Source organism: Bifidobacterium sp. UTBIF-78 (assembly GCF_006408945.1).
GTDB lineage: Bacteria > Actinomycetota > Actinomycetes > Actinomycetales > Bifidobacteriaceae > Bifidobacterium > Bifidobacterium myosotis.
The window spans coordinates 1-46,293 of sequence record NZ_JFAO01000035.1 but is presented as its reverse complement, the minus strand read 5'-3'; the positions used below and the strand labels follow the sequence as shown (position 1 = coordinate 46,293).

Genomic DNA, 46,293 nt, shown 5'->3' with positions numbered 1-46,293 from the left:
AGAAATATGGCTTCCGCATGCGCGCGGCAGATGCCGAGGCGGCGATCACGCCGCGGACCCGAGCGTTGCTGCTTAACTCGCCGTCCAACCCCACCGGCGCGATCATCGACCCCGAGGAGCTGGCCGCCATCGCCGACGTGGCCCGCCGGCATGACCTGTGGGTGATCAGCGACGAGGTGTATCGCGCGTTCGTGTACGACGACGGCATTCGATGCCTGTCCATCGCGTCGATGCCCGGTATGAAGGAACGGACCATCGTGGTCGATTCCTTCTCCAAGACCTTCGCGATGACCGGCTGGCGCATCGGCTGCGCGTTCGGGCCGAAACCGATCATCGACCGGATGACGGTGATGCAGGAGAACGTAGTGTCCTGCGTACCAGGTGCATTACAGGCCGGGGCGGTGGCCGCGCTGGAGGGCGCGGCGGACATTCTGTCCACGATGAAGGCCGCCTACCGCGCAAACCGTGACATGGTGGTCGCGGCCGTGGCCGATATGCCGCTGGTGACCTGCAACGTGCCGGACGGCGCGTTCTACATCCTCGTCAACGTGACCGCCACCGGCATGAACGACCACGACTTCGCCGTACGCTTGCTGCACGAGGCCAAAGTGGTGGTGACCCCGGCGTCCGGCTTCGGCTCGCGGGGTCGCGGCTACGTGCGCCTGTCCTACGTCGGCACCGCCGAGGACACCGCAGAGGGCCTGCGCCGCATGCGCGTATGGCTGGATGGGCTGGTGGACGCGCTACGTGTTTGGTGATGACAACAGGCGGTAAGTACGCGTCTCGGCGAAGGTCCCGCGTACTTACCGTCTGTTTTGGGCTTAAGAGGGACGGTAAGTACGCGGGACCTTCGCCGAGACGCGTACATGCAGTCGTTTTGTGGATCTCCCACTGATTCGGATGAAGCGGTCGATGGCAGTCCTCGGAAATCCGTGACAGTCCATAACAACCAGCCTGTAACAACCAGTCCATAAACAAAGGGGGCTTCCTCCCAACCCGCAGTGGATTGGAAGGGAAGCCCCCTTGAAAACCTCACGGCAGGGACGTTATAAGACGTCTACCGCCGCAAATGGTCTCAGGCGTTCACGCGATCGATGCCGGACTGCACGTCGGCGAGCACGGAATCCCAGGACTTGATGAAGGCGGCGACACCGTCGGCCTCCAGCTTGTCGGTGACGTCCTTGAGGTTGATGCCCAGCTCAGCCAGCTTGTTGATGATGGCGTGGGACTCCTCGTAGGTGCCCTCGATGGACGGGGCGCCGTTGCCGTGGTCGGCCAGGGCGTTCAGGGTCTTCTCCGGCATGGTGTTGACGATGTGCTTGGCAACCAGCTCGTCAACGTACTTGCAGTCGGAGTAGGCCGGGTTCTTGGTGCCGGTGGAGGCCCACAGCGGACGCTGGACCTTGGCGCCCTTGGCGGCCAGGTCGGCCCAGCGCGGATCCTCGGCGAACTTCTTCTCGAACAGCTCGTAGGCCAGACGGGCGTTGGCCACGGCGGCCTTGCCCTCGAGGGCCTTGGCCTCGTCGGAGCCGTTGGCTTCCAGCAGCTTGTCCACGGCGGTGTCCACGCGGGAGACGAAGAAGGAAGCGACGGAGCCGATGTGCTTGAGGTCGTGGCCGTTGGCGTCAGCCTGGGCGATGCCCTCGATGTAGGCGTCGATGACCTGCTCGTAGCGCTCGAGCGAGAAGATCAGGGTGACGTTGACGGAGATGCCCTTGGCCAGGGTGGCGGTGATGGCCGGCAGGCCCTCGAGGGTCGCCGGGATCTTGATCATGGCGTTCGGACGGTTGACCTTCTCCCACAGCTCAACGGCCTGCTTCTCGGTGGCCTCGGTCTCGTGGGCCAGACGCGGGTCGACCTCGATGGAGACACGGCCGTCGACGAAGTCGGTGGCCTCGGCGATCTCGCGGAAGATGTCGGTGGCGTTGCGCACATCGGTGGTGGTGAGCTCGCGCACGGCGGTCTCGACGTCAACCTTGCCGAGTTCCTTGAGCTGAGCGTCGTACGGGCCGACCTGGCTCAGGGCCTTCTGGAAGATGGACGGGTTGGTGGTCACACCAACGACGTTCTTGTTGGCGATGAGGTCCTGCAGGGAGCCGGACTCGATGCGGGAGCGGGACAGATCGTCCAGCCAGATGGAAACGCCGTTGTCGGACGTACGCTGAGTTGCTTCAGTCATTGTGTTTTCTCCTTGATGGATTTCGCCCTAGGCTCCCTTTTCCGTGAATGAGGGGAGCCGCCCGCTGATGCGGACCGGAGGGGAGTGGGCTCAAGCATTGCTCTCCTCCGGTCAGACTTTCGTCTGACGGCTCCCCTCGGAAAGGGGAGCCAACAAAATCATTCGGTTATATGGACGCGCCGATACGGGAAAACCGAATCAGGCGTTCACCTCGGCCAGGGAAGCCTCGGCGGCCTCGACCACATGCTCGGCGGTGATGCCGAGGTCGATCATGTTCTGTGCGCCGTTGCCCTGCAGGCCGAACTGCTCGATGGAAACCGGCTTGCCGTAGGTGCCGAGGTACTTGTACCACGGCATGGCCACACCGGCCTCGACGGAGACACGGGCCTTGACGGAAGCCGGAAGCACGGCCTCCTTGTACTCGGCGTCCTGCTCCTCGAACCACTCCATGGACGGGAAGGAGACCACGCGGGCCTTGATGCTCTTCTCGGCCAGGGTCTTGGCGGCGGCCACGGCCCACTGGACCTCGGAACCGGAGGCCATGATGATGACGTCTGGGGTGCCCTCGGTGTCGACGAGCACGTAGGCGCCCTTCTTGACGCCTTCCTTGGCCTTGGCGGCGGTCTCGGCGAGGGTCGGGACACCCTGACGGGTCAGCACCATGGCGCCCGGCAGCGTGTTCTTCTTCTCGAAGAAGTAACGGTAGGCCTCGGCGGTCTCGAAGGCGTCGGCAGGACGGATGACCTCGAGCTGCGGGATGGCGCGGAAGGAGGCCAGGTGCTCGACCGGCTGATGGGTCGGACCGTCCTCGCCCACGGCCACGGAGTCGTGGGTCCACACGTACAGGTTCGGAATCTCCATGAGGGCGGCCAGACGGACGGCGGAGCGCTCGTAGTCGGAGAACATGAAGAAGGTGCCGCCGAACGGACGGGTGTGGGAGCCCAGCAGGATGCCGTTGGTGATGCAGCCCATGGTGAACTCACGCACGCCGAAGTGCAGCTGGCGACCGAACTCGTTGCAGTTCGGCCACTGAGCGGTGGCGCACTCGGCCGGGGCGAAGGTGGCGGCGCCCTTGAGGTCGGTCTTGTTGGAGCCGCCGAGGTCGGCGGAGCCGCCCCAGAGTTCCGGCATGACGGCCGCGATGGCGTTCAGGACGGAGCCGGAGGCGCCACGGGTGGCGACGCCCTTGCCGACCTCGAAGGTGGCCTCGAGATCGTCGATGGCCTTGTCGAAGTCCTCAGGCAGCTTGCCGGCCTTGATGCGGTCGTACAGGGCGGCCTTGTCCGGGTTGGCCTTGCGCCAGGCGTCGAACTTCTCGTCCCATTCCTTGTGGGCCTCGAGGCCGCGCTCGGCGACCTTGCGGGCGTGGGCGAGGGCCTCCTCATCGACATGGAAGGACTCCTCCGGGTCGTAGCCGAGGAGCTTCTTGAGGCCGGCGACGGCCTCGGCGCCCAGCTTGGAGCCGTGGGAGGACGGGTCGTTGGTCTTGCCCGGGGTCGGCCAGGCGATCAGGGAGTGGACCTTGATGAGCTTCGGCTGATCCGGAGCGGCGGCCTCGGCCTTGGCGATCACGTCGGCCAGACCCTCGATGTCCTCCTTGTAGGAGCCATCGGGCTGGATGAAGCTGAACTCGTCGGTGTACCAGCCGTAGGCCTGGAAGCGCTTGAGCACGTCCTCGGCCAGCACCAGGTTGGTGTCGCCCTCGATCTGGATGCGGTTGGCGTCGAAGATCACGGTCAGGTTGCCGAGCTTCTGGTTGGCGGCAAGAGCGGCGGCCTCGCCGGAGATGCCTTCCTCGATGTCGCCTTCACCGCAGATGGCCCAGATCTTGTGGTAGAACGGGGACTCTTCCTTCGGGGTCTCCGGGTCGAGCAGACCGCGCTGGAAACGCTCGCCGTAGGCGAAGCCGATGGCGGAGGCGAAGCCCTGGCCCAGCGGGCCGGTGGTCATCTCGATGCCCGGGGTCAGGCCGTATTCCGGGTGGCCCGGCGTGCGGGTGTCGGCGCCACCGCGGAAGTGCTTGAGGTCGTCCAGGGTCACGCCGTAGCCGGAGAAGTACAGCTGAACGTACTGGGTGAGGGATGCGTGACCGCCCGAAAGGATGAAGCGATCGCGGCCTTCCCAGTTGGGATCGTTCGGATCATGCTTGATGAAGTGCTGGTACAGGGTGTAGGCGACGGGCGCCAGGGAGATGGGGGAACCGGGGTGGCCGGAACCGGCCTTCTCAACCGCGTCGGCCGACAGGACCTTGGCCATCTTGATGGCGCGTTCGTCCAGTTCGGTCTCCTTGAATTCGGTCATGGATTACTTTCCTTCCAATTGGTCGGGCCGCGTATCCGGCTTGTGCCGAGCGCAAGACGCCCTCACATTGCGTTTCCCATGCTAGCGTCGGTTTGCGACGTTGTGGTGCAATTTTGGCGTGTTTTGGTAACTTGTGTGCTGTTAGCGTTCACAATTATCGTCACTTCGCTACGAATGAACGGGTTAGCACTCGAAACGCCGGAGTGCTAATACAATGGTACGCGGTAGCTGCGTAGGCGATTGCGACCGGCGGCGCCTCGATTCGGCGGAATTCCAATGGAATGGGTGCGAATCGGGGCGTTTGTTAGGTCGTCTGAAAGTCGCATGAGGAACGCAGATGAACCGTGCATGAATTCTTGCCATATATAAGGAGGCGCGCATGACGCAATCGCGACGCATGCTGGTGCTGCGCGCCGTGGTGGAGGACTACATCCGCTCGCAGGAACCGGTGGGGTCCACGTCACTGACCAAACAACACCATCTGGGGGTCAGCTCGGCCACCATACGCAACGACATGGCCGCGCTCGAGGACGAGGGCTATCTGATCCAGCCGCACACTTCGGCGGGCCGTGTGCCCACCGAAAAGGGGTACCGCTATTTCGTGGACCGGCTGGCCACCGTGGTGCCGCTCAGCGAGGCCCAACGCAGGGGCATCAACAGTTTCCTGTCCGGTTCGGTGAGCCTTACCGACGCGCTGCAGCGTTCGGCGCGTCTGCTTTCGGAGATTACCGGCCAAGTGGCCGTCGTGGCGTCGCCGTCGCTGGCCAAGGCCACGTTGCGCCATGTGGAGATGGTGCCGGTCGCCATGACCACCCTGCTCGCCGTGGTCATCACCGACAGCGGCCGTGTGGCGCAGCATGGTCTCGGCGTCTCGGCGATGCCGCCGACCGACGCGGTCGCGCGTCTGTCCAATGCGGTCAACGAGCAGTGCAATGGCCTGTCGCTGTCGCGATCGGCCGAAACGGTGCGTGCCATCGGCTCCTCCGTGGGATATGAGGACGTGCGCGCGGTGGCCGAATCGCTGGCCGACGCCTTCGAATCGATGGCGCTGGACGAACGGGCCAACGAGCTGTATATGTCCGGCGCCTCCCGGCTCGCCCATACCCAATCCGTGGCCGATTTGGCCCCGCTGTTCGACGCTCTGGAGGAGCAGGTGGTGCTCATGAAGCTCATGAGCAACCTGAGCGAGGAGACGAACGCTTCGGGCGTGGGCGTGTCCATCGGGTCGGAGAACCACAGTCCGGAGCTGCTGCACGCCTCGGTGGTGAGCAGCGGTTACGGGCGTGCGGCTGCGGCGCGCGACGCGGACGGGGAGCAGGATGGGGATGAATCGTCCGTTGGTGACACGTCCGGTTCCGCCGACGAACCCATCGCCTTCGTCGGATCCATCGGTCCCACGCACATGGATTATGCCGCCACCATGGCGGCGGTCAAGGCGGTGGCACGGTATCTTACGGCGTTCGTCCGTGACGGGCTGGCCTAGACGGACAGTCGCGGACGAATCGGTCGTCCACTGACCGCGGGATATGGCACAATAACCCGCGGACCAAACGAACACAAAGGAACAAATTAAGTGGCAGATTATTACGAGACGTTGGGCGTGGACCGCAACGCCAGCGACGACGAGATCAAGAAGGCCTACCGCAAGCTCAGCCGCAAATACCACCCTGATATCGCGGGGCCGGAGTTCGAGGACAAGTTCAAGGAAGTGAACAACGCCTACGACGTGCTGTCCAACCCCGACAAGCGCCGCATGTACGACTCCGGTGTGGATCCCAACGACCCGAACGGCGGCGCGGGCGGCTTCTCCGGCGCCGGGTTCGGCGACATGGGCGACGTCTTCTCCACGTTCTTCGGATCGGCGTTCGGCGGCGGCGCGCAGGGGCCCGTGTCGCGCACCCAGCCCGGTCGCGATTCGCTGGCCTCCGCATCCATCGACCTCAAGACCGCGGTGTTCGGCGGCACGGCCCATGTGAAGATCAACACGTTCTCGCTGTGTCAGGAATGTGGCGGTTCCGGCGCCCAGGGCGGCGCCCAGCCGGTCACCTGCCCCGACTGCCACGGACAGGGCTTCCGGCAGAAGGTCGTGCGCACCATGCTCGGCCAGATGATGACCTCGGCGCCATGCGAGCGCTGCGAAGGCCACGGCACCATCATCACCAACCCGTGCCCGAGCTGCATGGGCCACGGTCGCGTGCGCACCACGCGCAACGTCGGCGTGACCGTGCCCGCGGGCATCAACGACAACGCGCGCCTGCGTCTGGCGAACCAGGGCGAGGTCGGCGAGGGCGGCGGCGCTGCGGGCGACCTGTACATCGACGTTCATATCCGGGCGGACAAGCAGTTCACGCGCGACGGCGACGACCTGCACTGCTGGATTCAGGTGCCGATGAGCTGGGCGGTGCTCGGCCACGATCTCACCATCGACACGTTCGACGGCGAGCAGACCGTGACCATCCCCGCCGGTTGCCAGCCGGAGGATACGGTCACGCTCAAAGGTCTGGGCGTGACGAACCTGCGCCGCAACGATGAGCGTGGCAACCTCGTCGCACATGTGAACGTGCTCATTCCCACCAAGCTCAACGATGACGAACGCGGCCTCATCGAACAGTTCGCGGCCTCCCATGATGCGGACGCCGGCCATGTGTCGCAGGCGTCCCGTCCTCAGACCGGTGGCGGCCAGAAGAAGGGCGGGTTCTTCTCGAAGCTGAAGGACGCGCTGGGCTGAGCACTCAGCGGCGCAACAGTGGGATGAAACGTAAGTTAGCGACGAAGCCAACTTACGTTTCATCCCACTTTGTTATCCGGAAACGGGACGAAACATAAGTCAAGGTCGTTCCGGACTTATGTTTCGTCCCATATCGTGCGTCATTAATTCGTTGATTTTGGCTCCCCTTGTTAGGACGTTGCGCGCGGGGCGCGTCCAAAATTGCAGGACGACCTGACCCGCGAAGCGGGACTGAGGGGTAGCCAATTCGGCAAGGCGATTCTGACGCAGCCCACTAATACCGTTTAGTATCACTGCGGCTACTTGAGCAGCGAGCGGCACATCGAGCGGTACTCGCTCACGTAGCCGCCGCCGAAGAACACGCAATGGCCGGCGATCGGATAGAGCTGCCACAGCGTGATGCGCTCCTGCCAGCCGGCCTTGAGCGGGTGGACGGACTGGTATCCGTCGGTGATCTCGCTCAGGTAGCTCATGCCGAACAGGTGCAGCATGGCCAGATCCTCCTCGCGATGGCCGCCGTGGGCCGCGGGGTCGATGAGCACGGCCTCCGAATGGCCGCGGTCCGCGGTCCACATCACATTGCCGTTCCACAGGTCGCCGTGGATGCGCGCGGGCTTGTCATCGGCCGCCCGGCCCATGATGTCCGGCAGCGCCTCGATCACCCGTTCCGTCAATTCGACGTCGCGATGGTCGAGCTCGCCGCGGCGCACGCCCAGATCGACCATCGGGCGCAACCGGCCATCGGCGAAGTAGCTGATCGGATCGGTCCATTCGCCGGTGTCCATCTTCACCGGGTCCTGCAGGGGGCCGAAGTAGCACGTACCGTCGTACCCTTCCGGGGCCGAGCCGAAGTACGGGGCGCCGGCGTCGTGCATGCGGGCCAGCGCCGCACCGAAATCATGCGCGGCCTTGGGCGTCGGGGAGGAGCTGGAGATGCGCTCAATGTCCAGGTAATCCTTGCCCCAGTCGTACACCTCGACCACGCGCGGACCTCCCTGCGCGTGCGCCTCGCCCAGCCATTTGAGCCCGCGCCCCTCGCATTCGAAGAACCCCTGCGGCGCAAACGCCCTGCTCTTGCGGTAAACGGTCATGACCACTCCTTAACTCTTGGTTCGCTCGTTTCGCCCATGCGCGTCGGCTGTCACGCGTATTGCCTACGCGCATCGTACATCCTGCGATTGCGTTGCATGTGATTCGCATGTGATGCATGTGGCGCGGGTGACGGTTTCATTGTAGAAGCCGTGCAGTTTACGTTTTCCTAGTGTTGTTCTACGCCCCTTTGGGTATCGTGTTCTTCCGTCTACCACAGTACGTACATCAGATACATCACATATCACGGAAGTGACGAAGGGTTATGAATTTCTTCCAAGCGCTTTTCATGGGTCTGGTCCAGGCGCTCACCGAATACCTGCCGGTGTCGTCCAGCGCCCACATCCGTATCATCGGCGACCTGATGATCGGTCGCGACCCCGGCGCGGCGTTCACCGCCATCATCCAGATCGGCACGGAGCTGGCCGTCATCCTGTATTACCGACGGGACATCATCCGCATTCTGGGCGCATGGTTCGGCTCCCTGTTCGGCAAGGAGGGCAAAGACCTCAAAAGCCGTCTCGGCGCCCATAATCCGGATACGCAGATGGGATGGTTCATCATCATCGGCACCATGCCGATTCTCATCGCCGGACTGCTGTTCAAGGACGCCATCGAGACCACCCTGCGCAACCTTTGGATCACGGTGACCGTGCTCATCATCTTCGGCGTGCTGCTGTGGGTGTTCGACGCGCGCTCCAAGCAGCTCAAGACCATGAAGCAGATGACCTGGAAGGACGCGTTGCTGTTCGGCATCGGCCAGATGCTGGCGCTTATCCCGGGCGTCTCGCGTTCCGGCGGCACCATCACCTTCGGCCGTGCGATGGGCTACACCCGTGAGGCCGCCGTTCGGGTGAGCTTCCTCATGGCCATCCCGGCGGTGTTCGGCGCCGGTATTCTCGAAACCGTCTCCGCAGTCAAGGACGTCGCGGCCTGCTCCGGCGGTGACGCCGCCGCCTGCACGGCGATCGGAGCGTTCCCCGGCTGGGGCCCCACCATCGCCGCCACGCTGGTCTCGTTCTTCGTGGGCTACGTGGTGATTATCGGCTTCCTGAAGTTCGTGGCCACGTTCTCCTACAAGGCCTTCGCCATCTACCGCATCGGTCTGGCCGTGGTGGTGGCGCTGCTGCTCATCACCGGTGTTCTTCCCGCCATCGATCCGTCCATGGTCGCGGCGTAGGCGCGGGAACGCTGCTGAGACAAAAGGGATGGGGCGTCGGCGGAAAAATGGGTCCGCCGACGCCCCATCGACGATAATCCGACGATTATCTGGTCAGCCGATTCGACGCCCCAGTATGCCACGCCACTTCACGGCAACGTCCTAACAAGGGGACCCAAAAAACCAACGAATTATTGACACGGGACACTGACAATGATGCGACGGCCGGACGTGCGCCGAGACCGCGGCGTCGGTTTAGTCGCCCATCTGCCGCAGGAACGCCTCGGCCTCACGGATCAGCTGCTCGCACTGCGGGGTGCCCAGGCCGGCTTCCTCGTCGGCCTTGCATTTGAGGTCGTAGTCGCGTTCGAGATGCTCCACGTATTCTCTGAGCTGGTCGTTGCACCGCACCAGCACTGAGGCCTGGGCCTTCCAGTGCTCAGCCTTGCGCTTGAGATCGCCCGTGTCGAAGGTGAAGCCGATGCGCTTGCCCAGCGCATCCAATAGTCGCAGCGTGCCGGCCGCGCATTCGTCGCTGCCGAGATATTGGGGGATGGAAACCCACATGGAGGCATGGCCGAATCCCCGGTCGGCCGCGGCCAGATCAAGCACGGTGGGTATTCCCACCGGGCCGTTGTATTCCCGGTCGCATTCGCATTGGCGTTCGCCGTCGCTCACGGACAGGGGCAGGGGGCGCGTGTGCGGGCAGTCGCAGAACATCGAACCGAGTGTGACCACCTGCGCCACGTCCAGCTCTTCGGCGATATGCAGGCTCTGCGCGCAGTACTCCTGCCAGCGGTAGTTCGGCTCGGGGGCGATCTGCGCGTACAGATGACGGTTGGCGTCGAGGGTGATGTCGTAGAACGTGGTCTGCGGCCACACCAGCGTGGCCCGGCCGGAGACATGGCACAGCATCGGACGGGCCACCTGATAGTCGTAGAACCCGTCGCAGTCGATATGCCGGATCTCACGGGACTCGTAGCGGCGGACCAGATGACGCACCACATTCGTGGCGGCCTGACAGGCGTCGTTCCATCCCTCGAATGCGGCGATCATCACCGGCGTCTGGGCGTTCGCTTCTTCACTCATACTCTCCAGCGTAAAGGACGCGACCATGCCCGATGCCGCCTTTAGCCATCAGCGAGCGGAGTTTCGATGGGCGCGAACATCAACTGTCACAAGGCGACACGCCGTGACTGGACGAATTACAGGCATGTGAGTATAGTAATCACTCGTGCTTCGGCGAGACGCCTTCTGGTGTTCCCCTGCAAGACACATGCGGACATAGCTTAGTTGGTAAAGCGCAACCTTGCCAAGGTTGAGACCGCGGGTTCGAGTCCCGTTGTCCGCTCTAGGTCCGATGAGTTGACAGACCTTACGGTGGGTTAGCCAAGCGGTTAGGCAGCGGCCTGCAAAGCCGTATAGACGAGTTCGACTCTCGTACCCACCTCTCAGGACCGCGAAGCAATTCGCATGAATGAGCAGACCCGGGCGGTTGGCGCAGAGGTAGCGCACTTCCCTGACACGGAAGGGGTCACAAGTTCGAATCTTGTATCGCCCACGCAGACGAACTTGTATCGCCGATATAACTGAATACCGATTGATTTCGGGCGATTGGCGCAGCGGCTAGCGCACTTCGTTCACACCGAAGGGGTCGTAGGTTCGATTCCTACATCGCCCACTGGAAACCGCTTCTCACGGCGGATTCCTTTGCGGACATAGCTTAGTTGGTAAAGCGCAACCTTGCCAAGGTTGAGACCGCGGGTTCGAGTCCCGTTGTCCGCTCCAGTTCGAGCCTCACCATCGCGGTGAGGCTTTTTCGTTTTCCGGCTCCAACCCGGTCCGTTCTGGCTTGTTCTGGTCCGTCCCGGTTTGTCGTATGCCCTGCCTATGGTGACGACTGTTGATTAACCAGTCCAGGCCTGCACATTAGTACCGCGGACCCCGATAGCAAAGGACAAATCATGGCGCAAGCTACCATCTCCATAACAGTCAACGGCGAAGCGAAGGAGGTGGAAGCAACCACCACCGGCGTCGAGCTCTTCGCGGATGACAAGAACATCATCGCCGTGCGTCTCAACGGCGAACTGCGCGACCTGTACACGCCCCTCACCGACGGCGACACCGTCGAAGCCGTCGCCCTCGACAGCGAGGACGGTCTCGGCATCATGCGCCATTCGGCCACGCACGTCATGGCCCAGGCGGTCCAGGAACTGTTCCCGGACGCCAAACTCGGCGTGGGCCCGATCATCAAGGACGGCTTCTACTACGACTTCCAGGTCGAACAGCCGTTCACCCCGGACGACCTGAAGAACATCGAGAAGCACATGCAGCGGATCATCAAGTCCGCGCAGTCCTTCCGCCGCCGCACGGTCACCGAGGAGGAGGCGCTGGCCGAGGAGGCCGACCAGCCGTTCAAGATCGAGCTGATCAAGGACAAGGAAGCGCACCTCGACCCGTCCACCGCCACCGAGATCTCCGGCAAGGAGCTCAGCTTCTACGACAACGTCGACCGTGACGGCAACGTGGTGTGGAAGGACCTGTGCCGCGGACCGCACCTGCCGAACACGCACTTCATCAAGGCCTTCAAGATCGAGCGTTCCGCCGCCGCCTACTGGCGTGGCAGCGAGAAGAACCCGACCATGCAGCGCATCTACGGCACCGCATGGGCCTCCAAGGAGGATCTCAAGGCCTACCAGACCCGTCTCGAGGAGGCCGCCAAGCGCGACCACCGCAAGCTCGGCGCCGAAATGGACCTGTTCTCCTTCCCGGACGAGATCGGCCCGGGCCTGGCCGTGTTCCACCCGAAGGGCGCCGCGGTGATCAACGCGATGGAGGACTACTCCCGCGAGATGCACCGCAAGTACCACTACAGCTTCGTGCAGACCCCGCACATCACCAAGGGCGGCCTGTACGAGACCTCCGGCCACCTGCACTGGTACAAGGACGGCATGTACCCGCCGATGCACCTCGATGAGGAGTACGACGAGGACGGCAACGTGACCAAGCCCGGCTTCGACTACTACCTCAAGCCGATGAACTGCCCGATGCACAACCTGATCTTCAAGTCCCGCCAGCGCTCCTACCGCGAGCTGCCGCTGCGCCTCTTCGAGTTCGGCACCGTGTACCGCTACGAGAAGTCCGGCGAGGTCCACGGCCTGACCCGTGTGCGCGGCCTTACGCAGGATGATTCCCACATCTACTGCACCCGCGAGCAGATGAAGGGCGAGCTGACCAACCTGCTCACCTTCGTGCTCAAGGTGCTCAAGGACTTCGGCCTGAGCGACTTCTACCTCGAGCTGTCCACCAAGGACCCGAACAAGTACGTCGGCTCCGATGAGATCTGGGAGGAGGCGACCAACACGCTCGCCGAGGTCGCCAAGGAGTCCGGTCTGCATCTCGTGGCCGATCCGGGCGGCGCCGCCTTCTACGGCCCGAAGATCTCCGTGCAGGCCCGCGACGCCATCGGCCGCACCTGGCAGGTCTCGACCATCCAGCTCGACTTCAACCTGCCCGAGCGCTTCCAGCTCGAGTACATCGCGAAGGATGGCACCCACCAGCGCCCGGTGATGATTCACCGTGCCCTGTTCGGCTCCATCGAGCGCTTCTTCGCCGTGCTGCTCGAACACTACGCCGGCGCGTTCCCGGCGTGGCTTGCCCCGATCCAGGTGCTCGGCGTGCCGGTGGCCGACGAGTTCGCCCCGCACCTCGAGGAGTTCGTCAAGTCCCTCGAGGACGAGATGGTCCGCTGCGAGATCGATTCCTCCGACGACCGCTTCGGCAAGAAGATCCGCAACGCCTCCAAGTCCAAGGCGCCATTCATCCTCATCGTCGGCGAGGAGGACATGAACAACAACGCGGTGAGCTTCCGCTTCCGCGACGGCAGCCAGCTCAATGGCGTGCCGGTGGACGAGGCCCGCGCCGACATCCTCGCCGTGATCAAGAAGCGCGTCCAGGTCAACTCCGTGGACGACTTCAACGCCGCGTTGGCCGAGCCCGCGGCCTGATCGCAGCGGGAGACCGACGCCAACAGGGCTGACGTCCGCAAGCTTGGCGTTATTGCCCTGACGTGATTCGGCTCCCCCGGGAAGGGAAGCCGCTCGCGCGGGGACCGTAAGAGATCCGGTGCATCTGCATCCGGCATCTCCCGGCGGTTCCTCTGCGACCGGGCGGCTCCCTTCCTGGGGGAGCCGAATCCATATATAGGACGGTCCGGATATATCCGGATATATATTCGGAAATATCCGGATAGTATGCATGCGGATGCGCATGAGGACGTATGCGGATTGATGCATACCGATTATGGGATATGGAGAGGTGCGAATCAGATGACCGATGACGTGCGTATCGACGACCCGGCCGGTTTCCCGCCGCAGGAGGACACGGTCGAGCGCCTGTGGACCCCGCAGCGCATGACCTACGTGCTGCGCAACGCGGAGGGGCGGCCGACCAAGCCGAAATCCAAGGAATGCCCGTTCTGCGCCGGGCCGAAGAAGTCCGACGAGGACGGCCTGATCGCCTGGCGCGGCACGCATGTGTTCGCCATCATGAACCTCTACCCCTACAACGTGGGGCATCTCATGATCTGCCCGTACCGCCATGTGGGGTTCATCACCGAACTTGACGACGACGAGCTGTTCGAATTCGAGAAGGCCACCACGCTCGCCATGAAGGTGATGGAGACCGTATCCCACCCGGACGGGTACAACATCGGCATCAACCAGGGCGAGGTGGCTGGCGCCGGCGTGGCCGCGCACCTGCATCAGCATGTGGTGCCACGTTGGAACGGCGACGCGAACTTCATGCCGATTGTGGCCGAGACCCGTACCATGCCGATTCTTCTGTCCGACCAGCGGGCCGCCTACGCCGAGGCGTTCACGCGGCTCGCGCCGCAGTCGGGGCTGCCGCTGGACCGCTGAACCGGCCAGTCGAGCCGATTCAGCGGTCCGCCGAGCCGATCCACTGGTCCGCCGGCCGGATTCGCTGATACAGTCCGCCGGCTCCGGCCCGTCGTCCCAGGCTCGTCGGACCGGCGGCTGGCTGCGGGCCGTCGCCGGGCATGTTTTCGAGTACAGTTTTCGGTCATAATCCCGGGTATGTCTGATTGACGGCCTATAATCGCTTCGTTTGACATCATCCGTTTAATCGCTAGGAGCATTATGTCAGGTCATTCCAAGTGGGCGACCACCAAGAACAAGAAGGCCGCCATCGACGCCAAGCGCGGCAAGCTCTTCGCCAAGCTCATCAAGAACATCGAGATCGCGGCCCGTCTGGGCGGCGGCGATCCGGACGGCAACCCGTCCCTGTACGACGCCATCTACAAGGCCAAGAAGGCCTCCATGCCGGCCGACAACATCACCCGCGCCGTCAAGCGTGGCTCCGGTGCCGAGGATGGCGCCGCCAACTATGAGGACATCGTCTACGAGGGCTACGCGCCCGCCGGCGTGGGCCTCATCATCGAGTGCCTGACCGACAACCGCAACCGCGCCGCCGCCGAAGTCCGCTCCACGTTGACCAAGGGCAACGGCTCCCTGGCCACCTCCGGCTCCGTCTCCTTCAACTTCGAGCGTAAGGGCCAGATCGTGGTCCCGTCCGAGGGCGTTGACTTCGACAAGCTCTTCGAGACCGCCGCCGAGGCCGGTGCCGAGGACGTTCAGGACAACGGCGAGGTGTTCACCGTCATCACCGGCCCGTCCGATCTGTTCGCCGTGCGCAAGGCCCTGCAGGACGCCGGCTTCGACTACGACTCCGCCGATCAGGTCATGGAGCCGAAGAACGAGGTCGAGCTGAGCCTTGAGGACGCCCGCAAGGTCTCCAAGCTCATCGACAACCTCGATGATCTGGACGATGTACAGAACATCTACTCCAACTGGACCGCCTCCGACGAGGTCATGGCCCAGCTCGACGAGGAGTAATCCCCAGTGATCATCCTTGGCGTCGATCCCGGGCTCACACGCTGCGGGGTCGGCGTGATCGAAGCCGGCGAACATCGCCGGCTTTCGTTTATCCATGTGGATGTGGTGCGATCCTCGCCCGACATCTCCCAGGACCTGCGACTGTTGGCCATATACAACGGTTTGTCGGAGAAGATGGACCGGTTCGCGCCGGACAGCGTGTCCATCGAACGCGTGTTCGCGCAGTCCAACCGCAACACCGTGCTGGGCACCGCCCAGGCGGCCGGCCTGGCCATGCTGGCCGCCGCCCAGCGCAACATCCCGGTCGCCCTGCATACACCGACCGAGGCGAAGCTCGCCATCACCGGCAACGGGCAGGCCCAGAAGATTCAGGTGGAGCGCATGGTCACGCGCATCCTCAACCTCACCAAGATGCCCACCCCGGCCGATGCCGCCGATGCCTTGGCGCTGGCGATTTGCCATGCGCTGCGTCCTGCGGGCGCACTGCAGGGAGGGGAGCGGGAACAGCATCTGACGGCGGCCCAACGGCAGTGGGCCGAGGCGGCCCAACGTGCGCCACGCCGCCGCTTCAATCACGACCGCGGCATGTAGTATACTTCGAACAGTTGTTCGATTATTGGGTGATGTTCGTGATATCGCAGGGGAGGAGCGGGGATGATCGGCATGCTGAACGGGCGGGTCGAATCGGTGGATGCCGATACCGCACTGATTGACGTCGGGGGAGTCGGATACGAGGTCCGCATGTCCGCCACCGATCTGGGGCGGCTCCACGCCGGTCAGGATGCGCGCGTCTACACCTACATGAACGTCTCGCAGGATGCGGTCACCTTGCACGGATTCCTCGACCGCGACGCCAAGAAGACGTTCCTGCAGCTCATCAAGGTGTCCGGAATCGGCCCCAAGGTGGCGCAATCGTTGCTGTCCACCCTGACTCCGATCCAGCTGGCGCATGCCATCGCGGACAACGACGCGACCACGCTGGCCAAGGCTCCGGGCCTCGGCAAAAAGGGCGCCCAGAAGATCATCCTCGAACTCAAGGGGTCCATCGATCTGAGCCGGATCGAGGATTCGCCCGCCGCCGCGGCGACGGCGCAGGCTCCGGTGGATACCGGCATGGAACAGGTCATCGAAGGCCTGATTTCGCTGGGATGGCGTCAGCAGGACGCCCAGCAGGCGGTCAACGAGGCGATCAAGGAGAACGATGTCAACACGCCGCTGTCCGCCGAGGATGTGCCGCGCGTGCTGCGTTTCGCACTGGCATTGATGGATAGGGGGCGCTGATGGCCGAGGAGATGGATTTCGGCACCTCGAACACCGGCGCCAATGAGGAGTCGCTGCGCATGGTGTCCTCCCAGCCCATCGGCAACGAGCCGGTGAGCGACGAGGAGCTGCGACCGCATGTGCTGGACGGATTCATCGGCCAGCCACGGCTCAAGGCGCAGCTCCAGCTGTTCCTCGACGCCGCGCGCAAACGCGACGTGCCGCCCGACCATATCTTGCTCGCCGGCCCTCCGGGACTCGGCAAGACCACGTTGGCCATGATCGTGGCCAACGAACTGGAGGTGCCGATTCGCGTCACCTCGGGCCCGGCGGTGCAGCATGCCGGCGATCTGGCCTCCATTCTCAGCTCATTGGACACCGGCGAGGTGCTGTTCATCGACGAGATCCATCGTCTGCCCCGCGCCGCCGAGGAGCTGCTGTACATCGCTATGGAGGACTTCCGTGTCGATGTGATGGTGGGCAAAGGACCCGGTGCCAGCTCCATCCCCCTGACGCTGCCGCGCTTCACCGTCATCGGCGCCACGACGAGGGAGGGCATGCTGCCCAGCCCGTTGCGCGCGCGTTTCGGCTTCACCGCCCATCTGGACTACTATCCGCATGAAGAGCTGGAGAAACTCGTCGAACGCTCCGCCAACGTGCTGGGCGTGAACCTTGATGCAGGGTCGGCGCATGAGCTTGCGCTGCGTTCGCGCGGCACGCCGCGAATCGCAAACCGTCTGCTGCGGCGCGTACGCGATTGGGCGATAGTCCATGATCTCATTGTGGTGCGTCCGGACGATGTCAAGGAGGCGCTGGCGCTGTACCAGATTGATTCCGAGGGGCTCGACCGGTTGGACATCGCCGTGCTGGAGGCCATCGTACGCAACTTCAACGGCGGCCCGGTGGGACTCAACAACCTGTCAGCCATGGTGGGCGAGGAGTCGGAGACCGTCGAAACCGTCTGCGAGCCGTATCTCGTGCGCGAGGGTTTCCTCATACGCACCCCCAAAGGCCGTGTGGCCACCGAAAAGGCATGGCGTCATCTGGGCCTTACGCCCAGAGATGATGTCAGTAAGCTCTTCTAGACTTTTGCCTGTTTGCACAATCCGGTTATGCGTCAACATGTGGCCGTGACCGTTGTCTGAAGGAGTTTCCCCGTGGATTCATCGTATATTATGCTCATCGTCATGGTCGTGGTCATCGGCGGCATGATGTGGTGGCAGTCGAAGAAGTCGAAGCAGCAGCAGCAGGAGCGTCAGGACTTCCGCCGCAACCTCCAGCCCGGCACCGAGGTCATCACCATCGGCCAGGTGATCGGCAAGGTCGTCGAGGTCGACGAGCAGTACGAGGAGATCGTCATCGATTCCGAGGGCTCCAAGATGCGGTTCGCTTTCAACGCCATCGCCCGCGAATACACCCGTCCGGCCTATGTCTCCGATGATGAGGTCGATGAGAACGGCAACCCGCTGTCCGAGGACGCCAACGAGTCCGACGACTCCCAGAACACCGACGATTCCGCACAGGTCCCGGTCGAATCCGCGCTTGAGCAGTCCGAGACCGAGACCGCGACCGAGACGAAGCAGCAGAACAGCGGCGAATCCAAGTAGTCGAAGCAGTTTGTGATTGCGGTCGCAATGACCGCGATCAATCGTGCAGGCATCGGCGTCGCGCCGTCGCCGATGCGCTTAGCATAAGCCAGCCAGCAATATATCGAGATATATAGGGGACGAGCACATGGCACAGTCGGACATCACCATCGAGTCGTTGGACAAGGTCGGGCAGGAGGACGCCGCGTATATGGTGTCCCTTATCCGGTCCGTTCCCGGATTCCCCAAGGAAGGCATCATCTTCCGTGATTTCATGCCGGTACTTGCGGACCCGAGGGGCCTGAAGATCCTGTTGAAGGCGCTGGAGGAGGCGTTGCCGGTCGCACCGGATGAATTCGACGCCATCGCCGGATTGGAGTCCCGCGGATTCCTCTTCGGACCGTCGCTGGCCGCGCATCTGGGGAAGGGATTCATCGCCATCCGCAAAGCCGGCAAACTGCCGCCCGAGACCATCGGCGAGTCCTATGATCTCGAATACGGCACCGCCAGCGTGGAGATCGAGACCGAAGCCGTGGCCCACGGGGAGCGCGTCCTGATTGTCGATGACCTCATCGCCACCGGCGGCACGGCCAAGGCCGGCGCCGATCTGATCGAGAAGGCCGGCGGCACGGTGGTCGGCTTCAGCTTCGTGATGCGACTGGAAGGTCTCGACGGCATCGACAAGCTTGGCGGCGTGCCCACCAGCTCGCTGGTCTCCATGCCCGCCTGAGCGTCCATCCGGGAGTCATAATCCGGGCTTCTCACGGAGCAATCATCATTGTCATGGTCCGGCATGTAACATGTACAGTTGCATGCCGGACCATCGTTTTTACATCAGGGAAGGATCCATGGATCTTTACGAATACCAGGCACGTCAGTTGCTTGAGGAACAGGACATCCCCACGCCGGGTGCCATTTTCGCCCAGAATTCCCATGAGGTCGCCGAAGCGGCGGACAAGATTGGCTATCCTTGCGTCATCAAGGCGCAGGTGAAAATCGGCCACCGCGGTCAGGCGGGCGGCGTCAAGATCGCCCACAACCGCGACGAGGCCATTCTCGAGTCCGAGTCGATTCTGCCGATGACCATCCACGGCCATAAGGTGTCGGGCGTGCTCGTGGCCGAGGCCAAGAACATCCTGCACGAATACTACGTGTCCATCTCCGTGGACCGTACCTCGCGCGACTTCGACGTGCTGGCCACCGCCAACGGCGGCACCGAGGTGGAGGAGATTGCCAAGGAGCATCCGGAATCCGTCAAGCGTCTGCACATCGAGGCGCTCGGCGATTTCGATCTCGCGGCGGCCACCAAGATGGCCGAAAGCATCGGTTTCTACCATGCCGACGTGGATCAGGCCGCGCAGATCCTGCTCAAGATGTGGCGCTGCTTCAAGGAGAACGACGCCACCCTCGTGGAGATCAACCCGCTGGCGAAGATCGGCGATCCGGACGACGAATCCAGCAAGCAGCTGTGCGCCCTTGACGCCAAGATCTCCCTGGACGACAACGCCGCCTTCCGCCATGACGGTTGGACGCGCTTCGTCGATCCGATTGTGCCCGATCCGTTCGAGCAGAAGGCCCGCGAACACGGCCTGCACTACGTGCACCTGCATGGCGAGGTCGGCGTGATCGGCAACGGCGCCGGTCTGGTCATGAGCTCCCTCGACGCCGTATCCGGTGCTGGCGAGGAGCAGGGCACAGGCATCAAGCCGGCCAACTTCCTCGATATCGGCGGCGGCGCCTCCGCGTCGGTCATGGCCGGCAGCCTGGAGATCGTGCTGTCCGACCCGCAGGTCGAATCCGTGTTCATCAACGTGTACGGCGGCATCACCTCATGCGTGGAGGTGGCCAACGGCATCCTTGAAGCGGTCAAGACGCTGGTCAGCTCCAAGCCGATCGTCGTGCGCTTCGACGGCAACGCCGCAACCGAGGGTCTGCAGATTCTCGCCGAGGCCAACAACCCCACCATCCATGTGTCCGAGACCATGGAAGGCGCTGCACAGAAGGCGGCCCAACTCGCGGCCGAGGCCATCAAGTCCAAGGAGGTTCGCTGATGCTGTTCATTGAAGACGGCGCTCCGGTCATCGTTCAGGGCATGACCGGTCATCAGGGTATGACCCATACCGCGCGCATGCTGAAGGCCGGCACCAACATCGTGGGCGGAGTGAACCCGCGCAAGGCCGGCACCACCGTGACCTATCCGGCGGCTCGGGACGGTCAGGACGCCGAGATTCCCGTCTACGCCACCTGCGCCGAAGCGCGCGAGGCGACCGGCGCGAAGGCCAGCGTGGTGTTTGTGCCGCCGCGCTTCGCCAAGGACGCCGTGGTCGAGGCCATCGAGGCCGGCATCGAACTGGTGGTGGTCATCACCGAGGGCATTCCGGTGGCCGATTCCGCCTACTTCGTGGAGCTCGCCTTGGAGAAGGGCACCCGCGTCATCGGACCGAACTGCCCTGGTCTCATCACGCTCGGCGAGCCGGGCGTCAACCTCGGCATCATTCCGGACGGCATCGTCGGCCGTGGGCCTCTGGGTCTGGTCTCCAAGTCCGGCACCCTGACCTACCAGCTGATGGGCGAGCTGTCCGACATCGGATTCACCGCATGCCTCGGCGCCGGCGGCGATCCGATCGTGGGCACCACGCTGCTCGAGGCGCTTGAGGCGTTCGAGGCCGATCCCGATACGAAGGCCGTCATGATGATCGGCGAGATCGGCGGTTTCGCCGAGCAGGAGGCGGCCGCCTGGGCCAAGGAGCACATGACCAAGCCGGTCGTGGCCTACATCGCCGGCTTCACCGCCCCCGAAGGCAAGCAGATGGGCCATGCCGGCGCCATCGTCTCCGGCGGAAAGGGCACCGCGCAGGACAAGAAGAACGCGCTTGAGGCCGCAGGCATCCCCGTGGGCAAGACGCCGGGACAGGCCGCCCAGATCATGCGTGACGTGCTGGCCAAGGCCAATATCGACTGAGCGCCGCCGGCCTAGGTTAGGTATATGAAAGCAGTGATTCGCCAATGGGTGCGAGGTGCCATCGCGTCCCTCGCATCCATGGCCATCTACGCCATCGCACTGGGCTGCTACATTGCGTTGATGCTGCTCGTGATCTCCATGGAGGAAGGCGGCGGGAACCTCACCACAAGCACCACAAGTCTCACCCAGGCCATGGTGCTGCTGAGCGAGGGCTCCGGATTCGCCACCGATGCGGTCACACTGACCATCACGCCGTTATTGCTCACCATCCTGCTGATATGGCTGATCGCCGCGATGTTGACGCGGCTCAAGGCCACCGGTCCACACTCCTATGCCAGTGGTCTGGTGGTCTGGCTGGTGACGAACGAGCTGTTCCGCCAGTCGGTGCATCTCGGTCTGATCGACGACCAGTGGCTGGTCCTGCTCAAAGCGGCCATCGTATTCACCGTGGCCTATCTGTGCGTGGCCCTGCCGCAGTCGGCGAAGATCAAGGAGCTGACGGGCTGGGCGCGCGAGCAATCCTCGCCTCAGGTCAGGCGTTGCCTGACGATGGGCACGGTAGTCGCGGGGCTCATCATCGGAGTGTATCTGATCATCGGGCTGATTACCGTCGTCGTCTGGGCGGTGCGCAACCATGCCGCCGTGGTAGCGGTGTATGAGCTGTCAGGCATGGAGATGGGGTCCCGCATCTTGACGACGGTAGCCATGGTCATATGGTTGCCGAATCTCATGCTATGGGCGGTCTCCTGGCTCTTCGGCGCCGGGTTCGCCATCGGCGATGTGGCCAGTTTCACCCTGTGGGTGGGCCAATCCAAGGACCTGCCGGCCGTTCCCGTGTTCGGCATGCTGCCGGAACCTGTTACGAACGAGATATGGCGCACCATCGCCCTGAATACGCCATTCGCCGTCGGCATCATCGTCGGACTGCTGGCATTGTTCCTGCCGCAGGGCTTTGGATACCGTCCCGGCAGCATCCGCAAGGCGTCCGAACGACAGAAGGCGATACTCGATCTGGCATATCCCGCAGGAGCGTTCTGCCTGAGCGCAGTGCTGGTATCGCTGGCCTCCACGCTGATGTTCGCCATGTCGAACGGCTCGCTCGGCCAGCACCGTCTCGCGCATGTGGGCGTTGACGTCATGGCCTCCACACGGGCCGTGGGGCATTCCACCGCCCTCGGATTGGCCATGGCTTGGGTGGTGGCGCTGATTGGCACCGCACTCGTTTTTTCGATAGGCTGGATGGCTGAGCATACCAGGCAATCACACACCCGTTCCGCGCCTGAGGGCGCGGACCACGGCCCCGCGCGCGTACGCTCGGTCGTCGGACATGAACAATCGCAACCACAACCACCACAATCCAAGGAGGAACAGGATGACAAACACGAACCGGCCGATACGCCGAGCACTGGTTTCCGTCTTTCATAAGGAAGGCATCGAGGTTCTCGCCGCGGCGTTCGTGAAGGCCGGCACCGAGGTCGTCTCCACCGGGTCCACGGCCAAGAAGCTCGCCGAACTTGGCGTCAAGGTCACCGAGGTCTCCGAGGTCACCGGTTTCCCGGAATGCCTGGACGGCCGTGTCAAGACCCTGCACCCGTACATCCACGCCGGCATCCTGGCCGATATGACCAACCCTGAGCATGCCAAGCAGCTTGAGGAGTTCGGCATCAAGCCGTTCGATCTCGTGGTCGTCAACCTGTACCCCTTCGCCGACACCGTGCGTTCCGGCGCATCCGAGGCCGACACCATCGAGAAGATCGACATCGGCGGCCCCTCCATGGTCCGCGGCGCGGCCAAGAACCACGCCACGGTGGCCATCGTCACCGATCCGAACGATTACGCGCTGGTGGCCGCCCGTGTGGCCGACGGCACCGGATTCTCCCTTGAGGAACGCAAGTGGCTCGCCGCCAAGGCCTTCGCGCACACCGCCGCATACGACGCCACCATCAACGAGTGGACGGCCAAGCACTGGCCCAAGCCGGCATCGCTGGACGCGGCCGAGATCGACCATGACGATCAGGGTGCGGAAGTGGATTCCGCCAAGTTCCCGAGCCAGTTCACCCGCACCTGGGACCGTGCGCACATCCTGCGCTATGGCGAGAACTCCCACCAGCAGGCCGCGCTGTATATCGACCCGCTGAACCAGACCGGATTCGCCCATGCCGAGCAGCTGGGCGGCAAGCCGATGAGCTACAACAACTACGTGGACGCCGACGCCGCCTGGCGCACCGTGTGGGATATGGCGCCGTCCATCGCCGTGGCAGTGGTCAAGCACAACAACCCGTGCGGACTGGCCATCGGCGCCACCGCGGCCGAGGCTCACAAGAAGGCGCACGCCTGCGACCCGATGAGCGCATACGGCGGCGTGATCGCCTGCAACTCCACCGTGACCCTCGAGATGGCGGAGAGCGTCCGCCCGATCTTCACCGAAGTCATCGTGGCCCCTGACTACGAGCCCGCGGCGCTGGAGCTGCTGCAGACCAAGAAGAAGAACCTGCGCATCCTCAAGGTGGCCGAGCCGCCGAAGGGCCACGAGTCGTTCCGCCAGATCGACGGAGGCCTGCTGGTGCAGGACACCGACCTCATCAACGCGGTCGGCGACGACCCGGATGCGTGGAAGCTGGTCTCCGGCGAGCCCGCCGACGCCGACACCCTGAAGGATCTGGTGTTCGCGTGGCGTGCGATTCGTTGCGTGAAGTCCAACGCCATCCTGCTGGCCCACGATCAGGCCACCGTGGGCATCGGCATGGGCCAGGTCAACCGCGTCGATTCCTGCCATCTAGCGGTCGAGCGAGCCAATACACTGGCCGACGGCGCGGATCGCGCCACGGGCTCCGTGGCCGCCTCCGACGCCTTCTTCCCGTTCGCCGATGGCGCCCGGGTGCTCATCGACGCCGGCGTGAAGGCCATCGTACAGCCCGGCGGGTCCATCCGCGATGAGGAGGTCATCGAGGCCGCCAAGCAGGCCGGCGTGACCATGTACCTCACCGGCACCCGTCACTTCTTCCACTGATCCTGACACTGATTCGGACACTGGTCCTGACCGGTTGGGTTTCCTCTCCCGTGAATCGTGGGGGAGGAAGCCCAACCTCGCATGACGATGCGTCGTATGCGTGTTGACTTCTCGGCTTGCCCCACCACGCAGTCATCCGCCGCCCGCGAAGCGGGTCTGAGGGGTAGTGAATTAATAAACGAATTTCTGCCGCAGCTACTAGACGTGCGACACGGCATATCGGCATCCGTCGCGCGCCCGGCGTGACGGGCAACGTCATCACATTCAGTCATAACATCCAAAGGAAGCCCGCACATGCACAACCATCCCTACGTTTCCGAAGCCCACGAGGGCAAGCCGTGGTTCGAATGGATCGTGCTCGGCGTCGTGGTCGTCGCCACCGTGCTGGCATTCCTCGGATACACGATGGCCGCCACGGCTGTGCTTGCCGTGACGGCCATCATCACCGGACTGATTCGCCTGATCATGCGCGAACGAAGCCCGTGGAAGGTACGCTCAGTGGCGTTCGACTCCTTCATCGGCATCGCGCTGGGAATCGGCCTGCTGGTAACCTACCTGAGTTTCTTCGGCCTGTTCGGCCACGCCATCCTCTGACGATTCCGGCACCGGCAGCTGGCCGGCCGCATCGGAATCGACGTTGCCGTCGGCGGCGATGACGCCATCGATGGACTCCTGATGTGCCGCCTTGACCTTGGGCGCGGTCGCCATCTGCGCGATGATCATCACCAGTGCCACCACGGCGGCGGCCAACACCGGGCTGATCCAGAAGACCCACAGCTGCTGCAACGGGTTCTGCGTCAGACCCTCGTTCATGGCGGCCAACGCGATACCCGTGGAACGGGCGGGATTGAGTCCGGCGCCGGTCACCGGATAGCTCACGGCGACCGCCAGACCATAGGCGGCGCCCATCGTGAGAGCGTAGCGGTCGGACGGCTCGCCGTGCTCGCCCAGCGAGGACATGGCGGCGGCCACGATGATCAGCGAACCGATCACCTCGACCACAATCGCCAGCGTGATCGAGAATGTGATGCCATACTGCGTGAGCAGCGAATACGAAACAGACCCCTGCTCGAAACCGTTCACAGCCGGGGACAGCCACACCTTGGCGGCCACCTGCTCGGAGGTGGGCAGCAGCTTGACCACGGCGAACGCGGCGGCGATGGCGCCGACGACCTGGGCGATCACATACAGCACGCCATCAACGAGCTTGGTTTTCGAAGCGAGCACGGCGGCCACGGTCACGGCCGGGTTCAGCTGGCCGCCGGACACGCGAGCGAAGACCGCGGTGACCACGGCGTATGCCAGCGCGGTGGCCACGGGGGTGAAGACCACATTGACGCCATACACGGCCGAGCCCCATGTGGAGAAGGCGTAGATGGCGAAGCACAGCAGGAAGCTGCCGGCCAATTCGGCGCACACGCGCAGGGCCAGCGGCTGTTGCTTGGTTTCTTCCATGATTTTCATTTCCTTTTCATCAACTGTTGGAAGACGGGCGAACCCGCCCAACCCGCCAGTCTAGCAGCAGTCGCTGGCTCCCGGTATTATGTATTGGTTGGAATTGGCTGGGAATGCCAGCCAACCGAACAGCAATCGATACACATTCACGGCAACCGTCCATTTACGAATACCTATGAGGGGACAGGTATGCCGTCCGGCCACGTTGGGAGAACGATGCCAAACGCATATTCCCGCGCCAGAAGCGCACATGACGATTCCAATTCCATCCGTTTGCAGAAGGTCCTCGCCCAGGCGGGCTTCGGCTCCCGCCGCAAGTGCGAGGACATGATCACCGAGGGCCGTGTCGAGGTGGACGGTGAGCTGGTCACCGAACTCGGCACCCGCGTGGACCCGCACAAGCAGCAGGTCCGTGTGGACGGCTCCCGCGTCCACATCAATCCGAACCACGTCACCCTGGCGCTCAACAAGCCCAGGAAAGTGCTCTCTGCGATGGACGACCCGAAGGGCCGTTACACGCTGCGCGACATCGTGGGCGACAAGTACGACCGCATCTTCCACATGGGCCGACTGGACTACGATTCCGAAGGCTTGATCCTCATGACCAACGACGGCGAGCTGTCGCAGCACGTCATGCACCCGAAGTACGAGGTCGAGAAGACCTACGTCGCCACGCTCGAAGGCAAGATCTCCGGCACGGTGTGCCGCCGCCTCGTGACCACCGGCGTGCAGCTGGATGACGGCTGGATCAAGCTCGACCACTGCACGATCCTCGATTCCTCGCGCGATCGTACGCTCGTCAGGGTCGTGCTGCACTCCGGCAAGAACCGTATCGTGCGCCGTATCTTCGGCTCGATCGGCTTCCCGGTCAAGCGTCTGATCCGCACCCAGATCGGACCGATCAAGCTCGGTGACCTCAAGGCCGGTTCCTACCGTGTGCTGTCACCGGTCGAGGTCCGTTCGCTGTCCAAGGAGGTCGGCCTGTGATCCGCGTCGCCATCGACGGCCCCGCCGGCGTGGGCAAATCGTCCACGTCCAAGGCACTGGCCAAGTATTTCGGATATGCCTATCTCGACACCGGCGCCATGTATCGCGCCTGCGCGTGGTGGTGCCTGAAGCAGGGCATCGATCTGGACGCCGAGACGGTGGACGAGCGTGTGGTCACCGAAGCGGTGGGGGAGTTCTTCACCGGAGACCACTTCGACATCTCCGTCGACCCCGACGACCCGAAGGTCATGGCGGACGGTGAGGACATCTCCGAAGCCATCCGCTCCTCCGAGGTCTCCACGCACGTCTCCAAGGTGTCGGGCATCATTCCCGTGCGCAACGTGCTCATCGCCGCACAGCGCGCCTACATCGCCCGTGAGGCGTCGGCCGATTCGTTCTCCGGCGGTCTTGGCGTCGTGGCGGAGGGACGTGACATCACCACCGTGGTGGCGCCCGATGCCGAGGTGCGCGTGCTGCTCACCGCCCGTGAGGAGGTTCGTCAGGCCCGCCGTTCCGGTCAGGCCGTGGGCGGCAAGGGCGTCGGCGCCGAGGATGTGGCGGCCCGCGACAAGGCCGACTCCAAGGTGACCAGCTTCCAGACGGCCGCGGACGGCGTGACCACCGTGGATAACTCCGACATGGACTTCGAGCACACGCTGGATGTGCTCATCGGTCTGGTCGAGGAGGCCATCGAGAACCAGGAGTACGAGCAGTACGCCGCGAACCTGCGGGATTACGAGCTGTCCGAAGACGACGAGAACCTGATCAACGGCCGTGGTGTCGAGGTCGGCACGCGCAAGGCCGGTCCCAAGCCGGTGGGCGTGCTGGCCGTGGTCGGCCGCCCGAACGTGGGCAAGTCGTCGCTGGTGAACCGCATTCTGGGCCGTCGCGCCGCGGTGGTCGAGGATACGCCCGGCGTGACCCGCGACCGCGTGAGCTATGACGCGGAATGGGCCGGCACCGACTTCAAGCTGGTGGACACGGGCGGTTGGGAGGCCGACGTCGAGGGCATCGAATCGGCCATTGCCTCGCAGGCGCAGGTCGCCGTGCAGCTGGCCGACGCCGTGGTATTCGTGGTGGATGGCCTTGTGGGCCTGACCTCCACCGACGAACGCATCGTGAAGATGCTGCGTGCCGCCGGCAAGCCGGTGACCCTTGCCGTCAACAAGATCGACGATCAGGCCAGTGAATACATGGCCGCCGAGTTCTGGAAGCTCGGTCTGGGGGAGCCGTACGCGGTTTCCGCCATGCACGGTCGTGGCGTGGGCGATCTGCTTGACGTCGCGCTGGATTCGTTGAAGAAGGCCGAGAAGACCTCGGGCTTCCTCACGCCGTCCGGGCTGCGTCGTGTGGCGTTGGTGGGCCGCCCGAACGTGGGCAAGTCGTCCCTGCTGAACCAGTTGGCGCACGAGGAACGCACCGTGGTCAACGACCTTGCGGGCACCACACGCGACCCGGTGGATGAGGTCATCGACGTCGACGGCGAGGATTGGCTGTTCATCGACACGGCCGGCATCAAGCGCCGTCAGCACAAGCTCAACGGGGCGGAATACTATTCCTCCCTGCGCACGCAGGCCGCCATCGAACGCGCCGAGCTCGCGCTCATCCTGTTCGATGCCTCCCAGCCGATCTCCGATCAGGATCTGAAGGTGATGTCCACCGCCGTGGATGCCGGTCGCGCAATCGTGCTGGTGTTCAACAAGTGGGACGCGATGGACGAGTTCGACAAGCAGCGTCTGGAACGCCTGTGGATCACCGAGTTCGATCGTGTGACCTGGGCCCAGCGCGTGAACCTGTCCGCCAAGACCGGATGGCATACGAACCGTCTGGCCAACGCGATGCGTACCGCGCTCGAATCGTGGGATCAGCGCATCCCGACCGGCAAGCTCAACGCCTTCCTCGGCAAGATCCAGGCCGCCCACCCGCACCCGTTGCGTGGTGGCAAGCAGCCGCGCATCCTGTTCGCCACGCAGGCATCCACGCGCCCGCCGCGCTTCGTGATCTTCGCCACCGGCTTCCTCGATCACGGGTACCGCCGCTACATCGAACGCTCGCTGCGCGAGGAGTTCGGCTTCGAGGGTACGCCGATTCAGATTTCGGTGAACATCCGCGAGAAGAAGCAGGTCGGCAAGCGCAAGTGATGGCGTGCGCGGCTTGCCGCATGGCGTTCTGACGCTGGCGCGTGGCATCGCATGCGTGCTATGCGATGTCGTATGAGTGCTGCATGAAACACGCTGAGATTGCAGGTGCGTCTCATGCGTGTCTCATATGCGTGTCTTGTACGTCTGTGACGTCGCATGGCGCGTGCGCATCAGAACACTCATTGCGCGCGTAAAAACGCGTTATGCGGATGACACGAATAGAGATGCGCGCATAACGCGCAATGCGTGTAATGACGCGTAATGCCGCCGTGTGATGACGCGTGCCGTGTAGAGGATTCGACGTATATTTGCCGTTTACTCACTGCATGTTCGCGCATGTTCGCCGCATATGTATTTTTGGAATAGTGGATTCCGAATTGTGAGATATTCGGTGGATGGTGTGCCCCGGCAGCTGATTTTTCGACAAAATACGGCTGCCGGGGCACACCGCGTTATGCGTCCGTATCATGCCAAATCGCAACAATGGCGGATTTCTGCGGTTTTCGTGGCCAGTGCTCTGTGCCCCGCCAGACGAAAAACCGGGTTCAAAGCGGTATCGGGGCACAGGGTGTGCCCCGATAGACCGAAAACAATGGTTTTGGGGCTGCGGGGGCACACTGCGGGCACACCGCGGGGAGCACAGCCGCCCTGAGCGTCGTTGGTCTCCGCGAGACGGCTGGACAGATTACCTGTGCCCAGGGTATACGCGTCCAATGCCCCGTACCTGAACTCGTTGACTAGTATCCCGCGCCAAATAATTCGTTGAATATATTCCGCACCTGCATCCGCCCGTAAAGGCTCAGAGATCCGGCGTTGCCTGCGCGATCACACCATTGGCGAGCAGCTGATAGCAACGCTTCGACGGGTGGAAATTGTCGTATGCCCAGAACTCGGCATCGGTGAGTCCCGTGTCGTAATGGGTCATGTCCACGAACCGCACATGTTTGGCGGCGCAGATCTCCTTGCTGATGGCGGTCTGTGCGTCCGTCATGTTGAGAATCGCCTTGCGCAGGGTGTGTCCGAGCGCCGGCGAACGGTACACCTGTCCGGAGCTGATGACCACGACGCGTGGGCATAGCGCTTTCGCCTCGTCGATGGCGGCGGTCAGGTCGGAGCGCCATTCCTTCGGGCTGCGACGGGCCATCAAATCGTTGGATCCGGCACACAGCACCAGCAGATCAGGTTGTTCCTTGACCTGCGGCAGCAACCGGAACCGCACGCGCCGCATCGTGGCGCCGAGCTTGCCGTAAGCCACCCATCGTACCGGGCGTTCGATGGTATTGGCCAGGACCCTCGCCATATCCGGCACCAGGCCTTCGTTCTGGTTATCGACGCCGCAGCCCACGGTGAGCGAATCGCCGACCACGACGAGCGTGAACGGCCTCTCCGCCTGCGGTACTGCGGTCATGCCGGCGTCGGCACTGGTACCGGTATCGGTGCTGGTCGCGTCCATGGACGACGCTGCATTGCCGTTTCCGGTCGAGGCCGTTCCGTGATACTTCTTGTTCCTATTCGGCGCCGGCACCAATCCCCGACGTTCGCCGTCCGGCTCGGGCGCGAGCTTGACGGTATGCTGCGCGACCAGGGCCTCGGTCAGCGCAATCGGCCTTTCCCACCACGACAATGACATGTTCCATCCCCTCGATAATGCATGCGCATGGCCGCACGCGCTGCTGCCAGATTCTAATGACGGCGCATGAATATGGATTCATTATGCGGCATGTTCGTTGACTGTGCCTATTGAAGGCTGACACCATGAAAACCATGGAAAACATCGGCATTAAACGGATCTACGACGAGCCGTCCCCGCAGGATGGATATCGGATTCTGGTTGACCGTCTGTGGCCGCGTGGCGTGAGCAAGGAACGGGCGGCGCTGGATCTATGGATGAAGGCCATCGCGCCATCGCCTGAGTTGCGTCGATGGTTCGGCCATGATCCGGAGCGGTTCGATGAATTCGCCGAACAGTACAGGCGGGAGTTGGACGCCAACACGGAAGCGGTCGATGAGTTGGAGCGTGTTTGCTTGGAGCACGATGCCGTCACCTTGTTGTACGCGGCCAAAGACCCCATCGTCAACCATGCGGCAGTGCTGCGGGAATATCTGGAGAATGACCTTCCGCGTTAATACGCATCAGCGTGCGGCCGTATGGCTGCCCCACTGCAGCACGACAATACCGACGATCATGATCGCCATGCCCAACCACATACGCCAGTTCAATGGGTCCTGGAAGGCGAAATGCGCGATGATCGCGGTGGCGATGATGCCGACGCACGACCATACCCCGTATGCCAGCGCGGTGGGCATGCCGCGGTCCAGCACCATGGCCAGCAGGAAGAAGCAGACGCCGTATCCCACAATCACAGGCACCGCCCACGCGAGTTTGCTGAATCCCTCTGAGGCGCGCAACGACAACGTGGCCGCCACCTCGCAGAAAATAGCCCCGAACAGCATCAGCCACGTCAACACCATACCCATCTCCTTCCCGCGACTGCGCTCCAAATCAGCCATGACAGTATCAGCCCGCATTGGACAAACGTATTGGATAAACCGGCATCATCCGCGGAACGGGAACGGCAGGAATCCGTCACTGAACGGCAGGAAGCCACCGCTCGGCTGGGCGATGAACATGTGTTCCCGCTCGGTGTATTTGCTGTTGTTCGACATGATAATCCTTACTGTTTTCCTGCTGGCAATGTGCGCGAATCGCCTGAGAGACAACCTGTCTCCTTTGTTATTTGGATTTGCGTGACATATTGCGGATAAGCGATGTGTAACGGCAAGGCGTACTGTACATCTTCTGCTTGAGGGACTGAATTCAACGACATTCCAGATAACGAGGAATCAGACGGGTGGGGTGGCAACGTATGCGAGGTGCTGAGCTTGGCGAGTGGCATCTGTGCTTGCCCAAATGTAGTCCATGGGATACAATAGTGATATGGAGATTAAAACCACCGACGAATTCGACAACTGGCTCAAGTCCCTCAAAAACAGCAAGGACCGCAACCGGATTGTCGCGCGCATCAGACAATGTGCGCTCGCCGGCAGGCCGGTCGGCGACATCAACACCGTCGGCGAGGGGTCTCCGAGTTCCGCTACCACTTCGGTCCCGGATACCGGGTCTACTTCGCGCAGAAGGCGGACGTGCTCATCCTTCTGCTCGCAGGAGGCACCAAACGCGGACAGCAGACCGACATCGACCACGCGCACGACCTGCTCAGAACACTCAAGGAGGAACACCAATGGTGAACATCAAGGACTGGGACGCCAGCGAATACCTCACCGGCGAACAGGACGCCATCGACTACCTCGATGCCGCAGCCGAGACAGGAGACCCGAAACTCATGCAGGCCGCCATTGGAGATGTAGCTAAGGCCCGCGGCATGGGACAGATTGCCAAAGAGGCGGGCGTGGGCCGCGAAAGCCTCTACAAGAGCCTCAGCCATGACGGCAACCCCAGCTTTGCCACCATTCTCAAGGTTGTCCATGCTCTTGGCGGGCGCATCAGCATCCAAGCCATCTGAAAACAAGGGCCCAAGCGATTCGACCGATTGCTCGACAGGGTTTTATGTCTGGTCGCGCCCATCGTCGCGCCTGTATTTTCTGAACTACCTGCCTCATCGTGGCATGTGACATCGCGACACGCGATGAATTTGTGTCAATCACGATTCATGCTAGATTAGCTGACTGTTGCTTTTGCAGCATCGGGCCATAGCGCAGTTTGGTAGCGCACTTGACTGGGGGTCAAGGGGTCGCGGGTTCAAATCCCGCTGGCCCGACCGGAAAGCCCGGAATCTCAACGATTCCGGGCTTCATTGTTTTTGCTTGAATCGTGTTTGGACACGATGGGACACGATGAAATACGCGACCTCGGACCGAAACTGCTCCCGACCATCAGATGAATCCCAGTCATTCCGTGTTGCGGACGGTATCGACTGGGTAATCGAGAATCATGTGGTCAATGTCCTCAGATTGTTGGAATTTGAACGATTTGAATGGTCTGGCATGCTGTGGAATCGTGTCTGTGGACACGCTTTCGGACACGATTCTGACACAACGCACCGCGACACGCCCCGAATCACCGGCATGCCGCGATTTCGTTCGATGAATTTCCTTATCCGATTTCGTCGACTGCTTGCGGCTGCCGGTCCAAGTCGTCTTCTCCCATCACGAAGGGCGACGTTGCATGTTGCAATGCGTTTGGTACAATTGAGAATGCTTTGTCCCGCAAGGGCGAGGCTCCAAGTCGCCGGGGGTATTCCCCCGGCATTCCTTGATTCGTCGTCTCGTCAGGGGATTCGGTTGAGTGAATTGAGCGTCTTCGTGGACGAATCCGGCGAATGGGGTAAGTTGTCCGAATATTACCTCATCACACTGGTATTCCATGTGCAATCCGAACCCATAGCGGTGCATATCGAAAAATACGAGCGACATCTGGCCGATTCGGGTTTGCCGGACATTCCGTTCCACGCCGGACCTTTGTTCAACGGACATGACGACTACGAGAATGTCCCGTTTTCGAATCGCAAACGCTTGTTCTTCGCGTTTTTCACGCTCGCCCGCAATCTGCCGTTCCGATACGTGACATTCGCACATCGCAAAAGCATGTTTGACGGCAGCAGAACCAGGTTCGAGGCGCAGCTCAAACGCGATTTGGCGAACTTCTTTCTGTCCCATCTTGACGAGTTCCAGTCATACGAGACAATCAAGGTGTATTACGACAACGGGCAGCAGATCGTCACGAATGCGTTGAAAGCCTCCATCGGCTACGCGTTGTCCAAAGAGGCCGTCGTATACCGAGACGCGCAGCCCAAGGACTACCGTCTGGAGCAGGCGGCCGATCTGATGTGCACCGTCGAGCTGGCCGCGTTGAAGTTCGATGCCGGCGAGGATACCGCCACCGACCGGAAGATGTTCAAAAACCGTCGCGACTTCCGCAAGAACTATCTCAAGATCCTGCGCCGCAAGCAATTCTGATACCGAGCTGGATGCAGATTCCTTCGCTGGCGTGGTCCTACAAGGCCGTTTGCCTGACCGTCATTCCGATACAAGAGCTTGGAGAAATGTGAGGCGTGAGTGGTGTGATTGCGGGATTGAATTCTCTTTTCTAGGGGCTTCCTCATATGAGGAAGCCCCTCCTTTTAAGAACGTTGGCGCAGCAACGGCACGATGTCCCGCAGGGTGACGTGACCGTTCGGGTCGGGCGTGAGGCGTTTCTGGTGGATCCATGTGCGGATGGTCGCGGCGGGCAGCCGTATGCCGGCCTTCGCGCATTCACCGCTCAGCTGCTTGGGCGTGCCCTTCTTCTCCGACTTGGCGAGCCGGTCGAGCAGTCGGTCGGCGGCGTAGGTGCGGTTCATCTCGGCGCTGCAGGAACGGCATTCGCCATGTGGGCGCGTGATTCACCCCAGACGATGCCGTTGGACATAACGGGTATGCGCCGAACGCCGCCACATTCACTGCTCACGCCAGTCGGCCGGCAACATGTACCATCGGAAACGAGCAGTGTCAGCGAAAACGAATGAAGGCATGCGGATGATTGATTTCCATACGGCAAGACTGTTGACTGCATGGTCTATCGGTGTCGCTCCATCTGGGATTTCCGAAACTGGCCGTGCAGGCGAAGATGAGTTCATAACCACATGCATCTCAACAGATCATCCAAAGAAACAGGCCGATTACCTCGTGGATAGGAGACGACTCAAAGTTCACCTTCTACTGTCGTATGTACCGGAACTGGATGGGCCGGACGACCGTTCCTCCATGCTGCCGATTCGAGATAACGGAGGCGACGAAGAGGGATTCCACACATTCTGCTCCGTCTATTCGAGAAAGAGCACGGAGAATCTGCTGACGTACTATGCCCAGACGATTAGACAACCTTTCTTCAACATCGAGGACACCAACCCTGACCTCACCGAAAGGGAACTGCGAAAGTGTCTGCTCTGGTGTATCTACTATGCAAAGGTCAATACAGAATACAAACCTTCGAACTCCTACCTCTTTTCCAGAAAAGCGTATTTGGGAATATGGGGCGTCATTGACAAGATTCTCGACATCCTACTGAAACCGATTTGGACATTCCTTTAGACTCCCTACGACTCATCCATTGCAATTGCGTTATCGTAGTGGCTTGTCTTATGTAGGGGGATGGGTGGAAGGAGGCCGTATGACCGTAGACAATGACATTCCGAATTTTTGTGAAGGGCTGGCCGGTCAACGACCGTTGATGCGCCGGTACCTGGCATTCCAAGGATGCTGGCTGGCATCTCGGTGCTACAGTGGGACCGTCATACGGACATCCGGTCAATGCGGATTGCTTTCGGCATCGTCGCCGACCGGTGGAAGCAGTAAGGGGTGCGGTTATGGTCAGTTTCGAGCAGGTCAGGGAGTTCGCCGATAGGCATTCGGGGCGTGCGCGGATCATCGAGCACGAGATGGCGATCGTCGATCTGGAATCCGGCGCAAAGGTGTTCGATGTCACCAAGGCGGCAGCCACCTACATCGTTGAATCCAAGGAGGGCGTGTTCGCCGTTGTCGCCTCTGCTGCGGGGCATCTGAAATGGCGACAGCTTGGTCGCGCGCTGGGTCTGCATCAGATTCGTCTTGCTTCGCCGGAACTTGTCAGGGAACGTACCGGTTACGACGTCGGCACGGTGGGGCCGCTGTTTCTGGATGACGTGCGCATGTTCTTCGACAAACGGCTTCTGACGCATGACACGGTGTACTGCGGCACCGAGGACGCGCATCACACGCTCGCCATCGATCCTCGGCTCATCGTCGACAATAACGACATCGCCGGCTATTTCGACAGCGGCGAGTTCCTGAAACAACCGGAAGAGTAGTGTTCTACGTCAGAAATTCGTTGATGAGATGACTGCCTCTCGGTCCTGCTTTGCGGGACAGCTCGGAACAGTTCGGAACAGTTCGGAACATCTCCGTTGACAAAGGAAGCCAACGCATAATCAGCGAACTTCCGGCGCGGGGACTGGGGCAGAATACCCGCAGAAAGGATGATTCGATGATTGTTGACCAGCGCATCGATGATGGCACGCCGTTCGATTGGGGCCGGACATCGGCCGATTACGCGAAATACCGCGACATCTATCCGGCGGAGTTCTACCGGATGATTCTTGACCGCGGCCTATGCCGCGACGGCCAGCGTGTGCTCGATCTCGGCACCGGCACCGGTGTGCTGCCGCGCAACATGATTCGGTACGGTGCCACTTGGGTCGGTACCGACATCTCGCGGCAGCAGATCGACCAGGCCCATCGCCTGTCCGCAGGCATGAGCGGCATCGAATACCGGGTGTCGTCGGCGGAGGACATCGACTTTCCCGATGGGTCGTTCGACGTGGTCACCGCGTGCCAGTGCTTCTGGTATTTCAATCATGAGACGGTCTGTGACAAGCTGCATCATCTGCTCAAACCAGGCGGCCGACTGCTCGTGATGGTCATGGAATGGTTGCCATTCGAGGACGCGATCGCCGGCGCGAGCGAACGGCTCGTCCTCAAATACAGCCCCAACTGGAGCGGCGCGGGGGAGCGCATGCATCCGATCGACATCCCATCGTGCTATACGGACTCCGGTTTTGAGCTCGTTCATCATGAGGAACGCAAACTGGAGGTGCCGTTCACGCGGGAGAGTTGGAACGGACGGATGAAGGCGTGCCGGGGCATCGGCGCATCGCTTCCGCCCGAGCGGATCGCCGCATGGGAACAGGAGCACATGGCGATGCTCGAGCGCATCGCTCGCGGATGCTTCGACGTGCTGCATTACGCCGCGCTGGCCGAATTGAAGAGAATCTGACTGCCGCGGCTGCGCACATCCGCGGCGGCCGTGATGTCGGTCGAGCCGTCGCCCTGCGTGGCATGACGGGCGCGGCCACCGGAAATATGCGACGAACGTACGCAATGGACGGGAACCGTCCCATTCACCGATTATTCACGACCGTACGGGCCCGCCCACGCGCGCACCAAGGGCATAAGGCGCTAGACTGAGGGGTTATTGCAGTACGAAAGGATCACAGTGACCGCATTGAACGATGAAGCCCAGCAGAGCGTCGCATCCGCGCATGCAGCCGGTGTGCACGACGCCCCGAACGCATCCGATGCCTCATCCGGCGCATCCGCCCCGGCCGAGGCGCCCGAGACAACCGTCACGGACGGCCCGGTGGTCGGCGCCGACGAACAGCCCGCCGCCGCGCAACAGTCCGAACAGCAGCAGGACAACGCCCCGGACGACGTGTTCGAGCATTCCGCAGCCAAAATGCGCGAACACGGCATGAGCGAGACCGCCATCAACCAGTTCGAACGTCTGTACAACGTCTGGCGCAACGACGAGGGCACCAGCTGGATTCGCGAGGACGACGTCGAACCGCTCGGCCACATCCCCAGCTTCCACGACGTCTACGAGACCATCAACCACGACAAGGCCGTGGACGCCTTCGCCAAAACCGCGTTCATCAAGCTCAACGGCGGTCTGGGCACCTCCATGGGACTGCAGAAGGCCAAGTCGCTGCTGCCGGTGCGTCGTCACAAGGCCAAGCAGATGCGCTTCATCGACATCATCATCGGCCAGGTGCTCACGGCCCGCACCCGTCTGGACGTGGAACTGCCGCTCACGTTCATGAACTCGTTCCACACCTCCGCGGACACGATGAAGGTGCTCAAGCATCATCGCAAGTTCAAGCAGAGCGAGGTGCCGATGGAGATCATCCAGCATCAGGAGCCCAAGCTTGTCGCGGCCACCGGAGAGCCGGTGAGCTTCCCACAGAACCCCGACCTCGAATGGTGCCCGCCGGGCCACGGCGACCTGTTCTCCACCATCTGGGAGTCCGGTCTGCTGGACGTGCTCGAGGCACGCGGTCTCAAATACCTGTTCATCTCCAACTCGGACAACCTCGGCGCGCGCCCGTCGCGTACGCTGGCGCAGCACTTCGAGAACACCGGCGCACCGTTCATGGCCGAGGTGGCCGTCCGCACCAAGGCCGACCGCAAGGGCGGCCACATCGTGCGCGACAAGGTGACCGGCCGTCTCATGCTGCGCGAGATGAGCCAGGTCCATCCGGACGACAAGGCCGCCGCGGAGGACATCGCGAAGCACCCGTACTTCAACACCAACTCGATCTGGATTCGCATCGACGCCCTCAAGGCCAAGCTCGCCGAATGCAACGGTGTGCTGCCGCTGCCTGTGATCCGCAACAGGAAGACCGTGGACCCCACCAATCCGGACACCGAGCAGGTGATCCAGCTGGAAACCGCCATGGGTGCCGCCATCGGGCTGTTCAACGGCTCCATCTGTGTGCAGGTGGACCGCATGCGGTTCCTGCCGGTCAAGACCACCAACGACCTGTTCATCATGCGGTCCGATCGCTTCCATTTGACGGATACCTACGAAATGGAGGACGGCAACTACATCTTCCCGAACGTCGAACTCGACCAGCGGTACTACAAGTACATCCGCGATTTCGATGAGCGCTTCCCGTACGACGTCCCCTCGCTGGCCGCCGCCAACTCTGTGACCATCAAGGGCGACTGGACGTTTGGCCGTGACGTGGCCATGTTTGCCGACGCCGTTCTGGAGGACAAGGGCGAACCCAGCTACGTGCCGAACGGTGAGTACGTCGGTCCGCTGGGCATCGAGCCCGACGACTGGGTGTGATCCGGGCACAATCGCAATGTGATTCCCGATACGACTGCGTGCGTGTATGGTCGGCCTTACGCGAGAACGCGAGGACCGGCCATACAGACCGGCCATACACGCACACACGCGCGGGATTATGCGGAAATGCGCAGAGGAAAACAACAAAATGACGTTATTTTTCGGGAAATGTCGTCAGCCACCGAAAAAACACTCTAAGATGGAGGAAGTGCGGGATAACACTTGCACACTTATAACGAAACATTAACTATACGTGAGGACTAATGGCAGAAGGAACAAGCGGACGTCGGCGTTTTTCCGATAAGTGGGGCAAACACGAGCTCGATGTGCTGGCCGTATTGTCTTCCGCGTTCCCGCAATGGCTCACGTCGCGCCAGATTGCGCAGCGCGTCAAGGCCTACGCGGATTCGTATGGCGAACTGGCCGATCAGGCCGCCAAAGCCGCATTCGCCAAGCAGTTCCAGCGCGACCGCGCCAAGCTCGCAGCCATGGGCATCGCCATCGAGTCCCGTCAGCCGGAATACTCGTCCAAGTCGGAGGGGCAGGATTTCGCCTCATACCGGCTGCAGCTGGGCGATGAGCCGCGCATCCGCCCGATGTTCGAACCGGAGGACATGCCGGTGCTGGCCGCCGCCAACTATCTGGCCCGTTCGATGTCGATCTCCTCCGAACCGGACCAGTCGCAGCTGACCCAGCACACCTCGCGCACCACGCCGCGCGTGCCGCAGACGCCGATTCCCGGCCTCGGGCTTGACTCCATCGCGCCGGGCCTTGGCACCCAGCCGATTCCCGACTCGCTGGTCAAGGTCATCGATTCCCGCCGTTTCGCCGCCACCGTCGAAGTGGATGGCGAGCACCTCAACGTGGCGTACACCGATTCCGATGATCTGGCCATGTACGTGCTCGAGCACCCCGGCGCCACCATCGTCAGCCCGCAGGAGGCCGTGGACGCCTATCACCGCCGTCTGCACGCCGCGAGCCGGTTCACGCTAGCGGATGAGTCGGTCAGCCCGGTGAGCGCGTCCGTCGTCTCCCCGTCGATCAGCCGAGATGTGAGCGAGCCCGGCGACCCCGAGTCCATCAAGGCTCAGAACAAGAAGAACGGCTCCGCGTTCCAGACCGGTAGCGAGGTGGATCGCCGCCTGCGCCTTATGCTGTTCCTGTCCGCCCATCTGGGCGAGGAGTTCTCCATGGGCGAGCTGGCCGAACGGTTCATCGGCAAGCCCAAGAACGACGATGAGCTCAAGAAGCACATCAACATCATCCACAAGGACATCAACACGCTGACCACCGTGTCCGATGACGGGGAGATGGCCGGCAGTCAGTTCTTCGACATCGACTGGCCGCTGCTCGACTCCGAAGGCATCGTGTCCGCCACCAATTCGCTGGGATTGGAACGGTTGGCCGGCATTTCGCCGCAGTATCTGAGCATGCTCACGGCATCCGTCAGCTACCTCGCCCATTCGCCGTTGCTGCCGGACAAGCAGCGCAGCCAGGCCGAATCGCTCTACCTGCGTCTGCGTCGGCACGTCACGCCCGGTCAGACCCCGTGGCTGAGCCTGACCGGATACGAACTGGAGCCGCGTAGCTTCTCGCTGGTCAAGCGTGCCATCAACACCGACTCCCTGCTCGACATGGAATACACGGACGGCACCGGCCGCACGCGCCGCAAGCTTGTGGCGCCCTCGAAGATCTTCATCGACGAGGGTGTCTACTATGCCGCTGTCTATACGGACGTCGGTGCCGCGGCCCCGAAGGACAAGAAGGCCTACGTCTCGAAGGACACCAGTATCGACAAGGCCACCGGCAAACCGCGCGTCTGGCAGGTGCTGCGTCTCGCCCGCATCGAGAAGGGTGAGCTCGTCAAGCCCACCAAGGAGATCGATGTGCCGAACGTGCCGGTCAACGAGCTGCGCAAATGGAGCTTCGACAACGGTACCGAAGCGGTGTTCATCACCGATCAGCGCGACCTGCCGTTCATCAAGACTCTGCCCGGCGCCACCGTGGAGCATTGCGGCGCGGGGGAGAAGGTGCATTTGACCGTGTCCTCCGATTCGTGGTTCGTGGCCTTCTGCATCGCCCATGCGCGGCACATCACCGCCGTGGCGCCGGAGACGTTGCGTACGATGATTGTGGCCCGCGCCGAACGCGAACTGAGCATCAGCGACAACAAGTAGAGTCAAGTGGTAAGTCGAGCAAGTCGAGAAGTAGAGTGAGGTAGGGAGAGCCCATGCCGTGGTGGATATGGCTGATTCTGGCCTTGTTCATGCTGTCCATGATTGTCGCCGGACTCATCTATGCGGGCATCCATGGATTGCGGGCGCTCCATGATATGTCCGGTGTGGCCGAGCGTGTCGGCGAACGGCTGGCCGCCATGGGTGAGCCTGATGAGTCGGCTGATTCGGCCGTCGAGCCGCCGCTGTTCACCCAGCCGCTGAGCAAGGCCCAGGAGCGTTACGCCGAGACCTATGCGGCGGTGTTGCGTCGCAGGGCCGCCAAACGTGAGCGCCACACACGGGCATGGAGCCGGTGGAAACGGTTCAACGACTAGACATTCGCTAGACATTCGTCAGGTCCGGCATACCGCACATACTCGGGTACCGTAAGACATGCGGCAACACACGAGTGCAGAGGTACGGCACAGGCATGGCACACGGGTACATGGGTACACGGGTACACGAGCGGCTTCGCCGGACCGGCAGGAAGGCATCATGGCACGTCACCATCACAGCAAGGACGACTCGCAAGCATCGAACCTCAGCCCTGCGCAACGGTACGCGGCCTTCCAGAAGACCAAACGCCAGCGCGACTCCGTGGCGGCGCGGTTCGCATCCACGTTGCCGTTCGACCTCGATGACTTCCAGCTCGAGGCCAACGACGCGCTCGAGGCCGGCAGCAACGTGCTGGTGGCCGCACCCACCGGCGCCGGCAAGACGGTGGTGGCCGATTTCGCCATCTATCTGGCGCAGGAGCGCAACGTCAAGGCCTTCTACACCACGCCCATCAAGGCGCTGAGCAACCAGAAGTACCATGACCTCGTGGATGTCTACGGCCCGGACCGGGTCGGCCTGCTTACGGGGGATACGTCGATCAACTCCGAAGCCGACATCGTGGTCATGACCACCGAGGTCCTGCGCAACATGCTGTACGAGCGTTCCTCCACGCTCTCCGCGCTCCGGTACGTGATCCTGGACGAGGTCCATTATCTTGCCGATCGATTCCGCGGGCCGGTCTGGGAGGAGGTCATCATCCACCTGCCCAAGTCGGTGAAAATCGTGGGCCTGTCCGCCACGGTGTCCAACGTCGAGGACTTCTCCAACTGGATCGCATCGGTCAGGGGCGATACCAAACTGGTGATCAGCGAGCACCGGCCGGTGCCGTTGGAACAGCATGTGCTGGTACAGGCGGACGACCACACCGAACCCGAGGTACTGGACCTGTACCGTCGCGATGACAAAGGCGAGCAGACGACGAAGCTCAACGCCACGCTCGTCAACCGCCTCGACCAGCTGGACAGCAAAGCCGCGCGACGCCGCGGACAGGAGCGCCCGGACAAGCGCAAGGGCGGCAAGTCGCGTCATGGCCGCGAGCCGAAACCCGAACGGTACACGCCCCGCCGCTGGGCCGTGGTGGACGAGCTCAACTTCCTGGACATGCTGCCCGGCATCTACTTCATCTTCTCGCGCAACGGGTGCGATCAGGCCGTTGAGCAGTGCATCAACGCCGGGCTCGAGCTCACCACGGACGCGGAGGCCGTGCGCATCCGTCGCATCGTGGACGAGATGGTGGCCGGACAGCTCACGCAGGAGGATCTCAAGGCCCTGCACTTCTCCAAGTTCCGATTCGCGTTGGAGGAGGGATTTGCCTCGCACCATGCCGGCATGATTGCCCTGTTCCGTCAGATCGTCGAACGGTTGTTCGAGGAGGGGCTGGTTAAGATGGTGTTCGCCACCGAGACGCTGGCCCTCGGCATCAACATGCCGGCCCGTTGCGTGGTGGTCGAGAAGCTGGAGAAATTCGACGGTACCGGGCATGTGCCGCTCACCCCCGGCGAGTTCACGCAGCTGACCGGTCGCGCCGGCCGCCGCGGCATCGACACCATCGGCCACGCCATCGTGGTGGACCATCACGGATTCGTGCCGGCCACAGCTGCCGCGCTTTCCTCCAAGCGCGTGTACCCGCTGCATTCGAGCTTCCGGCCCACGTTCAACATGGCCGTCAACCTGCTTAATTCCAGTGATTACGAGACCGCGCGCGTGACGCTGGACCAGTCCTTCGCCCAATGGGAGGCCAACGAATCGGCCTGGCAGCTCGAATCGCAGATTTCCACGCTCAAAACCGCGCTGGCGGGGTACGAGCAGGCGTTCCAGTGCAGCCACGGCGATTTCAAGGAGTTCATGACGCTGCGCATGGAGTTGAGCTCCATCGAGAAGGACGGCCGGCGCAAACTCAAGCACGAGGTGTTCCTCACCGATCAGGAGCGCAGCAAGGCCTTCCGCGATCTGGAGACACATATCCAGCAGCTGCGCAAGGCCGAACGCGAGCACCCGTGCCGCGACTGTCCGGATCTGCAGCAGCACCTCAAATGGGGTCATCGTTGGGCCCGTGAGACGCGCGAACTCGAGCGGGTGACCGACCGTTACGATTCCCGCACCGGATCGGTGGCACGCCAGTTCGATCGCATCTGCGACATCTTGTGTCAGCTCGGGTACCTCGACCGGCGCGACCATGAGGACGGCCGCGTGGACATGACCCTGACCGACAAGGGCAGACTGCTGCGCCGCATCTACAGCGAGCACGATCTGGAACTGTGCGAGGCGTTGCTTGCCGGCACGTTCGACAAGCTCGACGCCAACGGTCTGGCGGCCGTGCTGTCCGCGTTAGTATACGAGGCCCGTCGTGGCGGGGAGGGAGAGCCCCGGCATTATCCGGGCGGTGTCTCCGGACGCATCGCCATCGCCTCCTCCAAGCTCAAGGGCGTGTGCGCACACATCGATGCGCTGTGCGAGGACAACGGCCTCAACGAGCTTGCGCAGCCCGATTTCGGCATCGTGGACATCATGTACGAATGGGCCGATGGCGGCTCGCTGGCGGCCTGCCTCTACGGCACGGATATGACCGGCGGCGACTTCGTCCGCACGGCCAAGCGCCTGGCGGACGTGCTGCAGCAGATCGCAGTGGCCGGGCCGTTGCCGTTCGCCGGGGGAGAGGCTTTGGCGGACACCGCCAAGGAGGCCGCGGATCGCGTCAACCGCGGTGTCGTGGCGTATTCCGGCGTGGACTGATCGGGGACCGTTGCGTGGTTCGCCGCGAATCACCCTGATTCGGGCCCTGATTCGTCCCAGTTCGTTCCGGTTCACCCGGTTCGACCCGGCAAAGGAATAACGGTCAAGTCCGAACTGTTGCGTAGATTGGTACGGTTACGAATTATTCAAGGAGGACGCCGATATGGCAGAACGCAGCCTCAGGGGTATGAGCATCGGTGCGAAGTCGTTGGAGTCGGACGACAATGTCGATTTCGCCGCACGCAAGGATGTGGCGTACGTATGTCCGAAGGGCCATCGCACCATCCTGCCGTTCGCCGAAGGTGCCGAGGTGCCGGACGAGTGGGAGTGCCGTTGCGGCGCCGTGGCCCATCGCGAGGGCGATGCGGACCGCGAGGGCGACGAGATCGCCAAGCCCACCCGCACGCACTGGGACATGCTGCTGGAACGTCGTAGCGAAGAGGAGCTCGCGAAGCTCCTCGAGAAGCGACTGCAGATGCACCGCGACGGTTGGATTCCCGACTACGAGTGACGGCGAGTGACGGTGTGAGGGGCTGACCGGCGGCACGTATTAAGCGAATTACGTAGTAACGCTCGGAAGGCTCTGCCGTTCATCGGTGGAATCGTTGGAATCATCGCACGGTGAACAACACGTGAACCCAATGCCCAGTCAAAGCGACTGGGCATAATCATTGCTGGTAAAGTTCGCGCCAGTGCATCACTGGCGTGCGCGGCGCCCACGGGCGTCGCATGATGTTCGAATCGCGACAGGGGAGTAGACCTCAATGGCACAGCACCCGATGAACGTAGTCCTGCTGGATCTCGACGGCACGCTGACTAAATCCGACGGCGGCATCATCGCCTCCGTCGTCAAGACCTTCGAAGCGCTGGGCAGGCCCGTACCGGATGACGAGGAGTTGCAGCGCTTCATCGGCCCGGCCATCATCGAATCGCTGCAGCGCAACCATGTGCCCGAGGACGAGCTGGACCGCGCGGTGGACATCTACCGCAGCTACTACGCGGACAAAGCGGTGTTCGACGATCCGAACGAGCCCGGCAAGAAAGTGCCCGGCCGTCTGGTGAACGTGGTGTTCCCCGGCATCCGCGAACAGCTGGTCAAGCTGCGCGAGGACGGGTACTATCTGGCGCTGGCCAGCTGCAAGCCGGAGTACCAGTGCGTGCCGATCTGCGAGCACTTCCACCTCACCGAGCTACTGGACGGCATCTACGGCGCTTCCAAGGACAATTCCCGTCTCGACAAGGACCAGGTGATCCGCTACTGCTTCGATAAGATCGGTTTCGACGCCGCCGCAGGCGACAAGGCGTTGATGATCGGCGACCGGTACACCGACATCGACGGCGCCCGCGCCTGCGGTCTGGACACCATCGGCTGCCGTTGGGGCTACGCGCCTGCCGGCGAGATGGAGGAGCACGGCGTCTACGAAATCATCGAGACCGTGGACCAGCTCGAGGATGCCGTCAACCGGTACTTCCAGACGCACTGAGTTGCGCGGATTGCCTGTGCGCCGCGGCTGTGGCATAGGGCGTTGCCCCGCGTGGCTTTGCATGGCTCTTACTGCGCCGCATGGCATTTGCTGGCGGTCAGTGTGGGTGGCTTTCCTGATTTGCAGGAAAGCCACCCACAAGTCGTCTCTAGCTGATTACCTGGACTGCCCGGACGTTCCAGAACGCACAATGATGTGTATGTCGGCCCGTTCTTCTTATTGATGGCAGTGCCGTGCAACCCGATGCATCCGGCCGTGGCACGATGAACTTCATGCAAACGCAGGCGGATAACGTTGTAGTGGCCGGTAATACGGCATAGACTATGAAGTGAAGACAATCGACGTCTCAAGAGAAGGGGGCCAATAATGTCCAATCCTAATCCCAATCTCAATGTCAGTCCGGTTCCGCAGCAGCCGATTCCTCCGGCCGGTTCTCCGCAGTACGCGGCTCCGGCACCACAGCCCGGTGCACAGCCGCAGTATGGCGCGCCGCAAGCCGGGTATCAGGGTGCTCCGGTTGCTCCCGCCTATCCTCAGCAATATGCCCTGCAGGGCTACCAGCAGCCGAATCCGACCGACACTGGTTCGTTCGGTTGGGCGGTACTCGGCTTCTTCATCCCGCTTGTCGGCCTGATTCTGTTCCTCGTGTGGAAGAACGAGAAGCCGCTAAGCGCGAAGAAGGCCGGCATGGGCGCGTTGGTGTCCGTCATCCTTACGGTTGCGCTGTATGTGATCTTCATTGTGATTGGCATCTTCGTGGCGATGTCGTCTGCATCCTGATTCAAAATCCGTTTTTGACATGCTTTTCAGCCGATTGCCCGGCAGTACATTGATGAAGATACTGCCGGGCAATCGGCTGATTGTGTCATGTGCGGCGTAACCGATGGGCTGATGTGCTGCCGCCCGTCGTTCACGACAGCACGCCGACCGCCGCCAGAATGAACAGGACCAACCCCACGACGAGATCAAACACGCCAACTACCGTGAATATGATCAGCATGATCTTCGGACCACGTTCGCCCTCCACGAACCCATCCGACGGGTTGAACGGATCGTATTTGACGACGACCCATTCTCCGACCTTATAT

Annotated in this window: 41 protein-coding genes and 6 tRNA genes; 39 read left to right on the top strand and 8 right to left on the bottom strand. The window is 62.3% G+C overall.

Going from position 1 to position 46,293, the window contains the following annotated elements; translation table 11 throughout:
• Positions 1 to 758, top strand: a 758-nt coding sequence (locus BG22_RS08330) for a pyridoxal phosphate-dependent aminotransferase (protein ID WP_140494757.1), incomplete at its 5' end; no start/stop codon positions are given.
• A 317-nt stretch (positions 759 to 1,075) separates the two neighbouring features.
• Here BG22_RS08330 and tal read toward each other — a convergent pair.
• The gene (gene tal / locus BG22_RS08325; protein WP_094668125.1) at positions 1,076 to 2,179 is read right to left on the bottom strand and encodes a transaldolase; all 1,104 of its coding nucleotides are present in this window, start codon (positions 2,177 to 2,179) and stop codon (positions 1,076 to 1,078) included.
• A 198-nt stretch (positions 2,180 to 2,377) separates the two neighbouring features.
• Entirely contained in the window at positions 2,378 to 4,480 is a 2,103-nt protein-coding gene (gene tkt / locus BG22_RS08320; RefSeq protein ID WP_140494755.1) for a transketolase, read from the bottom strand.
• A 379-nt stretch (positions 4,481 to 4,859) separates the two neighbouring features.
• On the opposite strand from tkt, the gene hrcA reads away from it, so the two are divergent.
• Both hrcA and dnaJ read left to right on the top strand, forming a co-directional pair.
• Entirely contained in the window at positions 4,860 to 5,963 is a 1,104-nt protein-coding gene (gene hrcA / locus BG22_RS08315; RefSeq protein ID WP_094668123.1) for a heat-inducible transcriptional repressor HrcA, read from the top strand.
• Positions 5,964 to 6,053: 90 nt separating this feature from the next.
• Positions 6,054 to 7,208, top strand: coding sequence for a molecular chaperone DnaJ (gene dnaJ, locus BG22_RS08310; protein WP_140494753.1), 1,155 nt, complete (start codon positions 6,054 to 6,056; stop codon positions 7,206 to 7,208).
• A 299-nt stretch (positions 7,209 to 7,507) separates the two neighbouring features.
• Here dnaJ and BG22_RS08305 read toward each other — a convergent pair whose 3' ends face one another.
• Positions 7,508 to 8,299 (bottom strand): fructosamine kinase family protein, encoded by a 792-nt coding sequence (locus BG22_RS08305; RefSeq protein ID WP_140494751.1) that lies wholly within the window; start codon positions 8,297 to 8,299, stop codon positions 7,508 to 7,510.
• Between the two features lie 263 nt (positions 8,300 to 8,562).
• On the opposite strand from BG22_RS08305, the gene BG22_RS08300 reads away from it, so the two are divergent.
• Positions 8,563 to 9,477 (top strand): undecaprenyl-diphosphate phosphatase, encoded by a 915-nt coding sequence (locus tag BG22_RS08300; RefSeq protein WP_094668120.1) that lies wholly within the window; start codon positions 8,563 to 8,565, stop codon positions 9,475 to 9,477.
• A gap of 234 nt (positions 9,478 to 9,711) precedes the next feature.
• On the opposite strand, the gene BG22_RS08295 is transcribed toward BG22_RS08300, so the two are convergent.
• Positions 9,712 to 10,545: a PAC2 family protein gene (locus BG22_RS08295; RefSeq protein ID WP_169834116.1), complete on the bottom strand. Its 834-nt coding sequence runs from the start codon at positions 10,543 to 10,545 to the stop codon at positions 9,712 to 9,714.
• Positions 10,546 to 10,734: 189 nt separating this feature from the next.
• Here BG22_RS08295 and BG22_RS08290 point away from each other — a divergent pair.
• The 18 genes from BG22_RS08290 (at position 10,735) to BG22_RS08205 (ending at position 24,783) form a co-directional block, all read left to right on the top strand.
• A tRNA-Gly gene (locus BG22_RS08290) sits at positions 10,735 to 10,807 on the top strand.
• A 28-nt stretch (positions 10,808 to 10,835) separates the two neighbouring features.
• Positions 10,836 to 10,906: transfer RNA gene (locus tag BG22_RS08285), tRNA-Cys, on the top strand.
• Positions 10,907 to 10,945: 39 nt separating this feature from the next.
• Positions 10,946 to 11,017 (top strand) — tRNA-Val (locus BG22_RS08280).
• A gap of 47 nt (positions 11,018 to 11,064) precedes the next feature.
• Positions 11,065 to 11,137, top strand: a tRNA-Val gene (locus BG22_RS08275).
• Between the two features lie 31 nt (positions 11,138 to 11,168).
• Positions 11,169 to 11,244: transfer RNA gene (locus tag BG22_RS08270), tRNA-Gly, on the top strand.
• 176 nt (positions 11,245 to 11,420) lie between these two features.
• On the top strand, positions 11,421 to 13,463 hold the full coding sequence (gene thrS, locus BG22_RS08265; RefSeq protein ID WP_140494749.1) for a threonine--tRNA ligase: 2,043 nt from the start codon (positions 11,421 to 11,423) through the stop codon (positions 13,461 to 13,463).
• Between the two features lie 321 nt (positions 13,464 to 13,784).
• Positions 13,785 to 14,375, top strand: a complete 591-nt coding sequence (locus tag BG22_RS08260; protein ID WP_140494747.1) for an HIT domain-containing protein — start codon at positions 13,785 to 13,787, stop codon at positions 14,373 to 14,375.
• A 240-nt stretch (positions 14,376 to 14,615) separates the two neighbouring features.
• Entirely contained in the window at positions 14,616 to 15,371 is a 756-nt protein-coding gene (locus tag BG22_RS08255; protein WP_094668116.1) for a YebC/PmpR family DNA-binding transcriptional regulator, read from the top strand.
• A 6-nt stretch (positions 15,372 to 15,377) separates the two neighbouring features.
• The gene (ruvC, locus tag BG22_RS08250) at positions 15,378 to 15,962 is read left to right on the top strand and encodes a crossover junction endodeoxyribonuclease RuvC (RefSeq protein ID WP_140494745.1); all 585 of its coding nucleotides are present in this window, start codon (positions 15,378 to 15,380) and stop codon (positions 15,960 to 15,962) included.
• A gap of 63 nt (positions 15,963 to 16,025) precedes the next feature.
• Positions 16,026 to 16,652, top strand: a complete 627-nt coding sequence (gene ruvA, locus BG22_RS08245) for a Holliday junction branch migration protein RuvA (protein ID WP_140494743.1) — start codon at positions 16,026 to 16,028, stop codon at positions 16,650 to 16,652.
• Positions 16,652 to 17,716, top strand: coding sequence for a Holliday junction branch migration DNA helicase RuvB (gene ruvB / locus BG22_RS08240; RefSeq protein ID WP_094668113.1), 1,065 nt, complete (start codon positions 16,652 to 16,654; stop codon positions 17,714 to 17,716). The genes ruvA and ruvB overlap by 1 nt, the downstream gene beginning before the upstream one ends.
• 90 nt (positions 17,717 to 17,806) lie before the next feature.
• Positions 17,807 to 18,238, top strand: coding sequence for a preprotein translocase subunit YajC (gene yajC / locus BG22_RS08235; protein ID WP_140494765.1), 432 nt, complete (start codon positions 17,807 to 17,809; stop codon positions 18,236 to 18,238).
• Between the two features lie 127 nt (positions 18,239 to 18,365).
• Complete coding sequence (locus tag BG22_RS08230; RefSeq protein ID WP_094668111.1) at positions 18,366 to 18,947, top strand: adenine phosphoribosyltransferase; 582 nt, start codon at positions 18,366 to 18,368, stop codon at positions 18,945 to 18,947.
• Positions 18,948 to 19,065: 118 nt separating this feature from the next.
• Positions 19,066 to 20,268, top strand: a complete 1,203-nt coding sequence (sucC, locus tag BG22_RS08225) for an ADP-forming succinate--CoA ligase subunit beta (protein ID WP_094668110.1) — start codon at positions 19,066 to 19,068, stop codon at positions 20,266 to 20,268.
• On the top strand, positions 20,268 to 21,179 hold the full coding sequence (gene sucD / locus BG22_RS08220) for a succinate--CoA ligase subunit alpha (protein WP_140494741.1): 912 nt from the start codon (positions 20,268 to 20,270) through the stop codon (positions 21,177 to 21,179). The genes sucC and sucD overlap by 1 nt, the downstream gene beginning before the upstream one ends.
• 24 nt (positions 21,180 to 21,203) lie before the next feature.
• Complete coding sequence (locus BG22_RS08215) at positions 21,204 to 22,604, top strand: DUF6350 family protein (RefSeq protein ID WP_140494738.1); 1,401 nt, start codon at positions 21,204 to 21,206, stop codon at positions 22,602 to 22,604.
• Positions 22,552 to 24,189 (top strand): bifunctional phosphoribosylaminoimidazolecarboxamide formyltransferase/IMP cyclohydrolase, encoded by a 1,638-nt coding sequence (purH, locus tag BG22_RS08210; RefSeq protein ID WP_140494736.1) that lies wholly within the window; start codon positions 22,552 to 22,554, stop codon positions 24,187 to 24,189. The genes BG22_RS08215 and purH overlap by 53 nt, the downstream gene beginning before the upstream one ends.
• 294 nt (positions 24,190 to 24,483) lie before the next feature.
• The gene (locus BG22_RS08205; protein ID WP_140494735.1) at positions 24,484 to 24,783 is read left to right on the top strand and encodes a DUF3017 domain-containing protein; all 300 of its coding nucleotides are present in this window, start codon (positions 24,484 to 24,486) and stop codon (positions 24,781 to 24,783) included.
• Here the strand turns inward: BG22_RS08205 and BG22_RS08200 are convergent.
• Positions 24,685 to 25,644, bottom strand: a complete 960-nt coding sequence (locus BG22_RS08200; RefSeq protein ID WP_140494733.1) for an MIP/aquaporin family protein — start codon at positions 25,642 to 25,644, stop codon at positions 24,685 to 24,687. The genes BG22_RS08205 and BG22_RS08200 overlap by 99 nt on opposite strands.
• A 216-nt stretch (positions 25,645 to 25,860) precedes the next feature.
• Here BG22_RS08200 and BG22_RS08195 point away from each other — a divergent pair, with 216 nt between their 5' ends.
• Both BG22_RS08195 and der read left to right on the top strand, forming a co-directional pair.
• Positions 25,861 to 26,631, top strand: coding sequence for a pseudouridine synthase (locus tag BG22_RS08195; protein ID WP_094668105.1), 771 nt, complete (start codon positions 25,861 to 25,863; stop codon positions 26,629 to 26,631).
• Entirely contained in the window at positions 26,628 to 28,772 is a 2,145-nt protein-coding gene (gene der / locus BG22_RS08190) for a bifunctional cytidylate kinase/GTPase Der (RefSeq protein WP_094668104.1), read from the top strand. The genes BG22_RS08195 and der overlap by 4 nt, the downstream gene beginning before the upstream one ends.
• Before the next feature lie 799 nt (positions 28,773 to 29,571).
• Here der and BG22_RS08185 read toward each other — a convergent pair.
• The gene (locus BG22_RS08185; RefSeq protein ID WP_258186285.1) at positions 29,572 to 30,402 is read right to left on the bottom strand and encodes a GDSL-type esterase/lipase family protein; all 831 of its coding nucleotides are present in this window, start codon (positions 30,400 to 30,402) and stop codon (positions 29,572 to 29,574) included.
• A gap of 125 nt (positions 30,403 to 30,527) precedes the next feature.
• Between BG22_RS08185 and BG22_RS08180 the strand changes: the two genes are divergently transcribed.
• Positions 30,528 to 30,899: a DUF488 domain-containing protein gene (locus BG22_RS08180; RefSeq protein ID WP_375137713.1), complete on the top strand. Its 372-nt coding sequence runs from the start codon at positions 30,528 to 30,530 to the stop codon at positions 30,897 to 30,899.
• 6 nt (positions 30,900 to 30,905) lie between these two features.
• On the opposite strand, the gene BG22_RS08175 is transcribed toward BG22_RS08180, so the two are convergent.
• Positions 30,906 to 31,244: a multidrug efflux SMR transporter gene (locus BG22_RS08175; protein WP_181163456.1), complete on the bottom strand. Its 339-nt coding sequence runs from the start codon at positions 31,242 to 31,244 to the stop codon at positions 30,906 to 30,908.
• 558 nt (positions 31,245 to 31,802) lie between these two features.
• On the opposite strand from BG22_RS08175, the gene BG22_RS08170 reads away from it, so the two are divergent.
• The 4 genes from BG22_RS08170 (at position 31,803) to BG22_RS10885 (ending at position 33,749) form a co-directional block, all read left to right on the top strand.
• Positions 31,803 to 32,021, top strand: a complete 219-nt coding sequence (locus BG22_RS08170; protein WP_258186284.1) for a type II toxin-antitoxin system RelE/ParE family toxin — start codon at positions 31,803 to 31,805, stop codon at positions 32,019 to 32,021.
• Positions 32,015 to 32,296 carry an addiction module antidote protein gene (locus tag BG22_RS08165; RefSeq protein WP_140494731.1) on the top strand — a complete coding sequence of 94 codons (282 nt, stop codon included), beginning with the start codon at positions 32,015 to 32,017 and terminating at the stop codon, positions 32,294 to 32,296. Before BG22_RS08170 ends, BG22_RS08165 begins: the two co-directional genes overlap by 7 nt.
• A gap of 181 nt (positions 32,297 to 32,477) precedes the next feature.
• Positions 32,478 to 32,551 (top strand) — tRNA-Pro (locus tag BG22_RS08160).
• A 76-nt stretch (positions 32,552 to 32,627) separates the two neighbouring features.
• The gene (locus BG22_RS10885; RefSeq protein WP_181163455.1) at positions 32,628 to 33,749 is read left to right on the top strand and encodes a DUF3800 domain-containing protein; all 1,122 of its coding nucleotides are present in this window, start codon (positions 32,628 to 32,630) and stop codon (positions 33,747 to 33,749) included.
• 164 nt (positions 33,750 to 33,913) lie between these two features.
• Here the strand turns inward: BG22_RS10885 and BG22_RS08145 are convergent, their stop codons facing one another.
• The gene (locus BG22_RS08145) at positions 33,914 to 34,132 is read right to left on the bottom strand and encodes a hypothetical protein (protein WP_094668406.1); all 219 of its coding nucleotides are present in this window, start codon (positions 34,130 to 34,132) and stop codon (positions 33,914 to 33,916) included.
• Between the two features lie 175 nt (positions 34,133 to 34,307).
• On the opposite strand from BG22_RS08145, the gene BG22_RS08140 reads away from it, so the two are divergent.
• The 10 genes from BG22_RS08140 (at position 34,308) to BG22_RS10970 (ending at position 45,985) form a co-directional block, all read left to right on the top strand.
• A complete protein-coding gene (locus BG22_RS08140; protein ID WP_140494726.1) occupies positions 34,308 to 34,862 on the top strand; it encodes a hypothetical protein in 555 nt (184 codons plus the stop codon).
• 275 nt (positions 34,863 to 35,137) lie between these two features.
• Entirely contained in the window at positions 35,138 to 35,617 is a 480-nt protein-coding gene (locus BG22_RS08135; protein ID WP_140494724.1) for an aminoacyl-tRNA deacylase, read from the top strand.
• A 176-nt stretch (positions 35,618 to 35,793) separates the two neighbouring features.
• On the top strand, positions 35,794 to 36,582 hold the full coding sequence (locus BG22_RS08130; protein ID WP_140494723.1) for a class I SAM-dependent methyltransferase: 789 nt from the start codon (positions 35,794 to 35,796) through the stop codon (positions 36,580 to 36,582).
• A gap of 459 nt (positions 36,583 to 37,041) precedes the next feature.
• On the top strand, positions 37,042 to 38,436 hold the full coding sequence (locus BG22_RS08125) for a UTP--glucose-1-phosphate uridylyltransferase (RefSeq protein ID WP_169834140.1): 1,395 nt from the start codon (positions 37,042 to 37,044) through the stop codon (positions 38,434 to 38,436).
• A gap of 263 nt (positions 38,437 to 38,699) precedes the next feature.
• Positions 38,700 to 40,613: a YafY family protein gene (locus BG22_RS08120; RefSeq protein ID WP_140494722.1), complete on the top strand. Its 1,914-nt coding sequence runs from the start codon at positions 38,700 to 38,702 to the stop codon at positions 40,611 to 40,613.
• A 53-nt stretch (positions 40,614 to 40,666) separates the two neighbouring features.
• Positions 40,667 to 40,987 (top strand): hypothetical protein, encoded by a 321-nt coding sequence (locus tag BG22_RS08115; protein WP_094668411.1) that lies wholly within the window; start codon positions 40,667 to 40,669, stop codon positions 40,985 to 40,987.
• A gap of 160 nt (positions 40,988 to 41,147) precedes the next feature.
• Entirely contained in the window at positions 41,148 to 43,721 is a 2,574-nt protein-coding gene (locus BG22_RS08110; RefSeq protein WP_140494720.1) for an RNA helicase, read from the top strand.
• A gap of 163 nt (positions 43,722 to 43,884) precedes the next feature.
• Positions 43,885 to 44,232: an RNA polymerase-binding protein RbpA gene (locus BG22_RS08105; protein ID WP_094668413.1), complete on the top strand. Its 348-nt coding sequence runs from the start codon at positions 43,885 to 43,887 to the stop codon at positions 44,230 to 44,232.
• Positions 44,233 to 44,485: 253 nt separating this feature from the next.
• Positions 44,486 to 45,205 (top strand): HAD hydrolase-like protein, encoded by a 720-nt coding sequence (locus BG22_RS08100; RefSeq protein ID WP_094668414.1) that lies wholly within the window; start codon positions 44,486 to 44,488, stop codon positions 45,203 to 45,205.
• Positions 45,206 to 45,571: 366 nt separating this feature from the next.
• Entirely contained in the window at positions 45,572 to 45,985 is a 414-nt protein-coding gene (locus tag BG22_RS10970) for a hypothetical protein (RefSeq protein ID WP_211276858.1), read from the top strand.
• The last annotated feature ends 308 nt before the right edge of the window (positions 45,986 to 46,293 follow it).

Excerpts from the sequence above, each read along its gene's own strand:
- ruvA (WP_140494743.1), top strand. The coding sequence starts at position 16,026 with ATGATCGGCATGCTGAACGGGCGGGTCGAATCGGTGGATGCCGATACC.
- BG22_RS08255 (WP_094668116.1), top strand. The coding sequence starts at position 14,616 with ATGTCAGGTCATTCCAAGTGGGCGACCACCAAGAACAAGAAGGCCGCC.
- BG22_RS10885 (WP_181163455.1), top strand. The coding sequence starts at position 32,628 with ATGAAATACGCGACCTCGGACCGAAACTGCTCCCGACCATCAGATGAA.
- BG22_RS08215 (WP_140494738.1), top strand. The coding sequence starts at position 21,204 with ATGAAAGCAGTGATTCGCCAATGGGTGCGAGGTGCCATCGCGTCCCTC.
- BG22_RS08305 (WP_140494751.1), bottom strand. The coding sequence starts at position 8,299 with ATGACCGTTTACCGCAAGAGCAGGGCGTTTGCGCCGCAGGGGTTCTTC.
- BG22_RS08195 (WP_094668105.1), top strand. The coding sequence starts at position 25,861 with ATGCCAAACGCATATTCCCGCGCCAGAAGCGCACATGACGATTCCAAT.
- BG22_RS08295 (WP_169834116.1), bottom strand. The coding sequence starts at position 10,545 with ATGAGTGAAGAAGCGAACGCCCAGACGCCGGTGATGATCGCCGCATTC.
- ruvB (WP_094668113.1), top strand. The coding sequence starts at position 16,652 with ATGGCCGAGGAGATGGATTTCGGCACCTCGAACACCGGCGCCAATGAG.
- BG22_RS08185 (WP_258186285.1), bottom strand. The coding sequence starts at position 30,402 with ATGTCATTGTCGTGGTGGGAAAGGCCGATTGCGCTGACCGAGGCCCTG.
- BG22_RS08125 (WP_169834140.1), top strand. The coding sequence starts at position 37,042 with ATGCGCGAACACGGCATGAGCGAGACCGCCATCAACCAGTTCGAACGT.
- BG22_RS08145 (WP_094668406.1), bottom strand. The coding sequence starts at position 34,132 with ATGAACCGCACCTACGCCGCCGACCGACTGCTCGACCGGCTCGCCAAG.
- BG22_RS08130 (WP_140494723.1), top strand. The coding sequence starts at position 35,794 with ATGATTGTTGACCAGCGCATCGATGATGGCACGCCGTTCGATTGGGGC.
- BG22_RS08170 (WP_258186284.1), top strand. The coding sequence starts at position 31,803 with ATGTGCGCTCGCCGGCAGGCCGGTCGGCGACATCAACACCGTCGGCGA.
- sucD (WP_140494741.1), top strand. The coding sequence starts at position 20,268 with ATGCTGTTCATTGAAGACGGCGCTCCGGTCATCGTTCAGGGCATGACC.
- yajC (WP_140494765.1), top strand. The coding sequence starts at position 17,807 with ATGCTCATCGTCATGGTCGTGGTCATCGGCGGCATGATGTGGTGGCAG.
- BG22_RS08200 (WP_140494733.1), bottom strand. The coding sequence starts at position 25,644 with ATGGAAGAAACCAAGCAACAGCCGCTGGCCCTGCGCGTGTGCGCCGAA.
- BG22_RS08140 (WP_140494726.1), top strand. The coding sequence starts at position 34,308 with ATGATTGATTTCCATACGGCAAGACTGTTGACTGCATGGTCTATCGGT.
- BG22_RS08175 (WP_181163456.1), bottom strand. The coding sequence starts at position 31,244 with ATGGTGTTGACGTGGCTGATGCTGTTCGGGGCTATTTTCTGCGAGGTG.
- BG22_RS08300 (WP_094668120.1), top strand. The coding sequence starts at position 8,563 with ATGAATTTCTTCCAAGCGCTTTTCATGGGTCTGGTCCAGGCGCTCACC.
- BG22_RS08135 (WP_140494724.1), top strand. The coding sequence starts at position 35,138 with ATGGTCAGTTTCGAGCAGGTCAGGGAGTTCGCCGATAGGCATTCGGGG.
- sucC (WP_094668110.1), top strand. The coding sequence starts at position 19,066 with ATGGATCTTTACGAATACCAGGCACGTCAGTTGCTTGAGGAACAGGAC.
- tkt (WP_140494755.1), bottom strand. The coding sequence starts at position 4,480 with ATGACCGAATTCAAGGAGACCGAACTGGACGAACGCGCCATCAAGATG.
- purH (WP_140494736.1), top strand. The coding sequence starts at position 22,552 with ATGACAAACACGAACCGGCCGATACGCCGAGCACTGGTTTCCGTCTTT.
- BG22_RS08165 (WP_140494731.1), top strand. The coding sequence starts at position 32,015 with ATGGTGAACATCAAGGACTGGGACGCCAGCGAATACCTCACCGGCGAA.
- BG22_RS10970 (WP_211276858.1), top strand. The coding sequence starts at position 45,572 with ATGTCCAATCCTAATCCCAATCTCAATGTCAGTCCGGTTCCGCAGCAG.
- BG22_RS08100 (WP_094668414.1), top strand. The coding sequence starts at position 44,486 with ATGGCACAGCACCCGATGAACGTAGTCCTGCTGGATCTCGACGGCACG.
- BG22_RS08115 (WP_094668411.1), top strand. The coding sequence starts at position 40,667 with ATGCCGTGGTGGATATGGCTGATTCTGGCCTTGTTCATGCTGTCCATG.
- BG22_RS08180 (WP_375137713.1), top strand. The coding sequence starts at position 30,528 with ATGAAAACCATGGAAAACATCGGCATTAAACGGATCTACGACGAGCCG.
- hrcA (WP_094668123.1), top strand. The coding sequence starts at position 4,860 with ATGACGCAATCGCGACGCATGCTGGTGCTGCGCGCCGTGGTGGAGGAC.
- BG22_RS08205 (WP_140494735.1), top strand. The coding sequence starts at position 24,484 with ATGCACAACCATCCCTACGTTTCCGAAGCCCACGAGGGCAAGCCGTGG.
- thrS (WP_140494749.1), top strand. The coding sequence starts at position 11,421 with ATGGCGCAAGCTACCATCTCCATAACAGTCAACGGCGAAGCGAAGGAG.
- BG22_RS08230 (WP_094668111.1), top strand. The coding sequence starts at position 18,366 with ATGGCACAGTCGGACATCACCATCGAGTCGTTGGACAAGGTCGGGCAG.
- BG22_RS08120 (WP_140494722.1), top strand. The coding sequence starts at position 38,700 with ATGGCAGAAGGAACAAGCGGACGTCGGCGTTTTTCCGATAAGTGGGGC.
- BG22_RS08110 (WP_140494720.1), top strand. The coding sequence starts at position 41,148 with ATGGCACGTCACCATCACAGCAAGGACGACTCGCAAGCATCGAACCTC.
- tal (WP_094668125.1), bottom strand. The coding sequence starts at position 2,179 with ATGACTGAAGCAACTCAGCGTACGTCCGACAACGGCGTTTCCATCTGG.
- BG22_RS08105 (WP_094668413.1), top strand. The coding sequence starts at position 43,885 with ATGGCAGAACGCAGCCTCAGGGGTATGAGCATCGGTGCGAAGTCGTTG.
- BG22_RS08260 (WP_140494747.1), top strand. The coding sequence starts at position 13,785 with ATGACCGATGACGTGCGTATCGACGACCCGGCCGGTTTCCCGCCGCAG.